Genomic DNA, 48,581 nt, shown 5'->3' with positions numbered 1-48,581 from the left:
AAAGGAAACTATCTGGAACGCCTATTGCGTACAGAAACAATCAGGTTGCATGATAGATAAGAGATTACATACGGATTGTAGAGTACTTCTTCATGTGCGTTTTATCGAGTGTCTACTTGACAGGGGGTAAGTCATCATTTGCGTCCGCTCTATACTCAGCTCAAAGCGCTCATAAAGTTTGTTTGGCCGCTCAATACTTCACTATTCTGCACATGAATTAAAATGGGGTTTAATTCCAAAACATTATAATTCAAGAAGTGGTGTATGCATGAGCTCTGCAACCATCGTATCGTGGGTATAAAGTCTATAATTGATTCCTAGGGTAAAAAAACCGAATGATGCTGTGAGAAAATGCTTATTTACGTGGGGTACTCGCAAAAAGAGCTACCTGTAGTGTGTGGCAATCTTCTATACTACTAAATAAAGAGGGAGGGATTTCGTTGTTAGTTGAAAATGAACATTTTGAACTTCTGGAAGAAAATAATAAAGTAATCATGAATACGAAGAAAGCTGGATATCCACTTAAATCATTTGACGCACTGGCTTCTAAAATTCCTAGATTGAAACTGAATTCATTCAAAGAGCTGATGAAAGCACTTCAAACGGAAGGTCAGCATGAAATTGGGTCGTATTCCGCACCTTGCGAAGTATATATATCACCTAGTAAAATGAAAGTAGAATTGTATATTCATGCAACGAATGAAGAATTTCTTGCAAATAAAGAGCAGTTCCTGAAGCAGGCGGAAGAAATACTCGATCAGAGAGAAGTACGCTATGATAAAGAAAGTCTATTCAGCCTGGCGTATCTTCCGAGCAATCCAATGATTATTGCGGTAGGTAAAGAACCTATTAAAGGGGAAGATGCACAGGTCGAGTATATTGCGATGCCAGATCGTAAACCTATTCTTCGCGATGATGGCTCTGTCGATCACTATGAGTTGAATTTCGTGACGCCGATTGTGAAAGATGAATGGTTGGGTGAAAAGACGCCCGCTAAAGATGGATTTGAAGGCTATAACGTCTTTGGTGAACCGATAGCGGCTAAAAAAGGCGAGGATATAAAACTGGTCTATGATCGAAAATCCGTCGGGGAGTTTGAGGAAGATGGCAAAATCGTCTTACGCGCTTTGCATGGCGGAGCACTCGAAGAACTGAACGGAGCAATTAGTGTCGGTAAGCAATTGATCATTCCGGATGACGTGGGGACGAAAACGGGATCGATTACGTTTGATGGTTCAGTGCGTGTAATGGGAACGGTTTTGGCGGGCTTCTCGGTCAATGCTACTGGGGATATTTCTATCGAAGGAAAAGAAGGTGTAACAAACGCTAAGGAAATCTACTCTGAAGAAGGCGATGTCTATATTAAAGGCGGCGTGTTTGGTGGAGGAGAAACCGTTATTAAGGCGAAGAAAAATGTTTATGTAAAACATGCGAATAACTGCAAAATTTACGGGGAACGAGTCAACATCGGTCTCTATTCACTTGGATCTGAGTTATACGGTGATCATATTTGTATTGATAAACATAAAGGTCGGGTGATCGGTGGCGTTGCAGAAGCGATGTTTTCTATTGAATGTGCAACGGTTGGCAATAGCCATGAACGTTTAACGAAACTGATCGTCAAAGGTGTCAATAAAGAAATGGAGCTAGAAGAAATTCAGCGATTGGCGGAAAAGCTCAAAGCGGAGCATACGAAACTGAAGAAAATTGAGCAGACACTGGATAAGATGACGAGCGTCAAAGCGAGTCTCCCGGATGGACAGTTAGATATGCTAGAAAAGACATTGCAAGTTAAACGGCAAGACATTGTATCACTTGATCAGACAATAAAAAATAAATTGCAACTTGTGCAAGTGGCTAGCAAGCCTAAAATTGAAATTACGCGTGAAGCACATCCTGGCGTCCATATTGTAATAGGCGATAAAACGAGTATGTTGAGTCGCGTGACGAAAGGTGTTTTCGAACTAACGAGCGAAGGAGCATTAAATGTCTGATAGTAAAATATTTGCTCACCGTGGCGCATCCGGACATTATTTTGAAAATACGATGCGCGCTTTTTTAGGGGCTGTACAAAAAGGTGCAGATGGAATCGAATTGGATGTGCAGCAAACGAGCGACGGTCAATTAGTTGTAATTCACGACAATGAATTATTACGTCTCGCCGGAATTGATCAGCGCATTGATCAATTGACAGCACAGGAACTGCAGCACATTAAAATAGGTAAGGGCAGTTACAGACGAATGTTCGGTCACCCCATACCTATCTTATTTGATGTAGTTTCTTTCTGTTCTGAACATAATTTGGCGCTGAATATCGAAATAAAGGAAACGGTATATGGGCAAGTTGTTGCACTCGAGCAAATTTTGCATTATGTGGAACCGTTGTCTACCGTCCATCTCTCTTCATTTGATTATGAAACGATGCGTATAGTAAAAGAGTTAGACTCCAACATGGAAACCGCTTTATTGCTTAGAAAAAAATCGGTCGATTGGCAAAATCTAGATTTATATGGAGTCGATGCCTTTCATTTCCATAAGCGATTATGGAAAGATCCGTTTAAGAGTCAGCTGCTCGAAAGTGGGAAGATATTACGAATGTACGGCGTAACGGGTGCAGAATCCTTTTTATCCAATACCCCCGAAGTGACAGGTTGGATTACGGATTATCCGAAGCGTGTGCGCAAAAAAATAAAAGGATCAAGGTAGTGTACCTTGGCCCTTTTATTTCAAGTCTTTTTTAAATCTGTCAGCTGCCCGTCCAGATCTGCGGTCTCGGCGTAACAAAAAGCCTGCAAAGAAACCAAGACCTGCGGCAAATAGTATAAAACCGCCTAAAAATTGCATCCAAATGAATGGGAATGGCGAAAAAAGATGCCCGAACAATGAATCACGCATTAATTTTATTCCTAGAGCCGCTGCAATCCCTGGAATCAACAGTACTATAAACGCAGCAAGACGTACCATATCCTTCAACCCCTTACCAATTTAATTTTACCGTGTGGTCATGGATTGTCAAGGACTCTGCCATCATGTACGATATAGGTAGATTGTTTACAAAACCTGCTGCGGAAGTAATATCCAAAATGTGTCAAATTTGCATTTTTGCCGTGGGAAATTTAGAATCAGAACTAGACGCACGAATCTTTATATTTTTTACTAGCCTGGAGGGATACTTATGGAATTGTTTACGTACATGGAAGATCACGACTATGAGCAACTGGTGCTTTGTTATGACAAGACATCGGGATTGAAAGCGGTTATCGCAATTCATGATACGACACTTGGACCGGCACTTGGTGGCGCCCGCATGTGGACGTATGCTAGCGAAGAACATGCGATTGAAGATGCATTGAGATTGGCTAAAGGGATGACATATAAGAACGCCGCAGCCGGACTGAATCTTGGTGGCGGAAAAACGGTTATAATCGGAGATCCGAAAACGGATAAGAACGATGAGCTTTTCCGTGCATTGGGTCGTTACATAGAGGGGCTAAACGGACGCTATATTACAGCGGAAGACGTAGGGACTACTGAATACGATATGGACTTAATCCATTTAGAAACAAATTTTGTTACGGGTATCTCTTCAGGAGAAGGCACGTCAGGAAACCCTTCCCCCGTTACTGCGCTCGGTATCTATAAAGGAATGAAAGCCGCTGCGAAGGAAGCATTCGGCGATGATTCATTGGCAGGTAAAACCATTGCGGTTCAAGGTGTTGGAAATGTTGCCTACACACTTTGCGAATACTTGCATGAAGAAGGCGCAAAATTGATTGTTACGGATATCAATGAAGCGGCAGTCCAGCGTGCAGTGGAGGCGTTCGGGGCAACAGCTGTTGCGACGGATGCAATTTACTCACAAGAAGCGGACATCTTTGCTCCATGTGCTCTTGGTGCGGTGATTAACGATGAAACGATTCCACAATTGAAAGTAAAAGTCATTGCGGGTTCTGCTAATAACCAATTGAAGGATCCGGAACATGGCGATCGCTTGCATGAAATGGGCATCGTCTACGCTCCAGATTACGTGATCAACTCGGGTGGCGTCATCAATGTAGCGGACGAATTGATCGGTTACAATAAAGAACGTGCATTAAAGCGAGTAGAAGGTATTTACGATACAATCCTAAAGATTTTCGCTATCTCAAAACGAGACGGCATTCCATCCTACCAGGCTGCAGACCGTTTGGCAGAAGAACGCATTGCAAGAGTTGGCGCATTAAGAAGTACATTTTTGCGCAACGAAAAAAGTATTATTTCAAATAAATAATCTAGCAGATGAGTCATAGCGGTAGGCAGGGGAGCTGTCCACCGCTACACTCGTCTGTCTAAATTTAGTTCAATACTGTAAGCGAAGGGAGTCCTTTACGTTGAGTAAAGAATATGACGTAGTGATATTAGGTGGCGGAACTGGTGGATATGTAGCAGCCATTCGCGCGGCTCAATTAGGTTTGACGACAGCAATTGTAGAGAAATCCAAACTTGGCGGTACGTGTTTGCATAGTGGGTGTATCCCGAGTAAAGCGATGCTAAAAAGTGCAGAAGTCTACCGCGTAACACGTCAAGAAGCGAATGAATTCGGCGTGAATACAGGTGACGTCTCATTGGATTTCTCACAAGTACAAAAACGTAAAGGTAAAATCGTGGATCAATTGCATGCAGGCATTGAAGGTTTGATGAAAAAAGGTAAAATTGATGTCTATCGTGGGACGGGTAGAATACTAGGAGCTTCTATTTTTTCTCCAATGCCTGGAACTATTTCCGTGGAAATGGATAATGGGAATGAGAATGAAATATTGATTCTAAAAAATCTCGTGATTGCTACCGGATCCAAACCTAGAACATTACCTGGACTTGAAGTAGATGAACAGTCTGTAATGACTTCCGACGGAGCTTTATTAATGAATGCGCTTCCATCTTCAATTACGATTATTGGCGGCGGTGTGATCGGCATCGAGTGGGCTTCTATGCTAGTAGATTTCGGCGTGGATGTGACAGTCATGGATCGTCTAGAGCAGATATTGGCAACTGAAGATCATGAAGTGGCTTTGGCTATGCATAAAGCGCTCGAAAAACGCGGTGTGAAGTTTATATTAGGTGCGGAAGTGTTGACAGAGTCATTACAAAAGAACGACAGTGAGGTCACGATTTCTTATAGACTAGGTGATGATGAACAATCCATTACGAGCGAGAAGATGTTGGTGTCTGTTGGACGCGCGCCAGTTATCGATGATATCGGTTTACAAAACACGGATATTCAAGTCGAAAAGGGCTCCATTCAAACGAATCAACATTTTCAAACAAAAGACCAGCATATTTATGCAATCGGTGATGTAATTGGCGGACTTCAATTGGCGCATGTGGCAGAACATGAAGGATTGCATGCAATCGAACATATAATAGGAAAACAGCTAGATCCGATTGATTACGATCTAGTACCACGTTGTGTGTACTCTTACCCAGAAACTGCGGCAGTTGGCGTGACTGAGCAACAAGCAAAAGGTCGAGGGTTTGACGTAAAGATCGGCAAATTCCCATTCAAGGCAAACGGTAAAGCTTTAGTTAACGGTCATGCGGATGGCTTCGTGAAAGTCATTGTGGATCAGCAAACGGATGATATTATCGGTGTCCATATGGTGGGTTCGCACGTGACGGATCTGATTTCTGAGGCGGGCTTGGCGATGGTAATGAATGCAATTCCTTGGGAAATATCCTCGGCAATTCATCCTCACCCGACATTATCTGAAGCGTTCAGTGAAGCGGCGTTAGCGGTTGAAGGGCTAGCCATTCACATGTAAAGGAGGAAGTGGAATGAGTAATCGGCATATTGAATTGGGTTTGACAGATGAAGATGTATTGAAAATGTACGAGACGATGCTGATGGCACGTCGTTTAGATGAGAGAATGTGGTTACTAAACCGTGCGGGGAAGATTCCGTTCGTCATCTCTTGTCAAGGACAGGAGGCGGCACAGGTAGGGGCTTCATTCGCTCTGAATAACGAAAAGGACTGGATCGCACCGTACTACCGTGATATGGGAGTGGTCTTACATTTTGGTATGACGCCGAAAGATTTGATGTTATCGGCTTTCGCCAAGGCGGATGACCCGAACTCCGGTGGTCGGCAGATGCCAGGTCACTTTGGCCAACGCAAGAATCGTATTTTGACAGGATCTTCACCTGTTACGACACAATTACCACATGCTGTCGGCGTAGCATTAGCCGCAAAAATGAATAAAGAAGATTTTATTACGTTCGTAACTCTCGGAGAAGGTTCTTCCAATCAGGGAGACTTCCATGAAGGGATGAATTTTGCGGGTGTGCATAAATTACCGACAGTGATTATGGTGGAAAATAATAAATATGCAATCTCCGTACCTCTTGATAAACAAATGGCATGTGAGAATGTCTCCGATCGTGCAATCGGTTACGGTATGCCCGGCTACACTGTAGACGGCAGAGATCCGCTGACAGTGTATGAAGTGGTGAAAAAAGCGGCAGACCGAGCTAGGAACGGAGAAGGTCCGACATTAGTTGAAGCGGTATGTTATCGACTGACTGCACACTCTTCAGATGATGATCAACGCCAGTACCGTGATGCAGAAGAGCTTGAAGACGAAAGGAAACAAGATCCGTTATTGTCATTTATTCAGTATCTAAAAGAAGTAAAAGTCTTGACGGAAGAAAAGTACGATGAAATAGAAGAACGTGTAAAACTGCAGGTCGATGAAGCGACAGAGTATGCGGAACAGGCGGAATACGCGAAGCCTGAACATGCATTGCGCTACGTCTATGAAGAAAAGGGAGGCGACGCATAATGGCCGTTCGTTCATTTATAGATGCGATCAACCTGGCAATGAAAGAAGAAATGGAACGCGACGACCAAGTATTCGTACTTGGAGAAGATGTCGGCCGTAAAGGTGGCGTGTTTAAGGCAACAACCGGTCTATATGATCAGTTCGGTGAATACCGTTCTCTCGATACGCCTCTCGCCGAGTCCGCAATTGCGGGTGTAGCGATTGGTGCAGCGATGTATGGTATGCGTCCGATTGCTGAAATGCAGTTTGCCGATTTTATTATGCCAGCGGTCAATCAAATCGTCTCGGAAGCGGCGAAAATCCGTTACCGTTCAAATAATGATTTTTCATGTCCTGTCGTCATTCGCGCTCCTTTTGGTGGTGGCGTTCACGGAGCTTTATATCATTCACAGTCCGTTGAATCAATGTTTGCTTCGACTCCTGGCTTGAAAATTGTCATCCCATCCACACCTTACGACGCAAAAGGTTTGCTAAAAGCGGCAGTGCGTGATGAAGATCCCGTGTTATTCTTTGAGCATAAGCGCGCATATCGGTTGATCAAAGGGGAAGTTCCAGACGATGAGTATGTATTGCCAATCGGTAAAGCGGATGTGAAGCGTGACGGGGAAGATATCACGATTATCACGTATGGTTTGTGTGTACATTTCGCACTGCAAGCTGCGGAACGATTAGCTGAAGATGATATTTCTGTCCATGTTTTGGATCTACGTACGGTCTATCCGTTAGATAAAGAGGCGATCATTGAAGCTGCTTCGAAAACAGGAAAAGTTCTATTGGTGACAGAAGATAACCTAGAAGGCAGCATCATGAGTGAAGTTTCTGCTATCATTGCAGAAAATTGTTTATTTGAATTGGATGCGCCAATCAAACGATTAGCAGGACCCGACGTACCTGCCATGCCTTATGCCCCTTCTATGGAAAAGTTCTTTATGATGAATCCTGAAAAGATTGAAAAGGCAGCAAGGGATTTAGCGGAATTTTAACTAAGGAGGCGTAAGGAAATGGGCATCGAAAAAATTACTATGCCGAAACTGGGTGAGAGTGTAACCGAAGGAACTATCGAAAAATGGCTCGTCGCTCCCGGGGATACGGTAGCTAAATATGATTCACTTGCGGAAGTGACAACCGATAAAGTCACAGCGGAAGTTCCGTCTTCATTCTCTGGAATAATTAAAGAAATCATCGCAAAAGAAGGCGATACGATTGAAGTGGGCGAAACGGTTTGTTTGATTGAAATTGAAGGCGACGCGGAAGAACCCGTACACGTGTCAGCACCCACGGTAGAAACACCAGCTACAAAGCCTGTTGACAAGCAAGTGGAAGCACCAAAAGCAAAGACGCGAACTGCAACGGGCGGTAAGGCAGCGGGCCGATTTTCTCCTGCTGTGTTGAAGATGTCTCAGGAACATGGCATTGACTTGTCTCAAGTAAGTGGCACGGGACGCGAAGGACGTATTACACGAAAAGACATTCAAGCATTCATTGAAAGTGGCGGAGCCCAGTCGCAAAAGGGATCATTGGACGTTGTGATTGAAAAACAATCCAAACCACAAGTGGCACCTTCGGAACAGACGGCACCTGAACAAGCTGTCTCGTCACATGTGAAACGCGAAAACGGTGATATCGAAATTCCGGTAACGAGTGTACGTCGAGCGATCGCGAACAACATGGTGCGTTCTGTAACCGAAGCGCCACACGCTTGGATGATGATAGAAGTAGACGTAACGGAACTTGTCCTATTGCGTGATAGCGTCAAAAAGGAATTCAAAGAAAAAGAAGGATTCAATTTGACGTATTTCGCCTTCTTTATTAAAGCCATTTCACAAGCTTTGAAGGAATATCCAGAAATGAACTCGATGTGGGCAGGCGATACGATTGTCATGAAAAAAGACATCAACATCTCGATTGCGGTAGCAACGGATGATGCGTTATATGTCCCTGTCATCAAAGGAACAGATGAAAAGACGATCAAAGGTATTGGCCGAGAAATTCATGAGTTAGCTGTAAAAGTGCGAAATGGTAAGCTGAAATCGACAGAGATGCAAGGTGGTACGTTCACGGTGAACAATACTGGTTCATTTGGTTCGGTTCAGTCGATGGGAATTATCAATTATCCGCAAGCCGCTATTTTGCAGGTGGAGTCGATCGTCAAGCGCCCAGTAATTATGGACAATGGCATGATGGCTGCACGCGACATGGTCAACCTCTGTCTATCGCTTGATCACCGCGTGCTAGACGGACTCGTTTGTGGACGTTTCCTCGCACGTGTGAAAGAGTTGTTGGAAGGCATGGCTAAAGATAAGACTTCGTTATATTAAGATTCGGCAACCTCCAAACTTGGTTTTGGGGGTTGTTTTTTTGATTTTGATGGGCAATAAGTACGTGCAGTGGTTTATAGTTTCGGATTGAAGCACTGGCTCGGGATGCGTTCAGGCTGGCTTGCTTGTTACTAGTCCAATTGTACTATCTAGTGAGGAAATTTCGCTTTATGAGCGGTTAGATAAACTTTATGAGCGCAAACAGTGGAAGATAGAGCGGATAGGTGTGGAGTATGAGCGCGTCTGGGAAGTGAAGAGCGGTTACAGAAGAGGTATGATCACGTACACGAATTAATGAGCGCAAACGAATGGGCTATCAGTTATTTATCCCTTTTCCTCGTATCCAGTTCACTAAGCTAAAATCTACACTCATGTATAAAAGTCATAAATTCGTATTCTTATAATGAAACTAGACGGAAACTTCTGATTTTACTCTTCCTTCATAATGTAATCTACGGTACACTAGAATTATTAATGGTTTTAAAAAGGGGAAGGAGCACCATTATGCCGATACATAACATGAAAACATTTACATTTACAGCCCCAAACTTTACTGAATGGAAAGAAGCGGCTGTTTTATCTCTAAAAGGAAAACCTTTTGACTCGTTGTACACAAAAACAATTGAGAGTATTGAACTCAAACCTCTTTATACCAAAGAGGATCTGGATCAATTGGAAATTTCACGCGTCACAAAGCCTGCATTTGGCTGGACTGTTGCACAACCTGTTAGTGCAACAAATGGGGAACAGTTCGTAGAGCAAATGAAAGAATCTTTGGCACGGGGCAATGAAGCAATCGCTTACAACGGACTGAAGCCTTTAGTGTGGGCTGAAGAGGACATTAAGCAAGTAGCTGAACTGATTACGCGCTATCCAATTTTATTCACAGAAGTGCAAAGCGATGATCCGATTTTACAAGCCTTTACGTATATAGAAGAAACAGAACGCAAAGACGTTACAGGAATTTGTATCAGTGCGGTTCCGTTAGTACTCGAAGGATTTCCGGGAGTCCGTACAAAGGGTGCCGATTTATGGACAGCGCATCATGAAGGGGCTGACGCGGTAACTGAACTCGCGCTATCACTTTCGATCGCAGCCGAACTGGCGGAAGAAGCCACTTCGTTTGAAGAATTTACAAACGACTTCTATGTACGATTTGCTGCTGATACACACTTCTTCATGGAAATCGCGAAGTTCCGTGCGTTTCGTGTATTATGGAAATTATTCAATGAAGCATATGGCGTGGAAAACGCGAAGCAAGTGCCTTTGCTAGGAATTACTTCACTGCGTTCATACTCAAAACTTGATCCGTATGTAAACTTACTACGTGGCGGCAATGCGGCATTCTCGGCTATTTTAGGCGGAGCGGATTGGCTGACTGTATTACCGCATGATGTATTGACTGGAACGTCTCCAAGCTCGAATCGTTACGCACGAAATATTCAATTGATTTTGAAGGAAGAAACGCATATTGATCAAGTTCTAGATCCCGCAGGCGGTTCATACTTCATCGAATCATTGACGGCAGAATTAATTCGTAAATCATGGGAGAAGTTCTTAGAGATTGATGAGAATGGCGGTTATCAAGCATTTTTGCAGTCTGGTGAATTGAGCAAACTATATGCGCAACGTCAGAAAGAAATGGCGACGGGTAAGAAGACGTTGATCGGCACGAATGTCTACGCGGAATTGACAGATGTGAATTATGCGAATGAATCAACCGTCACGGTATCCAAACGCTTGTCAGAGCCTTTTGAAAATATTCGATCCAAACAACAAGAAGAGTTGCCGAAAACGGTATTGCTTAACTTTGGTGCATTGAAAGATTATAAACCTCGTGCGGATTTCGTCAGTGGATTCTTGGCAGTTGGCGGTATCGAAGCGATATGGAGCCCTTCTTTCGAGTCAAACGATCAAGCGCTCAGTTGGATCGAGGAACAACAGCCGGATTATGCAGTAATTTGTGCATCGGCTGCGGATACTGAAGAAGTCGTAACAAACTTCTTGGCTTCCTATAAAGGAAATTGTCCAATCGATACAGCGGGTAAATATCCATCAGAAACTGCAGATCAGTGGCTTGCCAATGGATTGAATGGTTTCATTTTCGCAGGACAGGATAAGATTGACAAGCTGAATACTATTATTATGCAAACTAAAGGAGGCCGTTCCGTTGAGTAAACCCGATTTCCGTAAAGTGAATATAGAGCAATCACTCAATGAACTCTCACAGCAAACATCGTCAAAAGAGAATTTTTTAACGAATGAAGGAATCGATGTAGCGCCCATCTATACAGCAAAAGATATTGAAAACACGGAGCATTTGAAAGGCTTCCCAGGCATCGCGCCGAACACGCGTGGACCGTATCCGACGATGTACGTAGCGCGTCCTTGGACAGTTCGTCAGTATGCTGGATTTTCTACAGCGGAAGAGAGTAACGCATTTTACCGACGGAACTTGGCGATGGGGCAAAAAGGACTTTCAGTAGCGTTCGACCTTGCGACTCACCGCGGTTACGACTCCGATCATCCGCGTGTAACAGGTGACGTAGGGAAAGCGGGGGTTGCCATCGACTCCATTGAAGATATGAAGATTTTATTCGCGGGTATTCCTCTCGATCAAATGTCGGTATCGATGACAATGAATGGTGCGGTATTGCCGATTATGGCATTTTATATCGTAGCGGCTGAAGAGTCCGGTGTACGTCCTGAGAAACTTTCTGGTACGATTCAAAATGATATTTTGAAAGAGTATATGGTGCGGAACACGTATATCTTCCCACCGGCGATGTCGATGCGAATCATTGCGGATATTTTCTCGTACACGTCTGAAAATATGCCGAAATTCAACTCGATTTCCATCTCGGGTTATCACATGCAAGAAGCGGGCGCGACTGCGGATATCGAGCTTGCGTATACACTTGCTGATGGTTTGGAATATGTTCGTACAGGTTTGAAGGCGGGTATCGATATCGATTCGTTCGCACCTCGGTTGTCCTTCTTCTGGGCGATCGGTATGAACTACTATATGGAAATAGCGAAAATGAGGGCGGCACGGAAGATCTGGGCGCAGATGATGCAGTCGTTTGAACCGAAGAACCCAAAGACACTCGCATTACGTACGCACTCCCAAACGTCAGGCTGGAGTTTGACGGAGCAAGATCCATTTAACAACGTAACACGTACATTGGTTGAAGCAAACGCTTCATCCATGGGTCACACGCAGTCACTACACACCAACGCATTGGATGAAGCGATCGCGTTACCGACAGATTTCTCGGCTCGTATTGCACGGAATACACAATTGTTCTTACAAGAAGAGACGATGATGACGAAAGTGATTGATCCTTGGGGCGGTTCATACTATGTAGAAAAATTAACAGAAGAGTTAATGGAGAAAGCATGGGAATTAATTGGTGAAATCGAATCACTTGGTGGCATGGCAGAAGCGATTGAAACAGGCTTGCCGAAAATGAAAATTGAAGAAGCAGCGGCTAAGCGCCAGGCGAAAATCGATTCGAAAGCGGAAACGATTGTCGGCGTCAATAAGTATCGTTTGGATACCGAAGATGCGATAGATATTCTGGATATCGACAATACGATGGTACGTCAGAAGCAAATTGACCGCATCCACGATATGAAAGACAAGCGTGATGAGAATGTAGTTCAAGCTACTCTTACAGCAATCACGGAAGCGGCTAAGAGTGGCGAAGGGAACTTGCTTGCCTTGGCAGTTGACGCCGCAAGAGCGCGCGCAACAATCGGTGAGATTTCGGATGCGATTGAATCGGTATCCGGTAGACATAAGGCGGTGATCCGTTCAGTGAGTGGTGTATATAGCTCAAACTTCTCAAATGAAGAAGAGATTCAAGAAGTGAAAGATATGACAGATGAGTTCTTGGAAAATGAAGGGCGTCGTCCACGTATTTTAGTTGCGAAGATGGGTCAGGACGGACATGACCGTGGAGCGAAAGTCATCGCATCTTCATTCGCTGATTTGGGCTTCGACGTGGATATCGGTCCTTTATTCCAGACACCTGAAGAGACAGCTTTGCAGGCGGCGGAAAATGATGTGCACGTCATCGGGGTAAGTTCACTGGCGGCAGGTCATAAAACATTGGTGCCCACATTGCGTGAAGAGTTAAAGAAAATCAATCGTGAAGATATTTTAGTCGTTGTAGGTGGCGTGATTCCTGCACAGGATTACGATTTCTTGCGCAAGAATGGTGCAGCTGCAATCTTTGGTCCGGGTACAGTCATTCCAGTGGCGGCTCAAAAAGTCATTGAGGAAATTTACCGACAGCTCGGCTATGAGGAAGTGACGGGTTGACAGAAAAACAAAACGGACGAGATGAATCAGCCATGCATGTGATGCGCGGAATAGAATCCACACATGATGGATTTGTTGCCTCTTCACGTAAACGCTTTGTTAAAAAAGATCCATCTCATAAAAACTTGGATGTATTGCAACAGGAAATAGAAAATGGTTCTCGCTTGTATTTAGCGCGTGGTATAACGTTGCTTGAAAGTACAAAGCCTAGCGATAAGAAGGTCGGTCAGGAAGTGTTGACTAGCCTCCTACCAAAAACGGGCAACTGTATCCGAATTGGGATTACAGGTGTTCCGGGTGCAGGGAAAAGTACGTTTATCGAGGCGTTCGGTCTAATGCTTGCGGATATGGGCCATAAAGTGGCGGTACTCGCGATTGACCCGAGCTCAACGCTGACTGGTGGAAGTATTTTAGGAGACAAGACGCGTATGGAGGAGTTGGCACGGCATAAGAATGCGTTTATCCGTCCATCTCCGTCAGCGGGTACTCTTGGTGGTGTGCATAAGAAATCTCGCGAAACGATGTTGCTTTGTGAAGCGGCAGGATACGACGTCATTTTGATTGAAACCGTAGGGGTTGGCCAAGGCGAAACGATTGTACGTGGAATGGTCGATTATTTCTTATTGCTAGTGCTGACTGGTGCTGGTGACGAACTACAAGGAATGAAAAAGGGCATCATGGAACTGACGGATGGTATTGTCGTGCATAAGAATGACGGTGCTAATAAACCGCTAGTCAAGAAAACGGTGCGTGAATATACACGAATTATGCACATGCTGCAACCTGCTTCGCCTGAATGGACGTCCAGAGTACAACCGGTTTCTTCTATAGAAAAGACCGGCTTGGAAGCGGTATGGGAAACGGTTTTGGAGTTTGAGAAAGAAATGAAAGATAAGAATCATTGGGACACAAGACGTCAGCATCAGACACGCGATTGGTTCCATGCGATGATCCGTGATCACTTGATTGATTCATTTTTCTCGGAGCAAGGACGAAAAACGCAGGTGAAGGCACTTGAGGAAGAATTGCTCGACGGTCATTTAACTGTAACTGGAGCAATTGACCGATTGTTTTCTTCTTAATTCCTGTAGGGATATGCTATGATTGAAGAGGATAGTCTAATTAGTATCAGGGAAGTGTTAAAGCGAAACTGAAGAGGCCATCACAATTATAGAGTATGAGAGAGGAGATATTGTAAAATGACTATGAACTTTGATTTTTACATGAACGATATGACGAACCAAGCGAGATCCGAAATGGAAGCGAGCGGCTACAAGCAGTTGAAAACACCTGAGGACGTGGAGGAAGCATTCAAGCAACCTGGCACGACATTAGTTATGGTCAACTCCGTTTGTGGATGCGCTGGCGGAATCGCTCGTCCAGCAGCTGCACACGCAGTACATTATGACAAGCGTCCGGACCACTTGGTAACAGTATTTGCTGGACAAGATAAAGAAGCAACTGCACAAGCACGTATGCACTTCGGTGAAGATCACATTCCATCTTCTCCATCATTCGCTTTGCTAAAAGACGGCAAACTAATTGGTGAAGTAGGACGTTTTGAAATCGAAGGACATGACCCGATGTCAGTTGTCGTGAATCTTCAGGAACAATTTGAAGAGCACTGCGAAGAACTGTAATAAACTAAAGCGGAATGCGCCGTCTAGTCTCGACAGACGCTGGAGGTCCTGAAGCAAAAGGCCGAACTTGCCTTTTGAATCAGGACCGAAGCGATCCGAGAGACTGGCGCATGTAGCTAGATGTTACTAAAGCGGAATGCGCCGTCTAGTCTCGACAGACGCTTGGGGTCCTGAAGCTAGAAGGCAATAAAAAACAGTTCGCATATTTTCATATGCGAACTGTCATTTACATTATAAGAACATGCTGAGACCCATGACCATAGTAGATGCGATCATGGCGACGATCATCAAGTAAACCACTGTTTTTTGAATTTTTTTATTACTCATGCAGCAAAGCTCCTTACGCGTTGGAATGGGTTTAATTCTATTTTAACAGAAATAAGGATTTTCACAACTGGAATGGCTGGTATGTGTTCATATAGTAGAAACATAGTAAAAGGGGAATGTGCTATGAACAAGGTAGATCATATAGGGATTGCTGTAAAAAGTATAGATGAATCAGTTAATTATTACATAGATACACTCGGATTGACAGTTATTGCTATTGAAGAAGTTGCTAGCCAAGGGGTTAAAGTGGCGTTCATTGATGCACATAACGTCAAGATCGAGTTACTTGAACCGATGACGGAGACAAGTCCCATTGCGAAGTTTATTGAAAACCGCGGTGAAGGGGTTCACCATATCGCTTTTGGTGTAACGGATATTCGTTCAAGAATGAAGGAATTGGAAGAAAAGGGCGTTCAACTACTTTCAGACGCACCCAAACCAGGTGCTGGTGGAGCAGAGGTGGCATTTTTGCATCCCAAATCATCATACGGCGTGCTCTATGAATTATGTGAAAAGACTAAGGGGGAAAACTAGATGAACATTTACGATAAAATTAATGAACTGTACGATAAGAAACGCGAAATCGAGTTGGGTGGCGGCGATGAGCGAATCATGAAGCAACACGAAAAAGGTAAACTTACAGCACGTGAGCGTATTGACATACTACTTGATGAAGGTACTTTCGTAGAGTTGAATCCATTCGTTGTTCATCGTACACGTGATTTCGGCATGGACAAGCTAGAAGGACCTGGAGACGGTGTTGTAACCGGTTACGGTAAAATCCACGGTCGTTCTGTCTATTTATTCTCCCAAGACTTCACCGTATTTGGTGGAGCGCTAGGTGAAATGCACGCAATGAAAATTGCCAATGTGATGGATTTGGCTGCGAAAAACGGTGCTCCATTCATCGGTCTTAACGATTCAGGTGGCGCACGTATCCAGGAAGGTGTATTATCTCTTGACGGATACGGTGAAATTTTCTACCGTAACGCGATCTATTCCGGAGTCATTCCACAAATTTCTGTTATCCTCGGGCCTTGTGCAGGTGGCGCGGTGTATTCGCCAGCGATCACAGATTTCGTCATTATGACGGATAAAACGAGCCAGATGTTCATCACAGGACCAAAAGTAATTGAAACGGTTACAGGTGAGAAAATTACTTCTGAAGATCTGGGTGGCGCGAAAGTTCACAACACGATCAGTGGTAATGCGCATCTTCGTGGGGCAAGTGAAGAAGAAGTATTGGAAAAAACACGTGAATTATTGACATATTTGCCACAGAATAACACAGAAAAGACACCTGTTCAGCCATTTGAAGAACAAGATGATTATCGTCCAGATTTAGCGGATACAGTACCTTACGAAACAATTCGTCCATATGACGTACGAAAAGTATTGGAGCAAGTAGTGGATGAAGGATCATTCTTCGAAATTCAGCCTGAATTCGCAAAGAACGCGGTAGTTGGCTATGCGCGCATGAAAGGTGAGACAGTTGGATTTGTTTGTAACCAGCCAAAAGTAATGGCGGGTGGACTAGACATTAACTCTTCTGATAAAATTGCACGTTTCATTCGTACTTGTGACTCATTCAATATTCCATTGATCACATTTGAAGATGTTACAGGATTCTTCCCAGGAATCAAGCAAGAGCACGGTGGAATCATTCGTCACGGAGCGAAGATTTTGTATGCATACTCGGAAGCAACTGTACCAAAAATCACTCTAATCTTGCGTAAAGCTTTTGGTGGTGCATACGTAGCCCTGAACTCTAAATCAATCGGTGCTGACCTCGTCTTCGCTTGGCCAAACGCAGAAGTAGCCGTAATGGGTGCTGAAGGGGCAGCGAACATCATCTTCGCACGCGATATCGCAAACAGTGAAAACCCGGAAGCAACTCGTACAGCAAAAATAGAAGAATACCGTGAAAAGTTTGCGAATCCATACGTTGCCGCTTCACACGGCATGATCGACGATGTCATTGACCCACGCGAAACGCGTATTAAATTGCTTCAAGGACTTGAAATGATGCGCAATAAGCACGAAGATCGTCCGAAGAAAAAGCACGGCAACATACCTCTATAATCAAAGGAGTCTTTCATCTTGAATACACAACGATTACTTCAAGAATTTTTGGAGTTAGTAAAAATTGATTCTGAAACTAAAAACGAACGAAATATTGCAGATATTCTTACGATAAAATTGCAGGAACTGGGTTTTGACGTAACGGAAGATGATACAGCGGAGAATACAGGACATGGAGCGGGCAATTTAATTGCCAACTTGCCAAGTACAGTGGCTGACGCGGATCCGATCTTCTTCACATGTCATATGGATACGGTAGTTCCAGGAAGATCCATTCAGCCAATCGTCAAAGAAGATGGCTATATCTACAGTGACGGCACGACGATTTTAGGTGCCGACGATAAAGCAGGAATTGCGGCTTTACTTGAGATGGCGAAAGTGATCCAAGAGTCAGACAAGCCGCATGGTCCGATTCAGTTCATTATTACGGCTGGTGAAGAAAGTGGATTAGTAGGCGCGAAAGCGATGAATCCTGACCACCTACAAGCGAAGTATGGCTTCGCGATCGATAGCGACGGGGAAGTAGGCGGTATTGTTACAGCGGCCCCTTACCAATCAAAATTATGGACAACCATCTATGGGAAAACGGCTCACGCCGGCGTTGCCCCTGAAAAAGGAATTTCTGCAATCACACTCGCCGCTAAATCTATTTCGGGCATGAAACTTGGCCGAATAGATGAAGAGACGACTGCGAATATCGGTCGTTTTGAAGGGGGAAAAGCAACGAATATCGTTTGCGAAGAGGCTTTCATTTTATCGGAAGTTCGTTCAATCAATCCTGATAAAATGAAGAAACAAATCGACTTAATGGTCGAGAAATTTGCTGCGACTTCTAAATCTTTAGGTGGCAAAGCTGAAACGACAACAGAACTCATGTATCCTGGTTTCTCAATTGGAAATGACGAAGAAGTCGTGCAAGTCGCGATGAAGTCAATCCGCAACGTAGGACGTGAGCCGAAGATCATGACGAGCGGCGGCGGAAGTGACGGCAATGTCTTCAACGGTATGGGCGTTCCTACTGTGACATTGTCTGTTGGATATGAAGAGATTCATACGAAAAACGAACGCATGCCGGTTAAGGAGATGGAAAAGCTGACGGAATTAGTACTTGAGATTGTCAGTCAGGCAATCCACACAGTGTAACAGTCTCAACAAAGAGCCTTGAAAGAAGGTATAACTATGCAAACTGTGATTGTGCGGACAGGCAATGAAGAATATGCACTTCCTGTTGAATCGGTGATATCCATCGAGAAACTGGAGTACGTCACACCGATTCCTCACCTTCCAACGTATTTACTTGGGCTGATGAAATCCCGTGGCGAGCTAGTGCCTATACTGGATTTAAGTCAGATCCTGTATCATAAGGCGACACCACGTAATATTGAATCCCATGTAGTGGTCGTGAAAACGGATCAGTTGGAAGTTGGTTTACTCGTGCTAGATGCAAAAGAAATCCTTGAATTGCCAGAAGAACGGTTAACATCTACTGCATTAAAAGCGTATTCCAAAACGCCTTACTTCGTAACAGTAGCGAATCTAGAGGACCGTGTAGTGACTGTCATCGATCCGAATATCATGACGGATTCACTCCACGGCATGGATGAAATCTCTAGTTATATGAAAGAACAACAGCAATCAAATTAGTAGGCAAAAAGAACATACATTTGATAAAATGGAAAGAGTGGCAGACTGAAGTCGGTTTGCCGCTTTTTCCTATTACATAATTATTTCCTGGGAAAGATAGGTGTTGATATGACGGGTCCGATCATCTCAAATCCACGAGTCATTATGCATCTTGATATGAACAGCTTCTTTGCCTCAGTTGAACAAGCTGCGAATCCTTTATTAAAAGGAATCCCTCTGGCGGTCGCGGGCAACCCGAAAGAACGCAGAGGAATTCTCGTAACCTGTTCATATGAGGCAAGGGCATTTGGCGTTTACACGACGATGACGGTAGGAGAAGCTAAACGACTTTGTCCGCATTTAACGATCGTTCCGCCAAGGCATGACTTATACAGACAAATGTCAAATTCGGTTTTTGATATTTTGCGAAGCTATACCGAATGGGTCGAACCTGTTTCCATTGATGAAGCGTATATCGATACGACCGATATTGGTGGATTGACACGTGCGTATGACTTGGCACGAGAAATTCAAATGCGAATTTTAGCAGAACTGGATCTACCTTGTTCGATTGGAATTGCACCGAATAAATTCCTTGCGAAAACAGCATCAGATTTTAAAAAACCAATGGGCATTACCATTTTACGTAAACGAGAAGTGCCGAACATGTTGTGGCCGTTACCCGTCATTGAAATGCATGGTATCGGCAAACGAACGGAAGAGAAATTGCATAGTAAAGCTATTAAAACGATAGGTGACTTGGCTACTGCCGAAAAAATCACGTTGGAAGCGCTACTTGGTAAAAATGGCTTGCGCCTTAAACAACGGGCAAACGGGATCGATACACGACCCGTTGATCCCGAAAGTGCGGAAGAACGTAAAAGCATCGGTAGTTCTACTACGTTGCCTGTTGATCTAACAGAACTAGAAGATTGTATTCCGATTTTTGAACGGCTTGCGAAACGAGTAGCGGCACGACTGGAAACGAAACGGTTAGCCGGAATGACTATCAGTATTCAAATGCGCTATGCCGACTGGCAAAATACCACAAGAAGTAGAACGCTCCAACAAGCCATCTATCTTGAGGAAGATATTACAGAAGTAGCTATTCAATTATTCCAGCAACATTGGGATTACGAGCCCATTCGCTTGCTAGGCATTACAGTGGCGAATGTCATAGAACGATCTGAAATGGTTAAGCAACTGACATTCGATAATTTTGAGCAGCAACAAAAGGAATACGAAATGGATCAATTGATGTCGAGTCTGACGCAGCGTTTCGGAGATGGTATTATTAAAAAAGGACATACGAAGAAATAGGCAGGAGGCAATGGATGTGGATATAGAATTTCTTGGGACAGGTGCAGGGATGCCGTCAAAACAGCGCAATACATCCGCACTCGTTCTGGATTTGACAGATGAAAATAAGGAAAACTGGCTATTCGATTGTGGCGAAGCGACACAGCATCAATTGCTACACAGCGCGATCAAGCCGAAGAAGATTACGAAAATCTTCATCACGCATTTGCATGGAGACCATATTTTCGGATTACCGGGATTCCTTAGCTCACGAGCATTTTTAGGTGGAGATGATTCGGTTGATATTTACGGTCCCGCGGGCTTAAAAGAGTGGCTACAGCATACGTATCAATTGACAGGAACGTACTTGCCATACAAGTTGAATGTGCATGAAATTCATGACGGCTTGATTCTCGAGACAGATGAATTCAAAGTCTATGCCAAAGAAGTCCAACACGTCATTCAAAGTTTTGGTTTCCGTATTGAACAAAAAGAGTTACCCGGCACATTATTGATCGACAAAGCGATCGAGCAAGGCGTTCCGAAAGGCCCGCTGTTGCAACGGTTGAAAGACGGTTTTGACGTAGAGCTCGAGAATGGGCAAACAGTCTACAGTCGTGACGTTACGACAGATAAGAAGAAAGGCTTCGTCATTACAGTCATTGGGGATACATCATACTGCCAAGCATCGGTTGAACTGGCACGAGACGCCGATATTTTGATTCACGAAGCGACGTTCACGGATGAGTATGCAGCAGGCGCAAAAGAATTCGGTCATTCAACAATTGTCGAAGCAGCAACCATTGCGAAAGAAGCGAACGCGAAAAACCTTATTGCCAACCATATAAGCGCACGTTTCATGCCAAGTGAAATGCCGGCATTCTTAGCTGAAGGTACCGAAGTATTTGAGGCGATTTCGATTGCAGATGATTTTACGCGTTATCAGTGGAAACATGGAGAATTAATAAAGCTAGCGAAAAATTAAAGGGCTATCCAAGAAGTCGCCATGCCAGTGACTTTTTGTGATCGGCCTTTTTTGATTGTTGTGAATGCGTTAAAGGGAACGAAGGGCTCTATGTTGCTGCGTATTCGCTCTATAAAGCCGGTCGGGCGCTCTATCGGGTACCATAAGCGCTCTATCGGGTCTCACAAGCGCTCTATCAAGAAGCTTAGGCGCTCTATCCAGCCACGCAACCGCTCATAACGATCCGGGTTCCGCCAATTAAAAAAGACGCTCAGGGGAAATGATTTCCCGGAGCGTCGTATTCCTATATTATTTCACAGCACCTAATTGACGTGAACGGTTTTCCGCGCTGATCAAACAGTCCGAAATAATGGTCTTGAAGTTGTGGTCTTCTAGCGATCGCAAACCGGCTGCTGTAGTGCCGCCAGGGCTCGTTACATTTTCGCGTAAAATACTAGGCTCTTCGCCCGTTTTCTTCAACATCGATGCAGCACCGTAGATTGTTTGAACAATCAATTCACGTGCAGCCGCTGCATCTAGGCCTCGCGCTACCGCAGCTTCTTCCATTGCCTCCACTAAATAGTAGATATACGCAGGGCCGCTACCTGAAAGGGCTGTGACCGCATGCAAATCATCTTCTTCGACGACTTTAACAATACCGATTGCACTCAGCAAGCTCAAAATGGATTGTTGCATTCTTTCTGAAACCGCATCATTAAACGCAATCCCGCTTGCTGATTTTCCAATTGTCGCAGATGTATTTGGCATCGAGCGCGCAATCGGGCGTTTGCCGAGACCACTCTCAAATGTATCGATGGAAATCCCAGCGATGACGGAGAGAACCGTCGTATTTTCCCCAAGGTAAGGTGCAATATCATCCATCACGTTCTCTACATCTTTCGGCTTTGTTGCGAGCACTACTAAGTCGACTTTTTTAATGAAATCTCGATCTTCACATACTTTCGTAATACCGTAACGCGCCTCCAGTTCATCTAAACGTTCTGCGTCTGAACGATTCATGACATAGACATTGTCTTCATATATGACTCGTTTCTTAATAATTCCTGCAATAATTGCTTCTGCCATTTGACCGGCGCCTACAAATAAAATCTTTTCCATGTCTAACATCCTCCCCAAAATAAAAAACGCTCCCGTCCTATGTTTCAGGACGAAAACGCTCGGTTTCCGCGGTGCCACCTAAATTTGCTGTTTACGACAGCACAACTTCAAGTCTTCTTTATCGCAGAAGGTACGGTCGTGTTTCCACGACAGCTCGGAAGGAGGTTCAAAGGGGAGTGGGATACATGACTTGCAGCCTCGGCCATGCTCTCTGCTATCCGTCACCCGTCTACTGATCTTCCTCAATGCCCGTTTCATACTATTTCCATGATTATGTCACGTACTAAATAAAATGTCAAATTGCCGTTAGCTGCCGACGAATAAGTAGATGATGAATAAAACGACCAGAATCGAGACGACCAATGAAACGATTTTCATCGCGCTCACAGGATAATTTCCGGATACTTTCCCCGTTTGTCCATTGACGATGAATTGATAGACTTTTTCCTTGAAATGAAAGGAGGAAATCCAAATTGGCAATAAAATATGTTTGTATGTAATTTCGGTATAATCTGTCGAGACATTGACCACTTGTACGATATCTCCGGCAACGCTGCCCTCGATCCCGTTGACGATTCCTCTGGTCATCACGTTCTTTGCCTGCTCAAATCCTTGTTGTAATGAAACAGAATATCGTTCAGCTAGGAAGCCGGACATATATTCCACTTTATAATCGGTCAGACTCGTTAATTGGAAAGGTTGTACTTTTTGCAATAGTTTCGGATCGACTGTGCTGGACGCTTTGATTAGAACATCATCAAAGAATTCACGATAATTACCGCTTTCCTGATGCCAACGAATTTTTTGCACTTGCTCGGTCACTTGTCTCGCCTTACCATCCTCATAGACCGTCCGTGTTTCGGTGACATAATAGTAATTCCCGACACGTACGACATAGTGTGACTGTGTCTGACTATCATACGTCCAGTAAGGTAAATAAGCGCCGGATATTTTATTCATTCGATAATTTTTCTTCAATGCGTTCGGTGCGAAGAAGTGCCCTTTGATCCAGTCCTTGAACTTCGTTTGCGCCTGTTCCTCGGAAACTTGAAACGGAATCAATAACCCCGGTTGTACACCGGCATCGTGATTCGTAACTGATATGTGAGAAGACCCGCAAAACGAACAGAAATCCGCGACGATGTGTGCGTCCAATATGGATTCTGCTCCACAACTGCTGCAGGAAAAAACACGTTTCTCTTCATTCCATAGATGTTGAAGATTATTTCCCGCTTCCTCGAAATTCAGTTCCACATGATGGTTGAACGTTGCTTCGATCGGCATTTCGTGACTACAAAAAGGACATTTTAAGCCGCGTGTTTCCGGATGATATTCCGTGTTGCCGCCACAAGAAGGGCATTTGATATTTTCAGTATCTTCTACGACTGTGTGTTGTCTATCAAATGAAGTCAATGTCCATCCCTCACTTTTCGTCTAACGTCTCACCACATTCTGCGCAGAATTTCGCGCCTGGCAGATTGGCATGTGAGCAAGCGGGACATTTTTTCTCGGTGACTTGAGATGTACCGCAGTGACTGCAGAACTTCGCGTCTTTTGGAATCATAGTTTCACATTTAACGCATGGTACTTTATCCGTTTCAACTGATTTTCCGCATTGACCGCAGAACTTGGCATCAGCGTTGATCGTAGCCTGACAATGCGGACAGGATTTCGTTGCAACTTGTGCTTGAGGTTGCTGCTGTTGGTTCTGATTCATCGCACTTGCCATGACTTGACCCATGCCCATACCAGCCCCCATACCGACACCCGCGCCCGCCATGCCGCCTTCGTTCTGTGCTGCATCGCGCATCGCTTCAGCCGCCTGATATTGCTGGTATTGCTGCATATTGCCGAGCACGCCCATAGAGGTACGTTTGTCCATCGCTTCTTCTACTTCTTTTGGTAGCGACAAATTTTCGATATAGAGTGATGTGATCTCGAATCCGAATGCAGCAAAACGAGACATCATCTTCTCTTTTCCTTTTTCGCTTAATTCGTCGTAATGCATCGATAGATCAAGCGCAGGTATTTGAGACTCTGCGAATAAATCAGACAATCCAGAAATGATCATTTTCTTTAGATGACCTTCAACGGAATTCGTGTCATATGAACTGTTCGTTCCAAATAGTTCCCGCAAAAATACTGTAGGATCTGATACACGATACGAATAAATTCCGTAACCACGAAGACGGATCATGCCGAAATCTGGGTCACGCATCATAATGGGGTTCGAAGTGCCCCATTTTTGATTGATGAATTGTTTTGTATTGATGAAATATACTTCCGCTTTAAATGGTGAATCAAAGCCGTATTTCCACGATTTCAATTTCGTCAGGATGGGCATATTCTGTGTATACAAAATATGGCGTCCTGGTCCAAATACGTCCGCAATTTCCCCTTCATTGACGAAGACCGCGACTTGCGACTCCCTAACCGTCAGCTCTGCCCCCATTTTAATTTCATTATTATGCACGGGGAACTGATAAACTAACGTATTGGCATCCTGTGCTTGCCACTCGATTACTTCGATAAATTGGTTTTTAAATAGATTAAAAAATCCCATTGTTATCCCTCCAACTCGACATCATTATGTACATCATGCGATTTCTTGTAGTATACCATACGAAGAATAGACAAAATGGTTTCATTTTAGATGAAAAATCTTTCGGTAAATGAACAATCAAGACGTGACGCACATGGAAATAAAGAGTACAATAGACTGAACAGTCATTCATTTACTAGGGGGAACAGAAGATGATCACAAAAATTAGTACGCCTACGCCATTTGCGGTAGGTGACGTGAACTGCTTTTTACTAAAAGGCGACACGCTAACGTTGGTAGACGCGGCGACAAAAACGCCAGAAGCGCGTGAAGTGTTGCAGATGAAATTAAAAGAAATGGGCTATACGTTCCATGATATAGAGCAAGTTTTCGTCACGCATCACCATCCCGATCACTGCGGATTGGTCGAGATGTTTGACCGCGCGGAAATCCTCGGTCATCCGTATTTAAATTACTGGCTAACACGAGATACAGAGTTTTTGGATCGTCATGACCGTTTCTATGAACAATCATTAATAAAAGAAGGCGTGCCGGAGCAATATTTTAAGTGGGTGAAACGCTTCCGTCGATCAGTCGATTTGATGGGAGGGCGTCCCGTCGATCGCATGATGAATGATGGTGATGATCTGCCAGGACATCCAGGCTGGAAAATCCAAGAGTCTTTAGGTCACGCGCAAAGTCATTTATCGTTATTCAATGAAAGGGAAGGCATTCTGATCGGTGGCGATTTGTTGCTCGAGAAAGTGTCATCCAATCCATTAATTGAGCCTCCGTTTAAGAAAGAGCACGGACGTCCGAAATCATTGCTCCAGTACAATGCATCACTAAAACGTTTGTTAGATTTACCGGTATCAATCGTTTACGGAGGTCATGGCGGAGAGATTACCCATGCCCACGAGCTGATAACTGAACGCTTGGCTAAACAGCACGACCGCGCCATGAAAGTTCTTGCTATGTTAGATGAATCGAAAACGGTCTTTGACGTAACGAGACTACTATTCCCGGCAGTTTATGAAAAAGAGTTGGGACTGACGCTGTCTGAAACGATCGGGCAGTTAGATTATCTAATGGCGGCAGAATTAATTTCTGAAACGGTTGATTCAGCAGGAGTCCATCATTATGTCCGTCTCTAAATCTGTACTGATCACAGGAGCGACGAGTGGAATTGGGTTTGAACTAGCAAAACGTTTGGCGATGTTGAACGACTATCGTGTGATTGCGACAGGGCGCAATGCGAAAGCGTTAGAAGAGTTACGCGTCCTCGGAGTAGAAGGATACTGTGCGGATTTGCGAGACACGAAGCAGCTAGATTGGCTGGTATCTTGCATTGGAACACCTGACCTCATCGTATTTTCTGCTGGAGTAGGGAAGTTCCACCTGGCCCATGAGACGACCGATGAAGACATGTATGCGATGCTCGAGACCAATGTCCTTGTGCCGATGCAACTAACCGCGCGTGTAGTACCTGCAATGATCGAGCGCAAGCACGGTCATCTCGTCTATATCGGTTCACAGGCAGGGAAAGTAGCAACGCCAAAAACATCGGTCTATGCCGCGACGAAACACGCGCTAATTGGCTATACGAATGCTGTGCGTATGGAAGTGGCGCCTTATGACGTCGATGTATCCGTTATCCATCCAGGGCCGATCGATACACCGTTTATCGAGCTCGCGGACGTCACCGGTGGCTACAAACAAGCAATGGGTAGCCAGTTGTTGTCGGTGGATACGGTGGTGCGCGCTGTTATGGAAACAATCGAGCGACCTAGACGCGAAGTGAACTTGCCAAAAATCACGGGTCTAACGAGCAGGCTGTATGCGTTGGCGCCTAGCGTAGTAGAAACCATCGGGAAGCCATTTTTCTATAAGAAGTAAGAAGATATCTAGAACGCTGTTGCTGAAAGTCGTTACGATACGGCTTATAGCAGCAGCTTTTTTTGAAATGGGAGAGAAAAAATATGTGATGTTACTGGACTCCATACGTCGCTGGCGCATGGCCCCCGTTTTGAAGTTGTCTTCGTTTAATTATTGGATTAATCTTTACACGTTTAATTAAATAGAAGAAAAAACTAGTTGATCGTAAGTGGAAGGTGGCGACTCCCGATGGATCAGCCCGACAGGTGAGACAACTAAAGGGAGCTTGCGACCTAGTTGGCTCACCGCGGGCCCATGGGAAAGCGTCCACCTGGAACGTCGATCAACGGTGCCGTCCCGCTCCCTTTTCATCTCGGGTTTAAAATAACATTATTATGTAAACTGAAATAGATTTCAAATATAGAAGTTGGAATATTCTATCATGAATGCTATAGTGTACATGATAGAGTTCACATATTAGACATAAATTACATATCTCAGACATGTTGCCAAGACTACTAAGAGTAGACACCCTGACGCCATTCTGAGTGAATTCTTTCACAGTGAATTTCATATGAATGGAGGAAAGGGTGAGATTCGTATGTTGGCTAAAGAACACGATCAAAACATTTGGAAATACGCATTTGCAAGCGTCGCCGTTACGGTCAGTTCTCTCGGCTTTGGACGGATGTCGTATGGAATTATTATGCCTTTCATGAAAGAGAACCTTGCAATGACCTATAAACAAGCGGGGCTGCTCGCAACGACGGTATCGATTGGCTATTTAATGATGGTGATCTTTGTCGGATTGCTGGTGACTAAATACGGGGCAAAAAAGCTTGTGATTTTTGGTACGGGACTCGTTTCATTCGGACTATTTATGTTGTCATTTGTCGCTAGCTATGGATGGACACTTTTCGCCATGTTATTGCTCGGAGTTGGAACCGCTTTTACGTATACACCGCTCATTACGATACTTGTCGGCTGGTTTCCGAGGAAGCGCGGTATGCTTATTGGCTTTCTTGTGGGTGGCATGGGATTAGGAACGCTGATTTCAAGCGCGTTAATTCCGTTCTTCACTACATGGTTCGGCGATATGGGCTGGCGCTACCTATGGTTCGTCTACGGTGCTCTGTCGATCGTATCTATCATCATCGCGATGAGTATTTTGCGAGATCCACCGATTCCGTTACTACCTAAGGAAATGCAGAAACGCTCATTTTGGACGAAAGTATACTTCAATAAACGCGTACTTCGTGTCGCATTCATCTATGGACTCGTTGGATTCGCCTATTTGGTACCGCAAAGCTTTTTATTTAGCTATATTCTCGAAGTAGGACTGACGAAGTTCCAGGCAGGACAAATTATGGCAATCAGCGGAATTATGTCGATTTTCAGTGGACCTTTATGGGGCGGAGTTTCTGATCGTATCGGACGAAAATCTGCATTGCTTGCGACACTTGGGATTGGTGCTGTTTCACTGATCATTCCGGTTATTTTCCCAGTGTATATTGGGCTTGTCGTTAGTCAATTCCTCTGGGGTACAACGATTGTCGGGATGCTGTCGCTCTGCCAAGCATTATCTACAGAACAAGTTCATCCGACGTATGCACCTGTTGCACTAGGCTATGTAACGTTCTTCTTCGCAGCAGGGCAGTTGCTTGGACCTGGCATCGGTGGCTGGATCATCGACCGCTTCCAGCAGATCCCGCTTGCACTCATTATGTGCAGTGTACTACTCGCTTTGGCGTTCTTGCTGACGATTCGAATGAACGCGCATGCGGTAGATGTAGATGTGACGGCATTAGAAGCGAAGCCTGTTTTAAAAAGTCTATGTCTGGAGGAGGCTTCTGCTGAGGAATTGTGAGTCTTGTGGAAGTTGCCGTATGGTCAACTGAAATTAGACTTTGTCCATATGCTTCTTACTGCATATGTGATAGGTAAACGTATACTAGAAGAAATAAAGGCGCTGACATTCCGGTAAAGGAATGTCAGCGCCTTTTGAAAAATAAAATTTTATTTATATTGAAATAGTCTTAGTTAACCATACTTTTTATGAAGGGTTGATTTCAGTGTAGAATTTTTCCGATATACAGTACAATAATAGAAATGCTCTATATGTGTAAGTAGGAGGTTACTGATGTGTTTAAAGTCGTAAATGAAAAAAAGTCACAATTAGATGCTGCTCGTCCCTTGCCTAAATATACTTTGAAAAGTTTACGGGAAAAGTTATTTCTAGAGTGGACCTATAATTCGAATGCCATTGAAGGAAACACATTAACTATGAACGAAACGAAAGTGGTCCTTGAGGGGATTACGATTGGTGGAAAAACACTAAGGGAACATTTAGAGGTAGTTAATCATCGTGATGCTATTACGTATGTCGAAGAATTTGTTCAAATGAAAGAAACACTTTCAGAAGAGGAAATAAAAAAACTACATCGTTTAGTGCTGAAAGGAATACATGATGAGTATGCGGGTGTATACCGTCAAGAACAAGCCTTTATTGCTGGTGCTACACACAGACCACCCGCACATTATCTGATACAAGAAAAAATGGATCAAATGATGAATTGGTATCGTAACGAAGATGTCGATCTTCATCCTGTAGAGCGTGGAGCTATGTTGCATGCTATTTTTGTGGGCATCCATCCCTTTATAGATGGAAATGGGCGTACCTCAAGACTGTTGCTTAATTTAGAACTAATGAAAGAGGGATTCCCTCCAGTCGTTATTAAAGTGGAAAATCGATTGGCATATTATGATGCACTTGACAAAGCGCATACAACGGAAGATTATAACGATTTCATAGCATTAGTAGAACATGAAGTAGAAGACTCTCTCGACTTATATCTAAGTACAATAAGTTAATAAGCTCTTCATTTTGAAGTATCTTGTTCATTTCACTGGTACAAAAACGCAATTAAACAACAAAGAGTTCTCATGTTTTTAGAATGGGGACACTTTGTTTTTTAACTCTGTATTAACCTATGGGACTGTAAAGCAAAATTCTTTTGGAAAAGCCCTTTGATCATTACACATTAAATCTCCCGTTCTTTAGTTGAATGAAATATGAAACGATTTCCTAACTTATCCGTATACATAGTATGAAACAAAATTTTGTAACTGGAAAAGAGGGTTGGTTATGTTGAGTTTAGTACTATTTTCATTACTTGTAGGGGTTGTCGCGAGTGCTATTATCGTTCCGTTTCTTTCTGTACATAACAAAAATGAGCCGTTATCGTTTAACCGGTGGATCGCTTTCGGGACACTTACAGTCATTAGTATGATTGGCGTATTCCTATTTTATTACGTGACAAATTTGGATCGTAATTGGTCATCGCTATGGGCATTGTTACTCGTTGTGGCTATTTTAGGAGCGGTGGTTTCGCAAGGTATAGAGCGCAAAATAAAAATGGTTGTATCATTGGCAGCGTTACTCATTGGCGTGTATGTGTTAAGTGCACCTCTTTTCAACGCAAATAAAAAGTATGAGACCGTTGCGATGACACAGAAAGTTGAAATTACAGCGTTTGATGAAACGAAGACGCCGGCTAGTGTACCACCAAAGTTTGCGCGTAATAAAATGAAAAAAGCATTTGGTCAAGTACCGGATACGAGCTATTATGAACTGGGACATTTACAAATTCAAAAAGTGAATGACCAATTTGTCTATATTGCGCCTGTTGAGTTTTCGGGTTTTTTCAAATGGTTCAACGGTAAAACGACTCCTGGTTATTTCACGATGAGTGCAACGGATTCATCAGATAATCCGAAATTCATTAAAACGGAAATGGCGTATACGACGTCTTCGTACTTCCATAAAAAAGTGTATCGTAAAATGCGTATGGAAATGCCAGATTTAATCTTTTACGGAGATGTTCAATTAGAAATTGATGATGAAGGGAAGCCGCATTATATTCGCACGTATGGAGAATTCATTTCGGCACGTAACGGATTTAACGCCAAAGGAATTGTCATGTTGAATCCTGAAACAGGCGCTACGAAGAAATATGCGTTACAGGACGTTCCTGAATTTATTAATGGAGCTGTTTCACCTGAAGCGGTAAGTCTTCAAAATAGTTATTTCGGTAAGTATATCCATGGTTTTTGGAATTCAGTAGTCGGGAAAAAAGATGTGAAAATTCCTTCAGACGAAGGAACAGAAGCCAATGTGAGCCCGATCTTTGATGCGAATGGACATATGTATTATTTTACGGATTTTACCAGTCCGAAAGAAGGCGTAGATTCCATGCTAGGGTATGCATTAACAGATGGCCGAACAGGGAAAGCGACGTATTACACGGGGGATTTGGAAGAGTCCTACATGGATTCACAAGGTGCGCTCCAGATCATTGAAAAGAAGTTTATCGAAAAGAAATGGAACGGCGAAATGCCTGTCTTGTATAACTTCTACGGTGAAGCAAGTTGGTTGACGCCGGTACTTGATTCAAATGGATTCCTGCAAAATTACTTCATTGTTTCCGCAGCGAATCCTGAAATCTCGGTATTTGCGAATTCACCAAACGAAGCGTTGAAATTGTATAAATCGGCACTTCAACGTGGCGGCAGTACAGTAGATGGAAGTTCCAATGCAGAAGAAGCGAAAGCAACGATTACAGCGATGCGCGTGTTTAAAGAACGCGTCGGTGATTTTACACTCGTTTCCATTCTCGCAAAAGACGGTCGAAACTTCCTTGTTTCATCGGAAGTTGAACCTCTTTCGATTTATGTAGAAGAAGGCGACCAGTTAACGGTGACGTATTTGGAAACGGGTGAGTTATTCTTACCTGTGAAGGAATTGGTGAATAACAGTATGAAATAAATAATGGTGAAAATGCCTGATAGCGCATTCGCGTTGTCAGGCTATTTTTATAAAGAGTTCCATTTCAAGCTTTTATTATTGTTAGTCATTGAAAAATAATAAACTTTCACATTAAAGAAACAGATGAATTTCAACACTCTATAAGAGTCATCGTTTCAACCCTGCTATCTCTTCTTCAGTCAAGTAACGCCACTGACCCCGTTCCAATGATCCAAGCTCAATATGCTTGATTCGAACCCTTTGCAAGTGCGTCACGGTATATTGAAACCGTCTGCACATTCTGCGGATTTGTCGATTCAATCCTTGAGTTAACGTAATACGAAACGTGAAGTCGTCGAGCGGAGTTACGGGACAAGGGTTAGTTGTCGTATAGCTTTTCATTCTAGGATTGTAAATATCTACACCATTTGATAAGTCTTCTATAAAGGTGTTCGTTATTTTTTTATCGACTGTCACCACATATTCTTTTTCCTGATGATTTTCCCCTTTCATTAGCTCATTTACAATACTTCCATCATTGGTTAATAAAATCAGACCTTCTGTTTCTTTATCTAAACGTCCAACAGGAAATATACGTTCAGGATACGATATAAAGTCGATAATATTACCGGCAATAGTAGGCGAAGCTGTACAAGTAATCCCACTTGGTTTATTTAGTATCATATATATGTTTTGTGCCGTTTGCGTGATGGGGTGCCCGCCCACTTCGACATAATCATGATCTTCAACAAAATACACATGCGATGCAATCTTACCATTGACTAGCACTTTTTCAGCCGTAATATAGCGCTCTGCTTGTCTTCTGGAACAGAATCCCGAAGAACTAATATATTGATTCAACCTCAAAATTTCCGCTCCTTGTCTTTCTACGAAGTTTCTTTTAGTATATCATGATTACTCTTTTGACTAATGGCTACATTCGATTATTCATGCTCTATTAAATAACTAGAGAACATTTTGATATAATGAATGGAAGAGTGCAATGATTCACCGGCTACAGAAAATACAGAACTAGGGGGTATTTTTAATGAATATCGACTTTATAAAATTGACGGAACCGACTGCTGCGCTTGTCAATACTCTGAATCATTGGGGAAATGATATGTATTTGAAACCTTTGACTCAACCCAATCCAAGTAAAGAAGCATTGGAGCAAAAAAATGTTCTTACTATAGAAGACATCATTCAAAAGCTAGAATATCAGCATACATTCCTGATCTATTTGGAAAATCAGCTGATCGGGGAAATGAGCTATACAGTGGATCCTGAGCATTTACTTAGAAAAGAAACAGGGACAGCGTGGATCAGTATTTCGATTGGTGAGTCAGAAGGTCGAGGGAAAGGAATAGGTTTTATCGCTTTAGAATACTTGGAAGAGCAAGTTAGAAAGCATAATCTTCAACGAATCGAGCTAGGCGTATTTGAATTTAATACACCTGCTTTAAAACTATATAAGAAGTTAGGGTATCAAGAAATAGGACGTATAGAAAACTTTACGTATTATGATGGGGGAATGCGGGCTGATATTCGTATGGAAAAGCGTATGTAATTTTATAAGTAAGCACACGATTATATGAAAATCACATCACTTGTCAATGTCTTACAATAAGAATACTTTGATTGTTTTAAAAAGCGAATATGAGTTATTAAAATCTATTGGATATAAATAGAGGTGAATAGTATGGCGCGATTAAAGGTTGGAGATGTATTTGAAGTCGATACAACGAGTGGTAAAGCGTATATTCAATATGTTTTACATAATGAAGTGATTGGAGATTTAGTACGTGTATTATCAGGTGTATATGATAAAAGACCAGAAAACCTGATTGATATAATTAATGTGAAAGAGGAATACTTTGTACATTTTCCAGTTAAAGCGGCTAAAAAGCGAAAAATAGTAGAACTAGTTTCAAACTTTGAATTGCCTAAAGGAATAGAAGTTCCTACTAAATTCAGAACTGAAATAATGGATAAGGACGGAAATCTGATCGGTTGGCATATCGTGGACTATGATACGTGGCAAAGAGAAAAAATTAATGAATTATCGGAAGGACAAAAAATGTTGTCTCCGTGGGGTACATGGAATGATACTTTGCTTATTGAAAGAATTTCTCAAGAGTGGACATTAGAAAATTGGGGATAGTGTTTGTAAATACCATGTAGAGTGTATTTCTTCTAATGTAATAATTCATAAACCTTGATGGGCTACAAGCGTATTACCTATTTTAAAAAAGGTACTAGTTATTCACACGATTACGAGTCCTTCAAGTATCTGGTGCTTTTCATCAGCGTTTCCAATATTGTACCATTGAGTGAAGTAAGAAATAATGGATATACCGCAAAAGGACCATCATATTGAATGAATCTTGGAAGGAGTGACGGTGTGAAAGCAAAAGAAATTCTTCAAGAATTAGATGCATACACTGAGGATTATAATTTCCCTATACTAGATAATTATAATGTTGACTTAGCACAATGTAGGATTACTGTTTTTAGTGATAAAGAACAATGGTTAATTGTATTTGAAGTTGTAGGAATAGACATAAATCAGGAGATAACTACTGATTTATATATTTATAGCAATGTCACTAGACAGGGAGGTTTATTAACAGGTATAGAGGACATGGTAACCTTAGAAAATAAAGAAAACTGGTATGATGACGAAGGCAAGTTTATTGTAAATCCGTTTCATTTAGAACTTATTATAATGGGAGAAAGGGTTACATTAAACCCTCAAAAGACTGAATATATAAAGTTAGGAATTAATACGAAAGCATTTAATTTAACTAAGCTTCTACGTTATCTAAATTCACAATACGAAGAAAAATTATGGTTAACGGTCGAATTTCTACTAAACGAGATAGATGAAAGTATTGAATTACCATTATTTTATCAAAGTAATGAATGGCAACATCCTGATATTAGTAATGGACAAAAACCAAGCGAAAGTATGTTTTTTCAAAGTCTGTCACAAGCAATCGAATCGAATAATGTGGATTTAATAAAATCGGGTGAATCAAATACTCACTGGTCTAATTGGACATGGAGCGATTTTGAAAACCAAGAAGAAGATATGGAATAAAGAAGTGTTATGCTAACGGCGGCGGTTGTTGGAAAGCGACTACCCTTTAGGAGATATGAATTAAAACTTCTTTCTGCAAACGCGCGCGATTGCTTTATAAGTGATTGCGTTAATATCGCAATCGAGCCAAATTATTATATTAAACAAGCGGATTAGTCTGTAGATAAAGGAGGTTTATAAGAATATAAAACGTAAAAGGAAGGTCTGGGGGATAGGTTCAGGAGTATTTATTGTATTTGTTATAGTATTCATATCTTGGTATTATCCATTGTCGCTTTTTAGCATCCATCAAAGCTTTACATTTCATCCTGGTTCAGAAACCCATAATGGCAAAACCTACGAGGAAGAGATTGGCAAGTGTAAAGCTGCCTATGTGAAGGATCTAAAAACGGATTTAGAAAGTGATAATTACCATAAATGATTCACACGAGAAAAATGAATGGTTGAAAACATTTGATCCACAGAAATAACAAGAGCTTTAAAAACAGGGTATAAAAGACTGGAGACAAGCCTGTTTATAGACCGCGCAAAGAAATACCAAGAGCTTAATTTTAGGAAAGAAACATTAGGGTTGCTTTTTTATTTAATGTCTGTTATATTTAAAGAGTATTATCTTTGTTCTTTTTCAGATCGAGAATATATTTCATGGAAATATATTTTGTTTTTCGTCTAAAGTTTTGAGCAAGTATAGTAACATCATTGTGTGGACATCCACACTAGGAGGCAATTAATTATGGAACAAGGTACAGTGAAATGGTTTAACGCAGAAAAAGGTTTCGGTTTCATCGAGCGCGAAGCAGGAGAAGACGTATTCGTACACTTCTCAGCAATCCAAGGCGACGGTTTCAAATCTTTAGACGAAGGTCAAAGTGTAACATTTGAAATCGAACAAGGACAACGTGGCCTACAAGCTACAAACGTTCAAAAAGCTTAATAACAGCTTGGAAGAGACCCTACTTGTAGGGTCTTTTTTTATTTGCTAAAATTTATTTATAATAAATGAAAGAGCTGCTTGTAGGAAAAATACTCACTATATGGATGCGAAAGTATGGATATACATTTTGAGGAGGACTTTTATATGAAAAAACTGGAATCGTTACCGGTTGAAGAATTACTCGATCACTTGGAGTTGCTTATAGACCAGCGCGATGATGGGAAGGATTCTTTGCTGGATTCAATTATTTCAGTTGAGACTGCATTGCTTCGCGTAATTAAATCCGATCCCGAGAGCGATTATGCAATGAGTATCTTTAAAATTGAAAGCGATCTCACTGAGCATCTTGTGAAGTATGGAACGTATTTGAAAACGGAGTATCGCAAAGACGATGTAGCAGCAGAGAGTACACTGAAAAAAGCGCTTCGATACGATCGAACGATTCCGCTAGCCCATTATCGTCTTGGATTTATAGCGTATAAACAGCAAACGTATAAAAACGCACTTTTCCACTTTCAACATGCAGTGGAGCTTCAGCGGTTGAACCCTAAACATAAAATGAGCTTATCCAATCAGCAAAGTTATCATGCGCTGCTGTATTTGAGTAATAGTGCGTTGTATCTTGCAGCCGAAGCACAACAACACATTCAAGAAATTTCAGTACATAATGATGTAGAGCAGACGAAAATCGATCAATTAACACTCTCTCCTTTATATGAGCTAATTGATGCGAATTCGAGATATCTGGCACAACACGCATTTCAGATTACGAATAGCGGGGGCCAGCGTGGTGTGTCGTGGGAAGAGTACGAGCAACTGACGGATGGGGCAGCTAAGGATGAGCTCGTTCTCGATATGACAGGTAGAGAGATTTGGGCCCGATATGGCGGATCAGCAGTTAAACTAACCATCTTGAATGCAGAACTGCTTCGTACACTCATGCTGAATTCAAGTGAAACTAAGCCTTTAGCCAAAACGGATCTCTCAGATATATTCAGTGTGCGCTCAGGCGATATCAAGATTGAAAGATATGTGAAAAACATTTCCAGACTTCGTGAGAAACTACTTAAACTAAACCTTCCGCTAGACGTCATAGGGATGGTTGCCAAACCATTGAATGGACAAGATACCTCCTACTACTATCGATCTAAGGAAATCCATTTCGTGCTAATAGAACATGCAGAAGGCGGTCAATGACAGGTCTGTCACCAAGTATTTCGTATACTGTGGTTATCACAAAAAGAGGAGCTGTTGTATATGAAAATGGAAATGACTTGGAATCGTTTGTTGGTACGTCATGGTTGGCACTTGGAGCCTTTAGTAGGTGAAAAATGGAATGAAGATCAACATTTTTATGCGCACGAAGAAACAGATGAGAATATGAAGTTTTTAACTTCCTGTCTGACTAAAGCGAATGTGTTATTCGACTATGATGAACTTAGACTCTTGACGATAGAAAGTGCGCCGCTTGAGGAAGAGCAATGGTTGCCCGTAGTAAATGCGAAGTATAGAGGCAGGACAGAAATGTGTGGAATGTATACCGAAGATCGTCAACTGAATATATACCAGTTGGATACGTTTATGAGCGGATTCGTTCGCCAAGTCAATCGATTGGGCATTCAAACAGAATACTCATGTGATGGTCATAGTAAACGAAACCCGTCGTTAGACATACGAAAAGGCGTAGGTGCAACACAACTCATGGAGTTACTACAGGCATTAGGAATTCCGTGTAGAATGAATCGTAAGAATACTCAGCGTGATACGTTACAGATAGTCACCTCTAAAGAAAATCTGTTAGATCTAGCGGAGCAACTGTCTACGATCGACGAAGCGTGGCTCACAAGCGGTGATTCAATCGAAGAACGCGTATTTCAAATGGAGCTAGAGCAATTGCTGAATGTGCCGGGTGTGAGTGGGAATGAAGGAGAGATTCGGCAACATGTCGCAACGAAACTTAGACCATTCGTAGATACGATGCGTACGGATTCATATGGAAATCTGCTTGCGGAAAAGACGTATGGATCAGGAAAAGGTCGAGTTATACTAGTAAATGCACATCTGGATATTGTTCGTGAACTCATTCCAGAACGTCAAATCGTTAAAACGGATGGGGTATGGAGTAGCAGTGAAGGAATTTTAGGGGCAGATGATCGTGCCGGAATTGCGATATTGCTTCAAATTTCCAAATATCTTCAAACGAGTCGCTTTACAGGTACGGTAAAATATGTCTTGACTGTAGAAGAGGAGATTGGACTTATTGGAGCACAGAAAGTCGATCTCGCATTTCTTGAAAATGTCGATGCAGCTTTGGTGTTGGATCGAAGAGGCAATGGGGATATCGTAACATCATGCGCAGGAATAGAATATTTTTGTACAGATTCTTTCGGAGATGCTATTGAAGAAATTGCAGAAATCAGTGGAGCTGGGGAATGGAAATGCACGCCAGGCGGCAGTAGCGATACACGGGTCTGGGCTGCAGCGGGTATACAGAGTGTCAATTTATCTGTAGGATATCGGAATGAACATACGAATTCGGAATCGCTTCACGTAGGCGATTGTTATCAAACGGTTAGTCTACTGAAAAGCTTGTTTTTGAACACGCGTATGTTGATGCCGAGTATCAGGGAATGGAATAGATCTCAAGCGAAGCGTGAGAGGACCACAAAAACACTAGTATAATTATCACAATTTTCATATGAAAGGAGTGTCCAAATGGAAGTAGTATACATTGCCGGTGGCTGTTTATGGGGAGTACAGGCTTTTATAAAAACCTTACCTGGCGTGATATTTACGGAAGCAGGGAGGGCGAATGGAATACTTCATTCACTCGAATGTGAGTATGATGGGTACGCTGAATGTGTAAAAACAGGATTTGATCCTGCCGTCGTAACTATTTCGGAATTAATGGACTATTTATTTGAAATCATAGATCCGTATAGTGTGAATCAACAAGGTGCAGACGTTGGCGAGAAATACAGAACGGGCGTCTACAGTGAAAACCTTGAACACTTGAAAGAAGCGAAAGCGTTTATTACGAAGAGAAGTGATGTGGACCGTATAGTTGTGGAAGTAGTACCTCTTACAAACTATGTGAAAAGTGCAGATGAACATCAAGACAGATTAGCCAAATACCCAACAGATTATTGTCATATACCAGTGGGGTTATTAACTAAATATGGTTCCTGAAGAATACGTTTTTGGAATCGAGAAAAATGACAACACTCTATGATAAACTGGTATATAATGGACTTAGTAAATAAAACTTTCTTATTTCAGTAACTAAGTTTACAGTAGCGACAGATAAGGGGAGTGGGATACATTGAAATATCAAAACACGTGGGATCTAGAGAGTATTTTTGCAGGTGGAACGCATTCTGAAGAAGTACAAACGAAACTTTCGGCTGTCAAAGAAGATATTGCTCTTTATGCAGATCAGTTACATGCATGGAACAGTGATCCGGCTAATGATGCCTCTACTTTGCAAGAATTATTAAACAAGCAAGAAGTCATTGGTAAAGGCTTAGGCCAAGTGGGTACGTTTATTAATATGTGGCGTGACGCCTTCATGGATGATCCATATGCAAGCGTTGTCATAGGCCAAGTGATGGAACTAAGCAGTGAAATTCAGCAACTCTCCACAATCTTCATGAAAAAATTGGTAGCCATTTCGGATGAAAGCTGGAATCAACTTCTTGAAGACGATGCTTTACACGCCATCCGTTTCTCATTAAATGAAATACGTGAAGAAGGTAAACGTTTATTATCTGAAGCGGAAGAAAAACTGATTGCGAAATTAAATAAAGATGGTCTTTCCGCGTGGAGTGATCTATACAATACAGTGGGCTCCACTATGACCGTTCCGTTTACGGATAAAGACGGGAAAACCATAGACTTATCTATCGGGCAAGCTATGAATAAAATGTACGCCGATCCTGATGCAGAAGTGCGTGCAGCGCTTTTTGAGAATTGGGAAAAGACTTGGTCTGCGAATGGACCGATCTTTGCGGACATCTTGAATCATTTAGCAGGCTATCGCTTAACGTTACAAGATGCTCACGGGAGAGAAGGCCATTTAGAAGAGCCGCTTGAATATAACCGGATGTCTGAAGCTACGCTTACTGCGATGTGGTCAGCAGTGGATGCGCAGAAACAAACATTCATTGATTATTTAGGACAAAAAGCGGATTTAATGGGCATGGATCAGCTTGGTTGGCAAGATGTGGCGGCTCCAGTTGCGGTAGGTGAAACAAAGCCGACACGCTTCACATATGATGACGCCTGTGATTTCATTATGGAACATTTCGCTTCATTTGGACCGAAATTGACCGACTTTACGAAACATGCATTGGAAAACCGTTGGGTGGAAGCGGAAGATCGCCCAAACAAACGACCAGGTGGTTATTGCACAAGCTTGCCTGAATTTGAAGAGTCACGTATTTTCATGACATTCACGGGTTCTCCAAATGACACGAGCACATTGGCACATGAATTAGGGCATGCTTTTCATAGTCATGTTTTGAAAGATTTACCGACATTGAACCGTAATTATGCGATGAATGTCGCAGAAACAGCGAGTACGTTCGCGGAAACGATTATTGCCGATGCTACCGTGAAAAATGCTGTATCCGATGAAGAGAAAATCTCTCTGTTAGCGAATAAATTAGAAGGTGCCACCGCAATGTTTTTAAATATTCGTGCTCGCTTCCTTTTTGAAGATCAGTTTTACACGGAACGCTCGAAAGGCATAGTGTCAGAAAATCGCTTGAATGAATTGATGGTAGACGCACAAAAAGAAGCTTTTGGTGCTAGTTTATCTTCTTATCATCCGCATTTCTGGGCAGCTAAATTGCACTTCTTTATCGATAGCGTGCCGTTTTATAATTTCCCGTACACATTTGGCTACTTGTTCAGCTTAGGGATCTACGCAGAATACTTGAAAAAACCTGAAGGGTTTGAAGAAAAGTATATTGCCTTATTACGTGATACTGGATCTATGACAGTAGAAGACCTCGCGAAAAAACACCTGGATGTAGATGTGACGAAAGAAGATTTCTGGGCAGCTGGCATTAAGCTAGTAGCAAAAGACGTGGAAGAGTTTGTAGAACTGACGAATTCATTACGGAAGTAATCCTGAAGACAAAAAATCCCGCTCCTTTTAAAAAAGAAGCGGGATTTTCTAGTTGTTTTACTTATTTCCTTGTTTGTCGAACTTATCTAGTATATAACCAGCCACTGCTGCGACGAACGCTGGTACAGCCCAGCCGAGTCCATGTTCGAAAAACGGAATAACGTTTAGCCACTCGGTAACGCGATCAGAACTGTACCCCGTGCTAGCGAATACTTCGTATAACGCAAAAACGAATGTGATAAATATAGATAGCCGATACATCATCTTGCCGCCACCCACAACATGTTGGGATAAGGAAAGAATGACTAGTACAATCGAGATCGGATAAATAAATACTAATAAAGGTATGGCCAAAGCTAATATAGCATTCAATCCTAAATTAGATACTACCAAGGCGAATAATACAAAAATCGCGACATAGGCTTGGTAACTGAACTTCGGATATATTTCATTGAAGAACCTTGAACAAGCATTAATTAGACCGACACATGTCGTTAAACAGGCTAGTATGACGATGATACCAAAAAGGAGTCCTCCGCCACTTGGGAATAACATGCTTGCGGCTGCAGTTAATACTTCCGCGCCGTTTCCAAATGTTTGTTCTTTTGGAATGACTTTACCAATCCATCCGAGTGAGAAATATACGACGGCCAATCCGATACTAGCGATGAAGCCAGCACCCAACGTTCCTTTAACCAGTTCTGACTTCGACCTTGAACCTTTATCTTTGAGCGCATTGATTACGACAATCCCAAACGCTAGCGCTGCGACGGCATCCATCGTGAAGTAGCCTTCTAAAAATCCATTTACAAATGGAGTTGATGCATAATCTTCTGCTGGAGCTGAAGATATGTTATCAAATTTGATAAACGCTTGGACAACGAGCACGCCTAAAACCAACAGTAGAATAGGTGTTAAAAACTGGCCGATGCGATCGACGATTTTTTTAGGATTTAAGCTAATGTAGTAGGTTATACCGAAAAATACTAGAGAGAATATAAGCAACGGTAAGTTGCCGTTCGCTTCCACTATCTGTTTAAATCCTAACTCATACGCAACATTGGATGCTCTTGGAATACCATAAAATGCTCCAATCGACATATAGATGATGATCGCAAAAATCATTCCGAACACTTTATGTACGCGGCTACCCATAGACAATAGCCCGTTATCAGACAAGGCGATCGCAAGAATAGCCATGAACGGTAGTAGAACGCCTGTGATTAGGAAGCCTACAATGGCGGGTGCAAAATTAGTCCCTGATTCTAAGCCTAGAAATGGTGGGAAAATCAGATTTCCAGCTCCAAAGAATAAAGAGAAGAGCATGAATCCCGTGAATAGTATGTTTTTTTTACTCACTATAATACCTCCTGATGATTTTGTGTGTAGAGTAAAATGAAAGTACATAATATATGTGTAATTGCATTTAGAATAGTAAGACTTCGCAAAATATAATGTGAATTGTGTCGATTATGTACCCAACGCGGTTGAATTCATCTAACACTTTTCATTGCATACGATAGTTTTGATCAATCCGGTGCTCTGTTCATATACCATTATCTCTCCTTTATTTTTGCGCAGAAAAAACTCGCCCCTAAATAGGGACGAGTTTTTACTCGCGGTACCACCCATGTTCCAAAAGCTTCGTAAACGATAAAAACGTTTCATTCTAATTCATCTTACGATTATATGTTTTCCATGTAACGTTGGAAATCCGGCAAAATTTACTATTTTCAACTTTGCATCTTAGAGATGATTTTCGGATATGCTCTGTTCATCGACTCTCACCACATGTCGACTCTCTGGGGAACGAACTTCATACCGTACTCTTTCTCGTCACTGAATATTATATACTACAATATAATTTAACAGACAACTATTAGAAAGGTCAATACCTTTTACTATATTCCGAATATTACCATAGCACGTTATTTTTTAAAAGAGAATTCCTTGATCCAAGAAGAGGAAAGGCAGTATTTTATTGGTATGTGGCCTAGTGAGTGTCTTTCGTTCTGGAGCATCTATCGAATGTAGGTGTACAACCTATTATTTATACCTATTCAGACCATCGACAGGTATATTTAGTTGTCAGGAGACCCAATATGATGAGCAGGGAGTAAATGAGGTATAGCTAATTCAATAAATTCTTCTGGCGTGATCTTGTGACTATTTCTCATCCAGTCTACAGAAGCTCCGTACATGCCAGAGCTCAATATGATAGCCATAATTCTCAACCCTTCATCTTTTTCGGAATGCTGTTGTGGTGAAAGTAATTGATAAAAAATGATTTCAAGCTGTTCTCTAATAATCCGGGCAATGGTATCTTCATATCCTCTATGACATCGATTCGATAAGGATTTTTGGAAGTTCGTGATGGCTACAAAAATACTAGTTATTGCTTCTTCAGTTAATTCATTATGTGGATAATTACTACAATTCAGATTTACTAGCAATACTTCAGATAATACTTTTTCTAATAAATCATAGATATCTTCGAAGTGATAATAAAACGTGGCCCGATTAATCATCGCTTCAGCCGCAATATCTGTAATGGTAATCTCTTTAAACTCTTTTATATTCGACAGTTCCATAAAAGAATCCATAATTAATTTACGAGTGCGTTGAATTCGTGGATCTGTCTTTGGCTGATTCATATAGATTTCCCTCCTACTTTTTATACAATATCTTCGATGTGTTGTATAAGCGACATATTCAAGGTTCTATTGGTGTTGATTCATTTCATTATGGTATAGAATTTAGTGGTAAGCAAATGATTAACACGTGAAGCAACAGGAACTTACTGTAACGTGAATGCTCTGTAATAGTGAAAATGAATCGCAAGTATCAAGTGGCCGAGACGTTTGAAAAGGGGAATCAGACATTGAAAAACAAGAATAATATGATATGTGATATGGAAACAGGTGTATGTGGAGAGGCTGGAAATGAAGAAATGGAGATCATCGACTTTAACCAGCCAGCAAAAGAGATTAATCTGTACTATGTGACGGATCCTATATGTTCTCATTGTTGGGCGATTGAACCTGTTCTAAGACGTTTTGTAGAGCAGTATGGTAGTTACTTCAACATGCATACCGTCATGGGCGGTTTATTGGAAAAATGGCATGATGGACCAATCGATCCCGCAAATGGAATTTATAAGCCGGCTGACGTGGCGGGTCACTGGAGAGAAGTTGGAGAACATGCAAGAATGCCGATTGATGGCAGTGTCATGATTGATCATCCAGTTCAATCTTCTTATCCACCCTCCCGAGTATTTAAAATCGTTCAAAAAAATCATGGTGACGCTATAGCATCAGATTATTTACGACGTACAAGAGAAGAACTTTTTGTATTCAATCAAAATATTTCGGAACGTTCTGTAATGATTGAAATCGTCCATACACTTGGCCTGGAGGGAGAAGCGATCGTCGATGAAGCCGAACAACCAATCGGACAACAACTATTACATGAAGATTTTGCGCTGGCCAGAAGTTTAGGCGCTACTGGTTTCCCAAGCATCATTATGATCAATGCGGACAATAAAGGCGTGAAAATTGTAGGCGGACGTCCACTTGAAACGTACGTTGACGGATTAAAAAAAGTGTTAGATGCGGAAGGATTACAACCAAAGCAACAACCAGCACTTTCTAGCGTACTTGAAAAAGAAAGACTGCTTTTTTCAAAAGAAATTGAAGTCATGTATGATGTTGAGCAATCAGATATTGCCTCATTTGTAGAAAAAGAACTTTCATCAAAACGTTATCAAGCAAAAGAAATTCTAGGAGAAATCTATTTTACAACTACTGAATCAAAAGGAGAATGAACATGACATACGTAGTACAAGTTGATTTTACAATGAATGGACCATTCGGGGATGACATGGCGGAAGCATTTGCCGATTTAGCAACGAGTATTAATGAGGAAGAAGGATTCATTTGGAAAATTTGGACCGAAAATCCTGAAACGAATGAAGCGGGTGGAATTTACAATTTCGAAACAAAGGAATCTGCTGAAAAGTATGTGGAGATGCACACGAAAAGATTGGCTAGCTTTGGAATTACAGACGTTAACGCCAAAATATTTGCAGTCAATTCTACACTCACCGCGATTAACAAAGGTCCCGTAAAATAAATCACTGGAAGTATGGGTATAGAAAGGAGGCGTTTTTTGTTACAAAAACTTGCAGCAAGTAGTCATTCAAAGCCGTTTACTGGACCATTTACCATCACACGGGTTCAACCAGGCAACATTCTTCAGGATGAAAAGCAGGACACGGCGTTTGGACCATTAGCTATTATTGATCATGCCGTCATGAAAAAAGGTCTTACGATTAGAATGCATCAACACGTAAATGATGAAATTTTAAGTTACATTAGCTCAGGCGTCATGCATCACAAAGGTTCTGCGGGTTTTGAAGCAGCTATTGCACGGGGGACACTCATGATGATGAATGCAGGAGCAGGCTTTTGGCATGAAGAAAAAGTGAAAGAAGATGAAGTAGAAATGCTTCAAATCTTCGTTCGACCGAATGAAACGGACCTTTCACCGGTCATTCAATTTCATGAAAAACCGATAGATCAAAAAGATTGGTATGTCTTAGTCGGACCTGAAGGAAGCAAAGCGCCACTTTACGTCAGGCAACAAGTCTATATACTAGACGCGCGTCCGAAAGCGGGTGATGTGCTAGACGTTCCAACATATACCGGGCTAAAGCCTTTTCTATATGTAATGAATGGAGAGATTACGATGCAGCACCTTACGATAGGCAAAACAGAAGCCGTAACGAATTTGGTCCATGATCTTCCAGCTATCACCGCGAATTTAGACTCGACCTTGGTGTTGTTTTTTGTTGAGATGAATGCACCGATGTCTATGGACGGAACAATTAGTGGAGTAAAGAGCTAACGGCCGTCGTACAGTAAAAAAATTAAAGTGTTGACAACTGAAATAAACTCGTGATATATTTACTACGAATTCGAGATAAGTTAAATGGTTATAACTTTGATTGAAGTTTAGATTCATACAACGACATTTTTTTACGACAATATCTCGAATTGGTATTAAATTAATTCAGTCTAATAAATGGAGGTATTTCGAACCTTATCATACATGGTCATGTTACGGCTGTAACAAAACATGCGGAAAAACAGAGATTTTCGGTTATAATCTCTCTTGAATTACATCCGTCAAAAATGAAATCATCAGTGAAACCATTCGATACAGTAGGAAGAGTACCTACAATCAATAAAGAATATTTGTGAGGAGTCGGAAGTGAAATGGGTTTTTTCGGTACTTTTTTTGGAAAAAAACAAGAGGAGGAAATAACTATGACAAAATTAAACATAGGGATTATTTTAGGGTCAACACGCGAGGGACGCGTAAGTCCACAAGTCGGAGCATGGGTCAAAGAATTAGCAGATCAACGCGGGGATGCGAATTACACAGTTATCGATATCGCAGATTATGCATTACCGCTTTTAGGTGAATCAGGTAGAGATGCATCAGGCGCAGCAGCTTGGTCAGAAATTATCGCGAAACAGGATGGATTTGTATTCATCGTTTCAGAATACAATCATTCCATTTCCGCTGCACTTAAAAATGCATTAGACTACCTTCGTGTAGAGTGGAACGACAAAGCAGCAGGTATCGTTTCATATGGTTCAGTTGGCGGAGCACGTGCAGCAGAACATTTGCGTGGAATTTTAAGTGAATTATCCATAGCGCACGTTCGTGTTCATCCTGCATTATCCTTATTTACAGATTTCGAAAATGGCACGGATTTCAAACCAGCGGCAGTGCAAGCCGCTTCAGTAGAGCAAATGTTAGACCAAGTCATCCCTTGGACCACTGCGTTACATACCATACGCAAATAATGTACGGGTATATAGATCTTTGTAATGACCATATTAATAAAACGTATGGCCAAAATGGTAAAAATTTCGGATGCCATCCAATTGAATGTATGTAATTCGAGATAAATGCACTATACGGTGGCCTGAACACATAAAAAGGAGAGTTTTAACATGACAAAATGGAATGTAGATGCAGCGCACTCAAACGTAGGTTTTTCAGTTCGACATATGATGGTATCCAATGTGAGAGGTAGTTTTACTGGGATTGAAGGTTCAGTTACCGGGGATCTTGACAATTTAACCGATGCGAAAATCCACTTTGAGATTGATGTGAACACGATCAATACTCATAATGAAGATCGTGACAATCACCTTCGTTCAGCTGACTTTTTTGATGTAGAACAATATCCACATATCACATTTAATTCAACTGAAATTGTGAAAACAGGTGAAGATGAATATGATGTAACAGGGGATCTGAAAGTGAAAGATATTTCGAAGAACACTACGTTTAACGTGACGCGTACAGGTGCTGGAAAAAACCCATGGGGTGTAGATGTAGTCGGTTTTGAGGCGGGGATAAAAATTTCTAGAAAAGAATATGGTTTAACTTGGAACCAAGCACTAGAAACAGGTGGCGTATTAGTAGGCGATGATATTAAAATCACAGTAGAGCTTCAAGTGAACCCTGAATAACGAATAGCGATTTCCTATCGCATAGGCGAAGATCGGCACCTTGGAAATGACCGACATTTCTCACGATAATGAGCTTCAGTCGTCTCATCAAGTAAATTATTTTTAAAAAGGCGTATCCTTATTCAAAAAGATCTCTATATAGCTAGTGAAGAGGCAAATAGCTGCCGCTTACAACTAGTTAGTAAGGGGATACCATCATGCAAATGATCCATGAACCATTTCTGCAATTTCATCCACACACGGCGGCACAGATCGGACTTAATGAATCGATGTTCCTGCAACAAATCCATGAGTTGTCTTTCGGTCCTTATGATACGGTAGAAGGAACGCAGTGGGTGAGGAGATCGTATAAAGAGTGGCATGACGTGATGAGTTTCTGGTCAATGGCTACGATTATTCGAGCAATTCGAAAGTTGGAGAAGTCCGGTTATATTCGTTCTATGCGACAGAACTTCGGAGAAAAGATGTATCTCGTGGATTACGAAATCTGTGAGTCAAATGCGATATTTCTGCTACAACCAGCGAGAGAAGAACTTTTGAACGTGAACTAATGTCTATTACAGGTGAGTGGAGGCTCTATGCTTCCGCTCTTTTTTCGTGCGATTTTGTAGCCTGAAATTAATTCCAAAATGAGTATCCTTATCCAAAAAGCCCTCTATATAGTAAGTGAAGTGGTGTATTGCTATCACTTACACGCAATAGAGGAGGAATTCCGTATGAAGTTATTAATCAATGAACAGCCATTACAATTACTACCGTCTCTTGTGCATCTAGTCGGGTTAAACGAGGCGTTATTTCTGCAGCAATTGCATTTCCGTTCACTCAATTCAAAAGATATGCATGATGGCCATTTATGGGTATGTAAAACGTATGATAAATGGTTGGAAGAATTTTCTTTCTTGTCACGAATGACGATTAAACGCACGATTTATAATTTGGAGAAACAAGGATACCTCATTTCGATCTCTGAATACAACAAGATGAAAATCGACAATACGAAATGGTACCGAATCGACTATACTCGATTGCCTGCAAGTGCGTTCGTACATGAGCAAGTCACTTGCTCAGAACCGCCACGTGCACCTGTCGAAGTTGAGCAAGTCCACGTGGCGGAATTGGGCAAGCCAAT

At 42.1% G+C, this 48,581-nt stretch carries 44 protein-coding genes, 1 pseudogene and 1 other annotated feature; of the genes and pseudogenes, 37 read left to right on the top strand and 8 right to left on the bottom strand.

Going from position 1 to position 48,581, the window contains the following annotated elements:
* Positions 1 to 440: 440 nt before the first annotated feature.
* Positions 441 to 1,994 carry a flagellar assembly protein A gene (locus CSV60_RS14490; RefSeq protein ID WP_099637477.1) on the top strand — a complete coding sequence of 518 codons (1,554 nt, stop codon included), beginning with the start codon at positions 441 to 443 and terminating at the stop codon, positions 1,992 to 1,994.
* Positions 1,987 to 2,706 (top strand): glycerophosphodiester phosphodiesterase, encoded by a 720-nt coding sequence (locus CSV60_RS14485; protein ID WP_099637476.1) that lies wholly within the window; start codon positions 1,987 to 1,989, stop codon positions 2,704 to 2,706. Before CSV60_RS14490 ends, CSV60_RS14485 begins: the two co-directional genes overlap by 8 nt.
* 15 nt (positions 2,707 to 2,721) lie before the next feature.
* Here the strand turns inward: CSV60_RS14485 and CSV60_RS14480 are convergent, their stop codons facing one another.
* The gene (locus CSV60_RS14480) at positions 2,722 to 2,964 is read right to left on the bottom strand and encodes a DUF2627 domain-containing protein (RefSeq protein WP_085426118.1); all 243 of its coding nucleotides are present in this window, start codon (positions 2,962 to 2,964) and stop codon (positions 2,722 to 2,724) included.
* Between the two features lie 211 nt (positions 2,965 to 3,175).
* Between CSV60_RS14480 and CSV60_RS14475 the strand changes: the two genes are divergently transcribed.
* The 9 genes from CSV60_RS14475 (at position 3,176) to CSV60_RS14435 (ending at position 15,101) form a co-directional block, all read left to right on the top strand.
* On the top strand, positions 3,176 to 4,270 hold the full coding sequence (locus tag CSV60_RS14475; RefSeq protein ID WP_099637475.1) for a Leu/Phe/Val dehydrogenase: 1,095 nt from the start codon (positions 3,176 to 3,178) through the stop codon (positions 4,268 to 4,270).
* A 100-nt stretch (positions 4,271 to 4,370) separates the two neighbouring features.
* Positions 4,371 to 5,798 carry a dihydrolipoyl dehydrogenase gene (gene lpdA / locus CSV60_RS14470; RefSeq protein ID WP_099637474.1) on the top strand — a complete coding sequence of 476 codons (1,428 nt, stop codon included), beginning with the start codon at positions 4,371 to 4,373 and terminating at the stop codon, positions 5,796 to 5,798.
* A gap of 13 nt (positions 5,799 to 5,811) precedes the next feature.
* Positions 5,812 to 6,816 carry a thiamine pyrophosphate-dependent dehydrogenase E1 component subunit alpha gene (locus tag CSV60_RS14465; protein WP_099630054.1) on the top strand — a complete coding sequence of 335 codons (1,005 nt, stop codon included), beginning with the start codon at positions 5,812 to 5,814 and terminating at the stop codon, positions 6,814 to 6,816.
* Positions 6,816 to 7,799, top strand: coding sequence for an alpha-ketoacid dehydrogenase subunit beta (locus CSV60_RS14460; protein WP_099630053.1), 984 nt, complete (start codon positions 6,816 to 6,818; stop codon positions 7,797 to 7,799). The genes CSV60_RS14465 and CSV60_RS14460 overlap by 1 nt, the downstream gene beginning before the upstream one ends.
* 18 nt (positions 7,800 to 7,817) lie before the next feature.
* Positions 7,818 to 9,134: a dihydrolipoamide acetyltransferase family protein gene (locus CSV60_RS14455; protein WP_099637473.1), complete on the top strand. Its 1,317-nt coding sequence runs from the start codon at positions 7,818 to 7,820 to the stop codon at positions 9,132 to 9,134.
* Between the two features lie 504 nt (positions 9,135 to 9,638).
* On the top strand, positions 9,639 to 11,312 hold the full coding sequence (locus CSV60_RS14450) for a methylmalonyl-CoA mutase family protein (protein ID WP_158233190.1): 1,674 nt from the start codon (positions 9,639 to 9,641) through the stop codon (positions 11,310 to 11,312).
* On the top strand, positions 11,305 to 13,461 hold the full coding sequence (gene scpA, locus CSV60_RS14445; RefSeq protein WP_099637471.1) for a methylmalonyl-CoA mutase: 2,157 nt from the start codon (positions 11,305 to 11,307) through the stop codon (positions 13,459 to 13,461). The genes CSV60_RS14450 and scpA overlap by 8 nt, the downstream gene beginning before the upstream one ends.
* A 32-nt stretch (positions 13,462 to 13,493) precedes the next feature.
* Complete coding sequence (meaB, locus tag CSV60_RS14440; RefSeq protein WP_099630335.1) at positions 13,494 to 14,543, top strand: methylmalonyl Co-A mutase-associated GTPase MeaB; 1,050 nt, start codon at positions 13,494 to 13,496, stop codon at positions 14,541 to 14,543.
* A 117-nt stretch (positions 14,544 to 14,660) separates the two neighbouring features.
* The gene (locus CSV60_RS14435) at positions 14,661 to 15,101 is read left to right on the top strand and encodes a BrxA/BrxB family bacilliredoxin (RefSeq protein WP_099628904.1); all 441 of its coding nucleotides are present in this window, start codon (positions 14,661 to 14,663) and stop codon (positions 15,099 to 15,101) included.
* Between the two features lie 231 nt (positions 15,102 to 15,332).
* On the opposite strand, the gene prli42 is transcribed toward CSV60_RS14435, so the two are convergent.
* Complete coding sequence (gene prli42, locus CSV60_RS15905) at positions 15,333 to 15,428, bottom strand: stressosome-associated protein Prli42 (RefSeq protein ID WP_155979530.1); 96 nt, start codon at positions 15,426 to 15,428, stop codon at positions 15,333 to 15,335.
* A gap of 123 nt (positions 15,429 to 15,551) precedes the next feature.
* On the opposite strand from prli42, the gene mce reads away from it, so the two are divergent.
* The 6 genes from mce to rnz all read left to right on the top strand — a co-directional run bounded on the left by mce (position 15,552) and on the right by rnz (position 21,417).
* A complete protein-coding gene (mce, locus tag CSV60_RS14430) occupies positions 15,552 to 15,962 on the top strand; it encodes a methylmalonyl-CoA epimerase (RefSeq protein WP_099637470.1) in 411 nt (136 codons plus the stop codon).
* Entirely contained in the window at positions 15,963 to 17,510 is a 1,548-nt protein-coding gene (locus CSV60_RS14425) for an acyl-CoA carboxylase subunit beta (RefSeq protein ID WP_099637469.1), read from the top strand.
* Positions 17,511 to 17,528: 18 nt separating this feature from the next.
* The gene (locus tag CSV60_RS14420; RefSeq protein ID WP_099637468.1) at positions 17,529 to 18,653 is read left to right on the top strand and encodes a M20/M25/M40 family metallo-hydrolase; all 1,125 of its coding nucleotides are present in this window, start codon (positions 17,529 to 17,531) and stop codon (positions 18,651 to 18,653) included.
* 36 nt (positions 18,654 to 18,689) lie between these two features.
* Positions 18,690 to 19,154 carry a chemotaxis protein CheW gene (locus CSV60_RS14415; protein ID WP_199175296.1) on the top strand — a complete coding sequence of 155 codons (465 nt, stop codon included), beginning with the start codon at positions 18,690 to 18,692 and terminating at the stop codon, positions 19,152 to 19,154.
* A gap of 108 nt (positions 19,155 to 19,262) precedes the next feature.
* Positions 19,263 to 20,453 (top strand): DNA polymerase IV, encoded by a 1,191-nt coding sequence (locus CSV60_RS14410; RefSeq protein ID WP_099637467.1) that lies wholly within the window; start codon positions 19,263 to 19,265, stop codon positions 20,451 to 20,453.
* Between the two features lie 16 nt (positions 20,454 to 20,469).
* Positions 20,470 to 21,417: a ribonuclease Z gene (gene rnz, locus CSV60_RS14405; RefSeq protein ID WP_099637466.1), complete on the top strand. Its 948-nt coding sequence runs from the start codon at positions 20,470 to 20,472 to the stop codon at positions 21,415 to 21,417.
* A 288-nt stretch (positions 21,418 to 21,705) separates the two neighbouring features.
* On the opposite strand, the gene proC is transcribed toward rnz, so the two are convergent.
* The 3 genes from proC to CSV60_RS14390 all read right to left on the bottom strand — a co-directional run bounded on the left by proC (position 21,706) and on the right by CSV60_RS14390 (position 25,078).
* On the bottom strand, positions 21,706 to 22,515 hold the full coding sequence (proC, locus tag CSV60_RS14400) for a pyrroline-5-carboxylate reductase (RefSeq protein ID WP_099637465.1): 810 nt from the start codon (positions 22,513 to 22,515) through the stop codon (positions 21,706 to 21,708).
* Positions 22,516 to 22,821: 306 nt separating this feature from the next.
* Positions 22,822 to 23,928 carry a TFIIB-type zinc ribbon-containing protein gene (locus tag CSV60_RS14395; protein ID WP_099637464.1) on the bottom strand — a complete coding sequence of 369 codons (1,107 nt, stop codon included), beginning with the start codon at positions 23,926 to 23,928 and terminating at the stop codon, positions 22,822 to 22,824.
* A gap of 10 nt (positions 23,929 to 23,938) precedes the next feature.
* Positions 23,939 to 25,078 carry an SPFH domain-containing protein gene (locus CSV60_RS14390; protein ID WP_099637463.1) on the bottom strand — a complete coding sequence of 380 codons (1,140 nt, stop codon included), beginning with the start codon at positions 25,076 to 25,078 and terminating at the stop codon, positions 23,939 to 23,941.
* Between the two features lie 191 nt (positions 25,079 to 25,269).
* Between CSV60_RS14390 and CSV60_RS14385 the strand changes: the two genes are divergently transcribed.
* The 5 genes from CSV60_RS14385 to CSV60_RS14365 all read left to right on the top strand — a co-directional run bounded on the left by CSV60_RS14385 (position 25,270) and on the right by CSV60_RS14365 (position 31,757).
* The gene (locus CSV60_RS14385; protein WP_099637462.1) at positions 25,270 to 26,211 is read left to right on the top strand and encodes an MBL fold metallo-hydrolase; all 942 of its coding nucleotides are present in this window, start codon (positions 25,270 to 25,272) and stop codon (positions 26,209 to 26,211) included.
* Positions 26,198 to 26,953 carry an SDR family NAD(P)-dependent oxidoreductase gene (locus CSV60_RS14380; protein ID WP_099637461.1) on the top strand — a complete coding sequence of 252 codons (756 nt, stop codon included), beginning with the start codon at positions 26,198 to 26,200 and terminating at the stop codon, positions 26,951 to 26,953. Before CSV60_RS14385 ends, CSV60_RS14380 begins: the two co-directional genes overlap by 14 nt.
* Before the next feature lie 580 nt (positions 26,954 to 27,533).
* The gene (locus CSV60_RS14375) at positions 27,534 to 28,799 is read left to right on the top strand and encodes a YbfB/YjiJ family MFS transporter (RefSeq protein WP_158233189.1); all 1,266 of its coding nucleotides are present in this window, start codon (positions 27,534 to 27,536) and stop codon (positions 28,797 to 28,799) included.
* A 275-nt stretch (positions 28,800 to 29,074) separates the two neighbouring features.
* The gene (locus tag CSV60_RS14370; protein WP_099637459.1) at positions 29,075 to 29,803 is read left to right on the top strand and encodes a Fic family protein; all 729 of its coding nucleotides are present in this window, start codon (positions 29,075 to 29,077) and stop codon (positions 29,801 to 29,803) included.
* Between the two features lie 274 nt (positions 29,804 to 30,077).
* Positions 30,078 to 31,757 carry a hypothetical protein gene (locus tag CSV60_RS14365; protein ID WP_099637458.1) on the top strand — a complete coding sequence of 560 codons (1,680 nt, stop codon included), beginning with the start codon at positions 30,078 to 30,080 and terminating at the stop codon, positions 31,755 to 31,757.
* 147 nt (positions 31,758 to 31,904) lie between these two features.
* Here CSV60_RS14365 and CSV60_RS14360 read toward each other — a convergent pair whose 3' ends face one another.
* Complete coding sequence (locus tag CSV60_RS14360) at positions 31,905 to 32,603, bottom strand: pseudouridine synthase (protein WP_099637457.1); 699 nt, start codon at positions 32,601 to 32,603, stop codon at positions 31,905 to 31,907.
* Positions 32,604 to 32,784: 181 nt separating this feature from the next.
* Here CSV60_RS14360 and CSV60_RS14355 point away from each other — a divergent pair, with 181 nt between their 5' ends.
* The 8 genes from CSV60_RS14355 (at position 32,785) to CSV60_RS14320 (ending at position 40,904) form a co-directional block, all read left to right on the top strand.
* On the top strand, positions 32,785 to 33,306 hold the full coding sequence (locus tag CSV60_RS14355) for a GNAT family N-acetyltransferase (RefSeq protein WP_099637456.1): 522 nt from the start codon (positions 32,785 to 32,787) through the stop codon (positions 33,304 to 33,306).
* Positions 33,307 to 33,438: 132 nt separating this feature from the next.
* Positions 33,439 to 33,900 (top strand): hypothetical protein, encoded by a 462-nt coding sequence (locus CSV60_RS14350; RefSeq protein WP_099637455.1) that lies wholly within the window; start codon positions 33,439 to 33,441, stop codon positions 33,898 to 33,900.
* Between the two features lie 240 nt (positions 33,901 to 34,140).
* Positions 34,141 to 34,839, top strand: a complete 699-nt coding sequence (locus CSV60_RS16080) for a DUF7003 family protein (RefSeq protein ID WP_233189642.1) — start codon at positions 34,141 to 34,143, stop codon at positions 34,837 to 34,839.
* 733 nt (positions 34,840 to 35,572) lie between these two features.
* Complete coding sequence (locus CSV60_RS14340) at positions 35,573 to 35,773, top strand: cold-shock protein (RefSeq protein ID WP_085130578.1); 201 nt, start codon at positions 35,573 to 35,575, stop codon at positions 35,771 to 35,773.
* 144 nt (positions 35,774 to 35,917) lie between these two features.
* Positions 35,918 to 36,970 carry a tetratricopeptide repeat protein gene (locus tag CSV60_RS14335; protein ID WP_099637454.1) on the top strand — a complete coding sequence of 351 codons (1,053 nt, stop codon included), beginning with the start codon at positions 35,918 to 35,920 and terminating at the stop codon, positions 36,968 to 36,970.
* A gap of 60 nt (positions 36,971 to 37,030) precedes the next feature.
* Positions 37,031 to 38,455, top strand: a complete 1,425-nt coding sequence (locus CSV60_RS14330) for a M28 family peptidase (RefSeq protein ID WP_099637453.1) — start codon at positions 37,031 to 37,033, stop codon at positions 38,453 to 38,455.
* A 33-nt stretch (positions 38,456 to 38,488) separates the two neighbouring features.
* Positions 38,489 to 38,962: a peptide-methionine (S)-S-oxide reductase gene (locus CSV60_RS14325; RefSeq protein ID WP_099630033.1), complete on the top strand. Its 474-nt coding sequence runs from the start codon at positions 38,489 to 38,491 to the stop codon at positions 38,960 to 38,962.
* 133 nt (positions 38,963 to 39,095) lie between these two features.
* Positions 39,096 to 40,904, top strand: coding sequence for a M3 family oligoendopeptidase (locus CSV60_RS14320; protein ID WP_099637452.1), 1,809 nt, complete (start codon positions 39,096 to 39,098; stop codon positions 40,902 to 40,904).
* A gap of 57 nt (positions 40,905 to 40,961) precedes the next feature.
* On the opposite strand, the gene brnQ is transcribed toward CSV60_RS14320, so the two are convergent.
* Positions 40,962 to 42,263 carry a branched-chain amino acid transport system II carrier protein gene (brnQ, locus tag CSV60_RS14315; protein ID WP_099637451.1) on the bottom strand — a complete coding sequence of 434 codons (1,302 nt, stop codon included), beginning with the start codon at positions 42,261 to 42,263 and terminating at the stop codon, positions 40,962 to 40,964.
* A gap of 238 nt (positions 42,264 to 42,501) precedes the next feature.
* Positions 42,502 to 42,753 (bottom strand) — a binding site (T-box leader).
* A 232-nt stretch (positions 42,754 to 42,985) separates the two neighbouring features.
* On the bottom strand, positions 42,986 to 43,558 hold the full coding sequence (locus CSV60_RS14310; RefSeq protein WP_099630030.1) for a TetR/AcrR family transcriptional regulator: 573 nt from the start codon (positions 43,556 to 43,558) through the stop codon (positions 42,986 to 42,988).
* Positions 43,559 to 43,785: 227 nt separating this feature from the next.
* Between CSV60_RS14310 and CSV60_RS14305 the strand changes: the two genes are divergently transcribed.
* The 7 genes and pseudogenes from CSV60_RS14305 to CSV60_RS14275 all read left to right on the top strand — a co-directional run.
* Positions 43,786 to 44,727: a DsbA family protein gene (locus tag CSV60_RS14305; RefSeq protein ID WP_099637450.1), complete on the top strand. Its 942-nt coding sequence runs from the start codon at positions 43,786 to 43,788 to the stop codon at positions 44,725 to 44,727.
* Between the two features lie 2 nt (positions 44,728 to 44,729).
* A complete protein-coding gene (locus CSV60_RS14300) occupies positions 44,730 to 45,035 on the top strand; it encodes a monooxygenase (RefSeq protein WP_099630028.1) in 306 nt (101 codons plus the stop codon).
* A gap of 36 nt (positions 45,036 to 45,071) precedes the next feature.
* A complete protein-coding gene (locus CSV60_RS14295; RefSeq protein WP_158233188.1) occupies positions 45,072 to 45,809 on the top strand; it encodes a pirin family protein in 738 nt (245 codons plus the stop codon).
* A gap of 371 nt (positions 45,810 to 46,180) precedes the next feature.
* The gene (locus tag CSV60_RS14290; protein WP_199173112.1) at positions 46,181 to 46,777 is read left to right on the top strand and encodes an NADPH-dependent FMN reductase; all 597 of its coding nucleotides are present in this window, start codon (positions 46,181 to 46,183) and stop codon (positions 46,775 to 46,777) included.
* Positions 46,778 to 46,927: 150 nt separating this feature from the next.
* Complete coding sequence (locus CSV60_RS14285; RefSeq protein WP_099637448.1) at positions 46,928 to 47,452, top strand: YceI family protein; 525 nt, start codon at positions 46,928 to 46,930, stop codon at positions 47,450 to 47,452.
* 197 nt (positions 47,453 to 47,649) lie between these two features.
* A complete protein-coding gene (locus tag CSV60_RS14280) occupies positions 47,650 to 48,003 on the top strand; it encodes a hypothetical protein (RefSeq protein WP_099637447.1) in 354 nt (117 codons plus the stop codon).
* A 165-nt stretch (positions 48,004 to 48,168) separates the two neighbouring features.
* Positions 48,169 to 48,581, top strand: a pseudogene (locus tag CSV60_RS14275) (DnaD domain protein); the annotation flags it as partial.

This window comes from Sporosarcina sp. P7, assembly GCF_002743425.1.
Taxonomy (GTDB): Bacteria; Bacillota; Bacilli; order Bacillales_A; family Planococcaceae; genus Sporosarcina.
This window is presented reverse-complemented; position numbering and strand designations above follow the sequence as displayed.

Bases quoted from the DNA above. Each gene is read 5' to 3' on its own strand.
- CSV60_RS14485 (WP_099637476.1), top strand. From the start codon at position 1,987: ATGTCTGATAGTAAAATATTTGCTCACCGTGGCGCATCCGGACATTAT.
- CSV60_RS14480 (WP_085426118.1), bottom strand. From the start codon at position 2,964: ATGGTACGTCTTGCTGCGTTTATAGTACTGTTGATTCCAGGGATTGCA.
- CSV60_RS14475 (WP_099637475.1), top strand. From the start codon at position 3,176: ATGGAATTGTTTACGTACATGGAAGATCACGACTATGAGCAACTGGTG.
- CSV60_RS14465 (WP_099630054.1), top strand. From the start codon at position 5,812: ATGAGTAATCGGCATATTGAATTGGGTTTGACAGATGAAGATGTATTG.
- CSV60_RS14460 (WP_099630053.1), top strand. From the start codon at position 6,816: ATGGCCGTTCGTTCATTTATAGATGCGATCAACCTGGCAATGAAAGAA.
- CSV60_RS14455 (WP_099637473.1), top strand. From the start codon at position 7,818: ATGGGCATCGAAAAAATTACTATGCCGAAACTGGGTGAGAGTGTAACC.
- CSV60_RS14450 (WP_158233190.1), top strand. From the start codon at position 9,639: ATGCCGATACATAACATGAAAACATTTACATTTACAGCCCCAAACTTT.
- meaB (WP_099630335.1), top strand. From the start codon at position 13,494: ATGCATGTGATGCGCGGAATAGAATCCACACATGATGGATTTGTTGCC.
- CSV60_RS14435 (WP_099628904.1), top strand. From the start codon at position 14,661: ATGACTATGAACTTTGATTTTTACATGAACGATATGACGAACCAAGCG.
- prli42 (WP_155979530.1), bottom strand. From the start codon at position 15,428: ATGAGTAATAAAAAAATTCAAAAAACAGTGGTTTACTTGATGATCGTC.
- mce (WP_099637470.1), top strand. From the start codon at position 15,552: ATGAACAAGGTAGATCATATAGGGATTGCTGTAAAAAGTATAGATGAA.
- CSV60_RS14425 (WP_099637469.1), top strand. From the start codon at position 15,963: ATGAACATTTACGATAAAATTAATGAACTGTACGATAAGAAACGCGAA.
- CSV60_RS14415 (WP_199175296.1), top strand. From the start codon at position 18,690: ATGCAAACTGTGATTGTGCGGACAGGCAATGAAGAATATGCACTTCCT.
- CSV60_RS14410 (WP_099637467.1), top strand. From the start codon at position 19,263: ATGACGGGTCCGATCATCTCAAATCCACGAGTCATTATGCATCTTGAT.
- proC (WP_099637465.1), bottom strand. From the start codon at position 22,515: ATGGAAAAGATTTTATTTGTAGGCGCCGGTCAAATGGCAGAAGCAATT.
- CSV60_RS14390 (WP_099637463.1), bottom strand. From the start codon at position 25,078: ATGGGATTTTTTAATCTATTTAAAAACCAATTTATCGAAGTAATCGAG.
- CSV60_RS14385 (WP_099637462.1), top strand. From the start codon at position 25,270: ATGATCACAAAAATTAGTACGCCTACGCCATTTGCGGTAGGTGACGTG.
- CSV60_RS14380 (WP_099637461.1), top strand. From the start codon at position 26,198: ATGTCCGTCTCTAAATCTGTACTGATCACAGGAGCGACGAGTGGAATT.
- CSV60_RS14375 (WP_158233189.1), top strand. From the start codon at position 27,534: ATGTTGGCTAAAGAACACGATCAAAACATTTGGAAATACGCATTTGCA.
- CSV60_RS14365 (WP_099637458.1), top strand. From the start codon at position 30,078: ATGTTGAGTTTAGTACTATTTTCATTACTTGTAGGGGTTGTCGCGAGT.
- CSV60_RS14355 (WP_099637456.1), top strand. From the start codon at position 32,785: ATGAATATCGACTTTATAAAATTGACGGAACCGACTGCTGCGCTTGTC.
- CSV60_RS14350 (WP_099637455.1), top strand. From the start codon at position 33,439: ATGGCGCGATTAAAGGTTGGAGATGTATTTGAAGTCGATACAACGAGT.
- CSV60_RS14340 (WP_085130578.1), top strand. From the start codon at position 35,573: ATGGAACAAGGTACAGTGAAATGGTTTAACGCAGAAAAAGGTTTCGGT.
- CSV60_RS14335 (WP_099637454.1), top strand. From the start codon at position 35,918: ATGAAAAAACTGGAATCGTTACCGGTTGAAGAATTACTCGATCACTTG.
- CSV60_RS14330 (WP_099637453.1), top strand. From the start codon at position 37,031: ATGAAAATGGAAATGACTTGGAATCGTTTGTTGGTACGTCATGGTTGG.
- CSV60_RS14325 (WP_099630033.1), top strand. From the start codon at position 38,489: ATGGAAGTAGTATACATTGCCGGTGGCTGTTTATGGGGAGTACAGGCT.
- CSV60_RS14310 (WP_099630030.1), bottom strand. From the start codon at position 43,558: ATGAATCAGCCAAAGACAGATCCACGAATTCAACGCACTCGTAAATTA.
- CSV60_RS14300 (WP_099630028.1), top strand. From the start codon at position 44,730: ATGACATACGTAGTACAAGTTGATTTTACAATGAATGGACCATTCGGG.
- CSV60_RS14290 (WP_199173112.1), top strand. From the start codon at position 46,181: ATGGGTTTTTTCGGTACTTTTTTTGGAAAAAAACAAGAGGAGGAAATA.
- CSV60_RS14285 (WP_099637448.1), top strand. From the start codon at position 46,928: ATGACAAAATGGAATGTAGATGCAGCGCACTCAAACGTAGGTTTTTCA.
- CSV60_RS14280 (WP_099637447.1), top strand. From the start codon at position 47,650: ATGCAAATGATCCATGAACCATTTCTGCAATTTCATCCACACACGGCG.